This is a genomic window from Mesorhizobium sp. M1227, from assembly GCF_040318315.1.
Lineage (GTDB): Bacteria > Pseudomonadota > Alphaproteobacteria > Rhizobiales > Rhizobiaceae > Mesorhizobium.
Genome location: NZ_JAMYLZ010000042.1, coordinates 1 through 49,760, shown reverse-complemented (window position 1 = coordinate 49,760; position 49,760 = coordinate 1). Strand labels below are relative to the sequence as shown.

Genomic DNA, 49,760 nt, shown 5'->3' with positions numbered 1-49,760 from the left:
GATATTGAAATATTGAAAGCGCCACAAAATCCGCTAATCTCAACTGCGGTCGCCTTTGCTTGCCACGGGGTGACCACCTAGCCTAACCCCGCTCCGGCCAAAGCGTCCCCCGCCCTCGCCCCAACGCCGGAGCGGGGCTTTGGTTACCCTGGGCCCCACGGTGTCGGTGCGGTACTTCATTGTCGCTCAACGTCGCCGCATGTCCCTTCAAAGCGACGCGCTTGTTCACTCGATGACCTTCACGATCCTGCGTGTGCCTGGATCGACCAGGACGGTCTGGTTGTCGACGACGACGTAGCGGTATTTGACGTTGGGGACTTCATGAAGCTCGACGGTATCGGGCAGGGTCGAGCCGACATTGAGCTCCACGCCGGGGAGCTGGACGGACGCCAGAGGCTGCTTTTTCACATACTCGCGTACGATCGTCTCCTGCTGCGGTTCGATGACCACATCCTGGGCGGCAGCGGCGCCAATACCCGCAAGCAGCAAAAACCCAGCCGCGGCTGTGGAAAGATGCATTCTCATGATTGTCTCCTTTCCTCGTGAGCCACCTCTGCGCTGCGCTGCGTCATGCCGTTCGCAGCGGGGTGACTAGGCCGGTAACGCTATCGGGTGGAGCTAGTTCCGCCGATCGGATCGCTTGCCGTTTCGCTCCATTAGTTTGGAACAAACTTTTTTAGCCGCAGTTTTGCGGGGTGAAGGGAAGCATTTTCCAAGGAGATCTCTCATGAAAGGCGTTCTGATCACCAGCATGTTAGCAATCAGCGTCAGCTGCGGGGCCGCACTTGCCCAGACGCAGCAGTCGACCGACGACCAGTCCGGCGCCAATTGTGCAGCCGGCACTGCCAATTGCCAGAACGGCGCCAAGATGGGCGAGCAGGCTCAGGGCAAGGCCGCCACCACCACTGATCAACAGGCGCAGGGCAAACCGAAGCTGAAGACCGGCGAGCAGGCACAGGGCAATGCTGGCGCTACGACTGACCAGCAAGCCCAAGGCAAACCGAAACTGAAGACCGATCAGCAAGCTCAAGGCAAGGCTGGCGCCACCACTGACCAGCAGGCCACGGGCAACACGAAGATGAAGACCGAGGAGCAAGCCCAGGGCAAGGCTGGAACCACCACCACCGAGCAGGCTCAGGGCAGCTCCAAGATAAAGCCCAATCAGCAGGCTCAGGGCAAGGCTGGAACCACCACAACCACCGAGCAGGCTCAGGGCAAGGCTGGCGCCACGACTGAACAACAGGCCACGGGCAGCACCAAGATGAAGACCGACGAGCAGGCTCAGGGCAAGGCCGGGACCACGACCACCGAGCAGACCCAAGGCAATGCCTCGACGCAGACGCAGGACCAGAGTTCGACCGCTTCCATCAGCAATGTGACCGTTGAGCAGAAGACAGAGATCACTCAGGTCATCAAGGAAACGAACGTCCAACCCGTTTCCAATGTCGATTTCGACATCTCCGTCGGCGTCGAGGTTCCGCGAAAGAAGGTCCGGCTGCATCGTCTGCCGGCGCGCATCGTCAAGATCGTTCCGGCTTATGAAAATTACGAGTATTTCGTGCTCGCTGACGGCCGGATCGTCATCGTCGACCCGAATACCTACAAGATCGTGATTATCCTGACCTAGTCGTGGCCAGACGGTCTACCGTGGGTTGATTCACCAAAAAAGCCCGCCGCGCAGCTCGGGCGGCGGGCTTTTCCGTACCCAGCTCCAGCGTCTGCAAATCGCAAATCAAGGTCCGTCCTCGGGGCGAGGAGTGAGCATGGTCTGATCGACGGTGTCGGGCAGGCAGGGACTGGGCAGGCAGCTTGTTCGGACTGACGCGGTGGTCATGGCATCGATATCCGTGACCAGCACCATTCTCGCGTAGTGCCGCGGCCACAGCGGCTCTCCAAACAGGACGAAGACGCCGCCAATCATCAGCGTCACCAACAAGAGTGCCGTTGCGTTTGCAAATATCTCGCCGTAGCGCATGGTAACCTGTCCTGGCCGGAAATCGATTCAGCCTGTGACAGCGGCAATCGGGACGGTGCCGAAACCCAGCTCTACTGCCCTTGGCGCCTCGCGAATGCCGCCTCCCGTTGGATCCTCTCGGGAATAAGCCAGGTGAATAACGGCACTCTCGGTACTTTGTTCCCGGGTCCCGACGACAGCCGCTCCCTTCATGCCGGACGTTTCCGTTTGCGAAGCCGCTGGCGGTCGTCGCCATTGATGCGCGGCAGCGAGATCCTTGACGTGACGTTCGTGCATCTGCAGCACTGGCAGCGTCTTTTTGGCAACTCCTTCATTTCAGCCGGATCGTCGCCGGAATTTGCGTAAGCGGAAAACAGCGCCACCGCTTCCTTATGCGCCTGGGTCTGCATGTCGATATATTTCGATTGGAAGCTGTCACCACTGGCCTCCTTGAGTTGGTCGGAGAGCGCGCGAAGCTTCCGTGGAGATCGTTCGCCAGTCTCAGAACTGCCTGACGTCTCAGGACCCGCCACTCATCGAGCGCGCCGCCGGCGACTACGGCTGGGCGGCGGTCCACCGCCATCAATATAGCGATTGGCCGTACCGCGCCGGCGGAGCTTCTGGATAGCCAGGACCCGCAATGCGCAGCCCTTGTCCGGGCTCTGAACAGAGCCGGCGAGGATGCGTGAGGACCGGCTGCGTGGGTGAGATGTCCGAGCCATCCCAGCGTTGACGCCGATCCCGGGGCCGTTCGGCACGGTGTTCGGCAGCGGGCTCGCGCTGGTCCCGCTCCAGATCGTCGCGGGCAGCCGGAGGGTCTGGTTGCCCGCCATCATCAGAGAGCGCCAGTTTTCGCCTGTGGCGTTCGGTCTTATGGTCCGTCATTCGGTGCCGATGATCAGCCGGGTGGAGAAAGTGGTGCGCACCGGTCGGCTGCAGATCCTGACGGGCCCGACGGTGCAGACCCGCTCGGCGTTCCGATCTTCCTGCTCGCTGTCGTTATCGCCCTGCTGATTCCCTTCGGCAATATCCTGCCGGTGCTCTCACTGGTAGTCTTGGCCGTCGCATTGATGGAATGCGACGGTCTCTTAACCCTGATTGGACTGCTGCTCGCCTCGACGTCGTTTGTCGCGACTGCGGCTCTGCTTGTTGTTGTGGCATCAGCGGTCCCGACGACCTAAGCGCGGGATTGCGAGATCACGGGCGCGTCGTCAGGCATTGAGTCCGAGACCCGCCGCTCACTGACGGCCCAGGCCTGCTCTTCGACATTTTCATCTGCCTCAAGTCTGCGCCGCAACTCCCTTATCACGGGGTGCACTGGAGGTGCGAACCAAAGGATTGCTATGGAATTTAGAGAAGGACTTCCTCTGCGACCAGCTTCCGGTCGGGAGCTGGTAAACTTTTTGACCATCGGCCCTAAACAGAGGACCGTAACATCCCCATCTCCTCGGCTGCGCCGCGGTCGCGGTGAGGGATAGGCGCCCAGCCTGGCTCGGTTTCGCCGTTGCGGAGCCACGGAAACGGCAGATTCCCTCACGTTGGCGGTGCGGCGGTGGAACGGGGCGACCGAGAACCGCTGTTGCCGTTAAATCTCAGTCTTCGCTGCAGGCCAACGCGATCAACGTCCACACATATTTCTGAAAGTCTCAGGCTTTAGCAGCCTTCCGCCCGTAGCGATCGCACCATTCGCACGACGACGGGATCGTAGGCGATTTTTTCGGATCTGCTGTAGTTCATTATAAAGAGCGCCGCACCGTCATTGCAGACGGCAATGACGCGTACGTAGCGGATTTGCCCGTCCCTGATACCGGAATAACTGGCCCACGTCGGCTTAACGCGCCGATAGGTCACTTTCCAGCCCGCCTTTTCATCCTCGACAATTCGATGCTCTATTTCGGCGCGGAAACTGGCCTTTCCGAGCCTTGCGCCCCAAACAGCAAGAAAGGCCTCGTTTTTGCCCTGAAAAGCTGCTCCCTGGTCGGAACGCTGAGTTAAAACAAAGCCGGGGGGCGCATCGAATACAAAGCCAAACTGCTTGATGCCGAAGGGCTGCCACTCTTGCGCATAAAGAAGCGTGGTGGAAAATAACAACGAGACGAAGCTAAGCAGCAAGCGGAACATGGCGCTTAATTAGGGTCGAGTAATATACCGTCCATACCCTGCCGGAGTTTTTTGCCAAGCCGACCTAGCATCGGCAAGCTGGCTTAGTCGCAGACGCCGGCGGCGCCGCTCGACACGGCTGCTTAACCCGACTTGGCTCCAAACTCGTACTCGGGCGATCACCTTGGCCCGATGAGGCGCCGTTAGTGAGCTGCCGCTGGCCAGCGCCGCCGCACGCAATCGATGGCAAGATTTTGTGGCCGCAGTTGGTCGGCAATCCAAGGCTTACGAATCCTCGCGTCCAATCCCTGTGCAGATTCCCACTGGAACCAATGCGACCGGGTCCGGTTAACAATCGAAGGGGCCCCTCGGATCTTGAATGATGGTCGATCTTTTGAACATCGAGCTGCCTAAAGCCAGGCAGCGCGTGAAACGAGCGGAGCTGTCTCTCCAGCGTGCGACCGAAATGCTGGACAAAGACTGCGGCGTCGGCATTAACATCGCGCTGTGCGACAGGATTAGGTCTGCACAACGCCGACTGGCCGAGGCCAGAGAACGTCTGGTCAAGATAGATTCCACCTGCACGGACTGCGGTCTGACGCTGAACATCCGGCCGCTTGGCGGAGCATCGCAACAGCCGCAAATTTCCGCGCGATGCGCGATCAGGGCCACTGGTATTCCAGAGCTTCCATGCGTCTACAAACCGACGGTTGGAGCGTAAAGGACGAACTCGGCACCGAAATGTCAGGTCGTCCCCCGGTCGCTACCGGCAGCAACAAGGTGGTACCGGAAGTTGTTGCCGATGCGTCGTCGAAATAGCGACCCTGGCGGATGCGGCCCGGAACGCGGCAGAGGTCTCCGGCGGAACGCTGTCAAACTCGGTATGCCTTGGCGCTGGCTACAAACCAGACCGAGAGGATTCTTCTTTCCGGATCAGACCCCGTTTTGCGTATGGAGGTGGAGGGCATGACGGCAACTCGGGTCGAGACGGTCAACGAGCGGAGAGGCAGTCGCGTTCCTTGTCTCCGTCCCTCAGCAATCGGCGCAAACGCCGAACATGGAGCTGGCGCTCCTGCGAGGAAGCGGAAAGAGATCGGAGGGTCGTCTGAGGATGCTGCAGCCGCCCACGCGCCCGCTCAAGGCTTAGTTTCTTCCTGGGGAGGAGCTTGTGGGTCAGGACAATCAGGGACGACGGAGTGGTACGCTTCGTTGTGGCAGAACGACCGCTTGATCGCAGCCACCTGGAACAGCGTCAAAATCGCAATCATCACCAATATCATCTGTCTCGTGCTTGGTTCGGTCTCACCTTGATTGTCGCCGCGCACGCCGCGGCGCGTTGGAGGATGTCATTGGGATTCCTGTGTGAAAAGATCCGGGTAGGATTGCCGATTGGGCCTGTGCGCCCATAGTCACGGCATGAAGGCGGAGTATGTTGAACTGGTTTTGTTGGAGCAATCACTTGCCAATACAGGCGGTATGAATCGGGCGTTTTCCGACCGAGTGGATGACATCGCGGAGAAAACTGGCGGATCTGTCTTGTTCGACGTTCGCGTGGACGGCGATTCTCGCATTCAGAGGATGGCGGCGATTGGGTACGGCGCAAACGACACCGTGGTAGCAATCATGATGGATAAAAACGGACAACTTACATCCGCGCCGGTGGACGCAGACAACGACTTTCTGGTGGCCGAACTAACCGTGTGGAGTTCGCTGCCGATGGCCGAGCAGGCCTCTGCCAACTACCACGGCGCGGCAGAGAGCTTGCTTGCGAAGCTTCGCAAATCGGGCCGTTTCGACCGGTCTACCTGATCTTTCTCAAAGTCGGATGGCGGTGGCGTGATGGCGAGACACACGGTAGCGGGTCGTGTGGGTCATGTCCCACGAGTCTGAATGTCCCACGAGTCTGAACCAAAAAGAATGTTTGATATCAAGCTCTTTACCGCGTCGGTGGCCCGCAAGGGCGAATTGGGACCTACAAGTTCAGCAATGATGGGCAAATTGTCCGCGTCGGTCTGAACGGGTCGACGGCACATGGACGATGCCGTCCGAATCGGTGACATAGCGCTCGCAGCGAGCCCGGATTGACCAGTTCGAGGTACGCGGGCTGATACGAGGCATCGATCACCCGCTGCAGGGTCAGATCGCTAGCGAGCGTCGCGCCGTACACGGTGGAGGCCAAGCCCGTGGCTGTGCCAAGCCCCCGTGGGCACGCTGGGGAAGCATGCCGTAGGGGCCGTCAATATAGGCGCTGCCGCGTGGCGCGCCGCTGCGATCGTGCCTGCTGGCAGGTATAGCTGCCTGCCGTCGCATAGGCCGTGGAGCCTGCATCGTCACCGTATCCAGCCATGCCGATCCTCACTTTGCAACATTCAGGTTCCGCCCACGTTGAGTTCGGCTCAGGCTGCGAGGAAAACACCTGGATGACCTACCGGCAGGCGCAGGACTTCGGTGGTCAAGCCCGTAAGGGCGAAAAAGGCACCCTCGTCGTCAAATATGGCACGTTCACGCCGAAGCATCACGACGATGACGAAGACCGCGCGATTCCATATCTGAAGGGCTACACCGTCTTCAATATTGAGCAGATCGAGAACATACCGGATCGCTTCTTCAGCCCCGCCGAGGAGCTCTCGGCAATCCGGCTCCGCACATCGAGGCCCTCGAGAGCTTCGTCCAGAACATCGGCGCAAGCGTCAGCTACGGTGGTGCCAAAGCTTGCTACCGGCCCAGCATCAACGACATCCTCATGCCTGACCGCGGGCGTTTCGACAGCGAGGTTCACCTTTACTCGACTTTGCTAGACGAGGTTTCGCATTGGTCCGGCGCAAAGCATCGCCTGGACCGCGATCTGACGGGCAGGTTCGGCAGTGAAGGCTACGCCGTGGAGGAGCTTGTTGCGGAGCTCGCGGCATCGTTCCTGTGTGCCGACCTGGGCGTGGCGCATGATCCACGCGACAACACAGCCGCCTATCTGGCGAGCCGGCTCGCCGTCCTTAAGAGTGACAAGAGAGCCATCATCACGGCCGCTGCGAAGGCGCAGGCCGCTGCCGAGTATCTCACAATGCTGCAGCCGGCCGTCGGACTGGAAGCCGCGTAATGAGATGGGGTGTCCGGAGGCCGGCGGTGGACTTCGGCGCCATCATAGCAATCGATCCTTCATCGTTCCACCTGGCGCCATTTGGTTGTCCGCGGACAACCGCTGCTCTGTCTGAGGTGTTCTCCTGCATTCCCTGTGAGTTGTCCGCGGACAACTAAGCTCGAAACGGCATCAGGGTTAAGCATTTGTAAATTCGTAACGAAAAGGGTCTTATTGTAACTGCGCAGTTTATCGCATCTTAGCGCTAATTGCGCAGTTCGAGGGCCAAGGATGTTGCAGCCAAAATTGGCGGCGGCCCTGAGCGCGTTTGAGGCTGGTGCACGGCATTTGCCGGCGGCGTTTCCTCCAAAACAACTCCATACTCGGCGATCACGCATCCTCTGGGACCACGAGCAAATCCCTTGAGCCTGACTGAACCGACACTTGACAAATCGGCGGCCGTCCGACACGTTCTTAACAAAAGGCACAACAAACTTACAAAAGTTCAAGTTGGCACAATCTGGCCGATAGGGAGAAGGCCGATGCGTCTGTGTGACCGAGCGGAGATTCGCGCGTGAGCACGGTGACCGTGACCCGCGAAGCGCCCAGATGGGCCCTTCCCCGGTTCATGACGGCCGAGCATCCTTTCCCCTGGCTCGCGCCGATCACGGTGATGCTTCTCGTTTTCGGCATCTATCCCCTCGCCTATTCGGTCTGGCTGTCGCTTCACAAACGCAATGTCGTTTCCCGTCAGCTCGACTTCGCCGGGCTCCACCAATGGACGCGCGCCTTCTCGGATGCGCGTATGTGGCATTCGCTGGAAACCACGCTGATCTACACCTTCGTCGCGCTTGCGGTTCAGCTTGCGCTCGGCATCCTCATCGCGCTTCTGCTTGACACCGATCGCAAAGGTTACGGCGTGCTGCGGGCGCTGATGACACTGCCGCTGGTGGTGCCGCCTGCGGTGACCGGAATGATGTTCCTGCTGATGCAGGACGGCTCTTTCGGCGTCCTGTCGTTCTACCTCTATGCCCTCGACCTGATCTCGCCGGCACAGCCGATCCTGACGCAGCCCGGAACCGCATTGGCGGCGATCCTGCTGGCGGACATATGGCAATGGACGCCGTTCATGGTGCTCATCATCCTGGCAGGGCTCAGGGCGCTGCCGAAGGAACCTTTCGAGGCAGCCGCGATCGACGGTGCCAACGGCATCCAGACGTTCTTGCGGCTCACATTGCCGATGCTGCGCAAGGTGATAGCGGTCGCGGTGCTGATCCGCGGCGTCGATCTCTTTCGCATCTACGACTACGTCTACATCATCACCGCCGGCGGGCCAGGCACGGCCACCGAGACGCTTTCGTTCTACGCTGGCCGTATCTACTTCACCGGAGACTTCCCCTATGCCGCGACCCTGTCGCTGATCGTGCTCGTCGTCTTGATCGTCGTGTCGAATCTCTTCGTCAGGCTGTTCAAGGTGAGGTTCTGATGGAGTCGTCGCGCGCCCAAACGATCGCCCGCGACGTGCTCGCCGTCCTGGTGGTGGCGATCTTCATGTTCCCCATCGCGTGGTGGGCGCTGTCGTCTATCAAACCCTATTCGGCGATCTTCGACCGCAGCGGACCGGTCTACGTCGGTTTCACACCGACGCCGGACAATTACCGCGTGACGTTGCTTGGCGTCTCACGCGTCGACATCGGCATGGAACAGGGCGGCGAGGCGGCCGGGGTGATCAAGGGTGGCGCCAGTTCATACGATTCCCGCCAGTCGTTGCTCGACAGCGCCATCATAGCCGTCGGATCTACGGCGCTGACGCTGCTGCTGGCCACCCTGGCCGCCTATTGCCTGTCGCGAATGCAGTTCAGCGGCCAGCAGTCCTTCCTGTTCTGGATTCTTTCGCAGCGCTTCATGCCGCCAATCGCGATCGTCATTCCAATCGTTTTCATGTTCCGCGATCTCGGCTTGCGCGATACCTATACGGGCCTCGTCCTCGTTCACAGTTTGATCAACCTGCCGCTGGCGGTTCTGCTTTTGAAGTCGTTCTTCGACGATGTTCCGCGCGAGGTTGATGAGGCGGCGCTTATTGACGGCGCGACGCGCTGGCAGACGTTCCGACGCGTGGTCCTTCCCATGGTCAAGGGCGGCATCGCTGCGACGGCCGTGCTGTGTTTCATCTTTTCGTGGACCGAGTTCCTGCTCTCACTCTTCCTGACAACGTCGATCCGCACTGTGCCGGTGAAGATCTCGACCTTTGTCACCTCGACCGCGACCGAGTGGGGCTACATCACAGCGCTCGGCACGTCCGCGATCATACCCAGCTTCATCTTTATCCTGCTGGTTCAACGGCATCTGGTCCGCGGCCTCACCCTCGGATCGCTGAAGGAGTGAGGCGCTGACGAGAAGAACGACGACAAAAACGCAATGGAGGAACGATCATGAGCTTCAGTGAACACGACAAGAAGACATTCGTCGCCGATACCTGCAATGACTTTACGGCGCGCCGAATAACCAAACGCGACTTCATGAGGAAGATCGCGCTCGCCGGTGTCGGCTTTTCCGCCTTCGGATCGGCCATGCTAGGTGGTGGCCGCACCAGTCGGGGGATGTTGGGCCTCGGGGTTGAAGAAGCCCGCGCCCAGGACGCCGATATGCTGAAGTGGCTGGCCGACGTCGGCAAACCATATGCCGGCACGAAAATCCGCTACACGTCGGAAGCGACGCCGCCAACGATTGTTGCCAACCAGCTTGTCGCGGGTGAATTCACCAAGGCAACCGGCATTGAGGTGGAAGTCGAGATCGTGCCGCTGGAGCAGGTTCTCGCCAAGGCGACGCAAGACGTACAGGGCCAGCTTGGCACCTATGACGTCTACTATCTCGACCAGTCCTGGATGGCGACGTTTGCCCAGGATGTCGTCGATCCGCGCGAGTATTACGACCAGAACAAAGAACTGGCGATGCCGAACTTCGACTGGGACGATTTCTCCAAGCCGTTGGTCGACGGCATCGCCATGTACAACGGCAAACAGTGTGGAATTCCATTCGATATTCCGATCTTCATCCTGATGTACCGCAAGGATCTTTTCGACAAACACAACATTGCGCTGCCGACAGACCTCGACGCCTACCTCAAGGCCGTCCAGGCGCTTACAGAGGCAGAAAAAAGCAACGGAATCTTCGGCACCGCGTGCCAGGCGAAGTCCGGCCACTATTCGCTGGAATGCGACTGGACCTTCGCATTGTGGGGCCATGGCGGTTCTGTCTTCAACAAGGACAAGAAGTTTGTCGGCAATGACGAGCGCGGCGTGGCCGGGCTCAAATTCTATCAGGAGCTGGTCAAGAACTCGCCGCCGTCGGCGACGACTTGGACCTGGGACGGCCAAGGACAGGCCCTGACACAGGGACAAGCCGCCATGGCAATCACCTGGGGCGAGGATTTCCCCGGCTTCGATGCCAAGGATTCCAAGGTCAAAGGCCTGTTCGAGGCCCTGCCCGCGCCCAAGGAAGTTCCTGGTCGTCGCGCCGCTGCCGATTGCGGCTTCAACGAAATCCCGGCCGTCGGCCACCAGGGCGGCTCGACGATCTCGCTGTCGCAATATTCCAAGAACAAGGAAGCGGCATGGCTGTTCATGCAGTGGGTCTGCTCGAAGGATGTCATGGCGCGGGTATCGACGCTCGGCGGCGGCGCCTCGCCGATGCGCAATTCCTCTTTTACAGATCCTCGGGTCAAGGCGAAGGCTGTTGTCGGCCCCGGAACGACACGCCATTTCGACGCGATCAAATACACGATCGACAATCAGATGGGATCTGAGCCGGACATGCCGATCTGGGCGGATCTGTCGAACAACGACATTCCGGTTGAGCTCGGCAAGTTGCTTACGGGCCAAGACTATGGCGGCGATGCCAAGGCGTGCCTCGATGCCATTGCCGGCATTGTCGACGGCAAAGTCAAGGACGCCGGTCTTTAGCGGCTGGTCGGTGATTTGGGCGAAGGCGGCTTCGGCCGCCCTCGCCGGTTGGCAACGTGGCGGCAATGGTTCCTGATCTCGTCATCGGCATTGATTCCTCGACCTCGGCAACCAAGGCGATCGCCTGGGACCGCAATGGTCTGGCCGTGGCCGAAGGTCGTGCACCGCTTGCAATGTCCAACCCGCGTTCGGGCTATTTCGAGCAGGATCCGGCCGAGTGGTGGACCTCGACGGTCGCAGCGCTGCGCGCCGTGACGTCAACGGTTTCGCCGGCACGCATTGCCGCCCTCGCGATTGCCAACCAGCGCGAGAGCTTCGGACTTTTCGACGAGCAAGGCGAAGCGGTCGGGCCGGCGACGCTCTGGCTCGATGAGCGCGCCCGTGGCAAAGCACGCCGCTTCGGCGAGAGTTTCGGCGCGGCACGCGTCCACGCAATATCCGGCAAGCCGCTGGACGTCATTCCTTGCCTTTACCGCATGATCTGGTTCCGCGAGCAAGAGCCCGAGATTTTTGCCCGCGTGGAGCGGATGGCCGAAGTCCACGGCTATCTGGTCTTTCGCTTGAGCGGCCGGTGGGTGACGTCCACCGCATCCGCCGACCCGATGGGCATACTCGATATGCGGGCTATGGACTGGTCGAACGATATACTGGAGGCAGCGGGCGTCGCCCGGCGCATGATGCCGGATCTGGCGCGGCCCGGCACCGTTCTGGGCCAACTGACGTCGCAAGCGGCCATTTCGACGGGCCTGCGCGAGGGCACGCCGATCGTCGCCGGCGGCGGCGACGGTCAATGCGCCGGCACGGGCGCTGGTGTGTTGCAGCCGCGATGCGCTTACATCAACCTCGGCACGGCGGTCGTCTCCGGCAGCTTCGGCACGGACTACGTCCACGACCAGGCCTTCCGCACCGAAACGGCGGTCGCCGATAATGGCTACATCTACGAGACGTGCCTTCGCGCCGGCACTTTTCTTGTCGACTGGATGGCGCGCGAAATGCTTGGCGTCGATCTGCATGGCGCAAGCGATGCGCTGGAGGCGCTCGAGGCCGAAGCCGCTGCCAGCCCGATCGGCGCAGGCGGCATAATGCTCCTGCCCTACTGGCAGGGCGTCATGGACCCGCACTGGGATAGTGCGGCCCGTGGTGTGATTGCCGGGCTTTCGGGCTCGAGCCGCCGCGGCGACATCTATCGCGCCGTGCTCGAAGGCATAGCGCTGCATCAGGCCGCGACAAGTCAGCGGGCGGCTGCGGCTGCCGCCCAGACCATCGACCAGTTCATAGCCATCGGCGGAGGAGCGAAGTCCGACCTGTGGATGCAGATTCTGGCGGATGCACTCGATCGTCCAATAAAGCGTTCGACGACCGTCGAAGCCTCCTCGCTAGGCGCGGCGATGGCGGCGGCAAAGGGGGTGGGCTGGTTTTCCACGATCGCCGAAGCGTCGCTCGCAATGGCCAGCGAGCCGGCCAAAACCTTCGAACCGGACACGAAACGGGCCGCGCTCTACGCCGAACTTCTTGCGATCCATGCTGATCTTTGGCCAACGCTTGCAGCCTGGAACCAACGCCTCGCGGCCTTCATGGAGGCCGATCATGGCTGAAGCGACCAACTGGAGCGCGTTGATCGAGGACGTTGTCGCTGGACGCTGGACAGATCCCAAGACAGGCGCGGCCGCGGTCCTGCCGTTCCAGACCATCGAATTGCTGGAGACGACGGAAGGCCGCGAGGCGGATCTCGTTGCGCCGCTGAAGCTAGGCAGCCGCATCGCCGTGGTCTCCGATATCAACACCGTCGATGTGATGGGCAGGCGCGTCGCGAAGGCGCTGCGTGCCATCGCCGACATCGACGAAATCGTGCTGCCTGACGGCCTCGACTGTGATGAGGCGACGATCCAGATGGTCAGGGAGAAGACACGTCACGCCGAAGGGGTCGTGGCCGTCGGGTCGGGCGTCCTCAATGACAGCTGCAAGCATGCAACCTTCCTCGACGAGCGACCCTATGCCGTCTTCGGCACGGCCGCCTCGATGAATGGCTACGGCGCCTCGACAGCGTCGGTGACCTTGGCCTCCGGGCTCAAGATCTCGCTGCCTTCACACGCGCCCCGGGGCATCTTCCTGGACCTTGGCGTGTCGGCCGCAGCGCCCGCCTGGCTCAGCGCCGCCGGGCTTGGCGACAGCCTCTGCCGCTCCACGGCCCAGATCGACTGGTGGGCTTCGCATCGGCTGTTCGACACTTACTATTCCGAGGTGCCCTACCTGCTGCAGGCGGGCGATGAGGAGCCGATGCTGGCCCATGCGCCTGGCCTTGCCAGGCATGACGTCACCGCTGTCGGGCATCTCCAGCGCGTCTTGACGCTGTGCTCGATGGGCGTGTGCTTTGCCGGCGTTTCCCATCCCGGGTCCATGGGAGAGCACCAGATTTCCCATTGGGTCGACATGTTCGCGGGAGAGCGTCATCCCGGCACCACGCACGGCCAGCAGGTCGGGGTTGCCTCGCTGGTCATGGCGCGTCTGCAAGCGCGGCTGCTGGACATGAAAGAGCCGCCGCAGGTGAAGCCGACCGCCATCGACGAAGCGGCGATGCTGGCCCGCTATGGCGCGCAGCTTGGACCACTTTGCATTGCCGAGATGAAGAAGACGGCACTCGACGCCAGCCAGTCGGAAATCTTCAACCGCAGGCTTGCGGAAATCTGGCCGGCGCTGCGCCAGGAGGTTCGGCCCATGGCAATGCCGGTCGCCCGCATGGAGGCAGCACTCAAGGCTGCGGGAGGGCCGGTCACCGGCGCGGAACTAGAGCTGCCGCGCGCGCTTTGGCACGACGCCATTCGCTATTCGCGAGAAATCCGCGGCCGATGGTCCTTTGTCAACCTGGCCGCCGATGCGGGACTCTTGGAAGAGTTTCTGGAGAGCGAATGGTGAGAGCGCATCCGATCGCCAATCGCTCGCATGGCGAAAATGAGATCCAACCGGCAAGGGCAATCGAAGGGTAGCAATTTATGGCGTCTGTCACCATCAGCAACATAAAGAAGGACTATGGCGCCCTCTCGATTATCGACGGACTCGATCTCTCGATCGAGGATGGCCAGTTCGTCGTTTTGCTGGGGCCGTCCGGCTGCGGCAAGTCCACTCTGTTGCGCATGATAGCCGGTCTCGAGCCCATCACGTCCGGTGAGATCGCCATAGGCGACAGGGTCGTCAACATGCTCCATCCCAAAGACCGCAATATCGCGATGGTCTTCCAGAATTACGCGCTTTACGCGCACATGACCGTCTTCGACAACATGGCCTTTTCCATGCAGTTGAAGAAGCGCCCCAACGAAGAAATCAAACAGAAGGTCGGGTGGGCGGCATCGATCCTCAACCTGACACCCTATCTGGAACGGTATCCCCGCCAGCTTTCGGGCGGCCAGCGGCAGCGCGTCGCCATGGGTCGCGCCATCGTGCGGGACCCAACTGTGTTCCTGTTCGACGAACCGCTGTCCAATCTCGATGCCAAGCTGCGGGTGCAGATGCGCACCGAAATCAAGGAGCTCCACCAGCGGCTGAAGACCACCACCGTCTATGTCACGCATGACCAGATCGAGGCCATGACCATGGCCGATGTCATCGTCATTATGCGCGACGGCCATATCGAGCAGATCGGGCGCCCGCTCGATGTCTACGATCGCCCGGCAAACCTCTTCGTCGCCTCCTTCATCGGCTCGCCCGCAATGAACATGTTCCATGGCGAGGTGGCTTCCGAGCGCGACGCCTGGGTGGTGCGGACCGACGAGCTATCCCTCCCGCTGCCGCCAGGGGCTGCGGTCCGGCCCGGCCAAAAGGTGATCTACGGCATTCGCCCCGAACATCTTCGACCAGTGGCCGACGGGCGCGGCATTCCGGCGAGGATTACGGTTGTCGAGCCGACTGGCCCCGAAATCCACATCTTTGCCAGCATGGGCAACGCCGCAATCTGCTCGGTGCTGCACGACCGTATGGAAGTCTCTCCTGGAACTGTGATCCATCTGGAGCCGGCGCCTGAGCGAATCCACCTGTTCGACCAGGGCAGTGGCGAGCGGCTGGACAAGGGAAGAAGCTGAATGGCGCGGATCATCATCCTCGGCGCTGGCGTCATGGGCTCTGCCATGACGCTTCCGGCCGCTCACGCTGGTAACCGCATCACTCTTGTCGGGACCCATCTCGATGGGGAGATCGTCGGCTCGGTGGCCAGCACAAGTCATCACCCACGCCTCAACATCGCTCTGCCTGATGTGGTAACCGCCTGTTCCTGGACCGAATTCGCTGCGGCGATGAACGATGGACCCGATCTGCTTGTACTCGGCGTCTCGTCGGCCGGCATTCCTTGGGCGATCGACCGCATTGCAGAAAGCATCAAGTCGCCCGTGCCGATACTGATGATTACGAAAGGGCTTGCGGCAAGCGACGAAGGCGTGGAAATCCTGCCACATCTGCTTGCCCGCGAGATCGAGCAACGCACTGGCTTGTCGGTCCCGGTGATGGCCGTCGGCGGACCGTGCATTGCCGGCGAACTGGCGGCGCAGCGCGACACCTCTGTGATCATGGCCGGGCATGATCCCGACCAGGTCGCCGCGGCGTCCCGCATTCTGCGCGCGCCTTTCTATCATGCGCGATCGTCACCCGATCTCGTTGGGGTCGAGATCTGCGCCGCTTTCAAGAATTTCTACACACTCGCCGTTGGGGCTCCCGTCGGGCTGCTCGAGCGCGACGGCAAGGCGCCCAATGGCGCACTCATGCACAACCTGGCCTCGTCACTTTTCTCGCAGTCCCTCGCCGAGATGGCGATTCTGGTCGAAGCCCTGGGTGGAAAGGTCGAAACAGTGCTGGGGCTGGCCGGCTCCGGCGATCTTTACGTGACCTGCCAGGCGGGCCGTAACGGTCGCATGGGGCGCCTGCTCGGCCGCGGCCTGCCCTATTCCGTGGCGAAGCGCGAACATATGAGTTCAGACACGGTCGAGGGCGCGCAACTGGCGCTGGACCTTGGTCCGACTTTGAAGAATATGATGGCCCGGGGTGTACTTCCCCACGATCGCCTGCCGCTGACGAGCGCCATCATCGACGCAATTTGCCATGATGCTCCGCTGGTTTTGTCCTTCGACCGCTATCATCGAGGCTAGCGGAGCCGGGAAACTCGATTGATGCCTCATATCAATGAGCACATGGCTCCGCCGAGCCGCTCTGGACCCGCTGCCGCGGAGTGGACAGGATGATCTGATGGAGAAACCAGCGCGAAAGAAACGCGATGGCCGCCAAGCCGTAACGAGTTCCGTCACGGCCGATCGCGAGGAAGGGCTGCTCGTACGCGCCGCCTGGCTTGCTTATGTCGGTGACCTGACGCAAGCACAAATCGCCAAGTCTCTTGGCCTGACACGCCTTCGCGTCAACCGGATGCTGGCGCATGCCCGTCAGCGCGGGATCGTTCAGATTCGCATCAATTCCAAGGTGGCGAACTGCATCGAGCTGGAGCACCGGCTGCGGGACGCCTATGGCGTTTCCGACCCAATCGTGGTTCCGACACCGCCCGATCCTACCCTGGTGCCACAGGTGATCGCAGCCGCTGCCGGTGAAGCCCTGTCGCATAGAATCCGTGACGGGATATCGGTGGGCGTGGGATGGGGACGCACGCTCCAGCTTAGTCTGCGCTCAGTGACCGTGCGCCCCGTCAAAGGCATGTCGGTCGTTTCCCTGCTTGGCGGGCTCACGCGTGGATCGGCGATCAACATCTATGAAATCGCCTCGCGGCTCGCGGCGCTCTTCGACGCGGAATGCTACTACATCGCGGCACCGGTGTTCACGGATACGGAGGCCACGCGCGATCTGCTTATGCGCCAGTCCATTCTGGAAGACGCCTTCACCCACGCCCGCGACGTTGACGCCGCTTTCGTTTCGGTGGGCGCGGTGCACAAAGACGCCACCATCTTTCGGATCGGACTGGTAGGAGACAATGATCTCAGATCGCTCCAAAAAGCCGGAGCCGTCGGCGATATCTGCGGTCACTGGATCGGCGCCGACGGACAACTCGTCGATCACCCGCTAAACAGCCGTGTCATCGGCCTCGCCCCCGAACATCTGCGCGACGTCGACACTGTGATCCTGCCCTCCGGCGGCCTCGACAAGGTTCCGGTGCTGCGCGCCGTGTTGCGTCTGGGAGTCGTCGATGTGCTGATCACCGACGAGAAAACCGCCGAGGCGATCCTTGCGGAAAAGCCGTAGCGCAGACTGACCTCTACCAGCCGAACGGCTCGCCAGTGACCGCTTCTTCGCGTCACAGAACCTCGTGGATTTCCTCGATCGAAGTCTCGCCGATCCGCTTGTCGAGAACGATCTCGCCGCGCGCCATCGCCACGACCCGGTCACAGCATTCGAAAACATGATGCATGTTGTGGCTGATGAAGACGCTGGTGATGTTCTGGGCCTTGAGGGCGCGAACGAAGCCGATCACCTTTCGCGTCTCCTTGACCGAGAGATGATTGGTCGGCTCGTCGAGGATCATGACTTTCGACTTGAAGTGCATGGCCCGGGCGATCGCCACGCCTTGGCGCTGGCCGCCCGACAGTTCGCCGACCAGCGCGTCGGGCGACCTCAGATGCAGATCGACGTCGGCGATCGCTTTGACGCTTTCGTCACGCATGCGCTTCTGGTCCAGGATGCCGATGCCGAAAACCGAGCCCTTCACCGGTTCGCGTCCGATGAAAACGTTGCGTGCGATGGTCATGGTCGGGACCATCGAATTGTACTGGTAGATCGTCTCGATACCGCGATCCATGGCGTCGCGCGGGTTCGAGAAGCGGACCGGTTCACCTTCGATCCTGATCTCGCCGCCATCGGGCCTTTGGGTGCCTGACAGGATGTTGATCAGCGTCGATTTGCCGGCGCCGTTATCGCCGACAAGGCCCAGCGCCTCGTCTGGATAAATGTCCAGAGTGACGTTCTTCAAGGCGTGGACGCCGGAATACCATTTCTGGAGCCCCTTGATCGCGATGATGGGTGCCGCCATGATCAGGTCTCCACCTTCATTGCCCTGCCCCGCTTTCGAAGCCAGGCGTTCACGACGACCGCGAAGATAGTCAGGAAGCCGATTGCCATCTTGAACCAGTTGGCGTCAACCTGGCTCAGCACCAGTCCGTTGTCGATGACGCGGATCAGGGCAGCCCCGATGATGCCGCCGAAGATAGTGCCAATGCCGCCAGTCAGCGAGGCGCCACCGATGACGGCAGCCGACACGGCTTGCAACTCCAGCCCCTCGCCGATCGAAGGCAGCGGCGCGCCAAGCCGCATCACCTGAATGGTGCCGGCAAAGCCGGCGAGCACCGAACAGATCATGAAGCAGGCGACCTTCACCCGGGCCGTCGGGATGCCCATCGATTGCGCGGCGGGCAGAAAGCCGCCGGTGGCGCGCACCCAGTTGCCGAAATTCGTGCGCGACAGAAGCACCGTCACCAGGATTGCCACGGCGAGAAACCAGAAGAACGACATGCGAAAGAGGTCGCCCGGCCCCACATAGATCGTAAACAGCCATTTCGGCAGAGCGTTGGCCGGGATGACAGGAGGGAAGCCACCGGAGATTACCACCGTCAGCGAACGCGCGATGAACAGCATGCCAAGCGTGGTGATGAAGCTTGGTATCGCGAAACGAATCGTTATGAACCCGTTGAAGAAGCCAATCAGGGCGGCGATCGCGAGCCCGGCGGCAAAGGCCGGCGCGAACGGCACGCCTGCCGCCAGCATCACCGCCATGGTCATCGGGGTCAGCGCAAATACCGAGCCTACCGAAAGATCAAACTCGCCGCATATCATCAGCAGGGTCACGCCGATCGCGACCAGCCCCATTTCAGGCAGCAGCCCAAGCATTCCGCGCACGTTCTGTGTGTTCAGAAATACGCCGTTCGAGCGAATCTGAAAGACGAGGAGAAGGAGGAGCAGGAACACGACCGCCGCAAGCTCAGGCTTCTCCAGATAAATCTTCATCAAGCGCTTCATCATTCGCTCCGGCTTGGGATTGTTTGCGCTGGCTTGTCGCATCGGCAAGGGGATGGCGGCAGTTTGTCGGCTACCGCCCCTGACATGGGAGATGCCGTTGGAGGATGGGACGGAGCCGACGCCCAAAGCCGTGCTGCCTGGCCCTCCCCTTGCCCCCTCCGCGTAAAGAACGAGGAGAGGACGCTGGCTTCGCGCCTACCGCACGCCTTGTGCGGCCAGTTCCTTGAGCTTCGGCACGTCTTCCTTGACGATGATGCCCTTGCCGGTGTCGATGTCTGCTGGCAGCAGACCGACGTTCTTGGCGAGATAGGCTTCCATCACCGGCATGAAGCCCTGCATGTAGGGCTGCTGGTCGACCTGAACCTGGATGTAACCCGCTTCCATCTGTTGCAGGACTTCCGAGACGATGTCGAAGCCGCCCATCAGCACCTTGCCCGGCTCGATCCCGCGATCGATCAGGACCTGGGCCACGTAGGCATGCCAAAGGCCGGTGTCGAAATACACCGTGGTGTCCGGGTGGGCAGAGAGATAGGCGCCAACACGATCGGCGACGACGGCGCCATCTGTGCCGGTGTCGAGCCGTTCAATGACCACTTCGCGTCCGGCATTCGCCGCCTTGTATTCCTCAAGGAACTTCATGACGCCGGCAGCGCGCTGTTCCGACCAGTTCTGACCGGGCGCGGAGACGCCGACGAGCGCCCTGATCTTGCCTTCCTTGGGGAAGAACTCGGACATCTTCTTGCCGAGTTCGTAGCCGGCGGGAATGAAGCCCTGGCCGATGAAGGCCTGGCGGGCATTGCCGGCTGCACCCTCGGTGTCGTCGACGTTGGACGCGATGACCGTGACGCCGGCAGCGCGGGCGTCGGCGATGATCTGGTCGAAGGCATTGTTGTCGACGATCGAGGTGATCAGCGCGTCCGGTTTTGCCGCGAGTGCCGCCTGCATGTTGGCCGACTGTTGCTCGATCGAACCTTCGGTCTGCGTGAAGACCATCTGGCAATTGGCCTGGATCTTGGCGCAGGCGTCGTCAAAGCCCTTCTTCACCGCCTGCCAGAACGGGTTCGACGCCGACGAATGATGCGTGAAGACGATGTTCATCGGCTCCTGTGCGCGTGAGCCGATTGCCGAGCCTCCAGCCAGTACTGCTGCCAAGGCTGCCGAGATAAGTAGCTTCTTCATGGTTCTCCTCCTCCGTAGAAAGCTGCTTCAGGTTCATTTTCAGAGAGTAGATGCCTCGCTCACCCGTCGAAGCGCCGTGAAGGCGCGATCGATCTCCGGGTTCAGTTCCATGCCGAGGCCCGGTCCGGGAGGCACGGTGATCATGCCGTTCTTCACCTGCGGCAAAGCGGTCACAAGGTCGCGGTACCAGGTCTTGTAAAAGGCCCTGACACTCTCCTGGACAAGCGCGTTCGGCGCATTCATCGACAGGTGGGTCGATGCGCCGAGCACCACTGGACCTGTGCAGTCGTGTGGCGCGACCGGCAGGTGCCATGCTTCAGCCATGGCAGCGATCTTGCGCGCCTCCGAGAGCCCGCCGCACCAGCTGATATCAAGCATGATGACACCGGCCGCTCCGGTTTCGAGAAGGTCGCGGAAGGCCCACCGGGAACCGAGCGTTTCCGAAGCCGATATCGGCGCCAGCGAAGCCTCGGCATAGCGTTTCAGGCTGGACAGGCTGTCCATCCTGATTGGATCTTCGTGCCAGAAGGTCTTGTAGGGGGCAAGCTCGCGAGCGATCTGCATGGCCGGCAGCAGCTGCCACATTGAATGGAATTCAACCATGATGTCCATCTTGTCGCCGACCGCATTGCGGATTTTCTCGAACGGCGCCAGCGCGGAATTCAAGTCGGGCTGCGATATATACTGGCCGCGCGTTTTCTCGGCGGCCATGTCGAAGGGCCAGATCTTCATGGCCGTGATGCCTTCCTCCAACAACGAATGCGCCAGTTCGTCGGCGCGGTGAAGGAAGCCGTTCAGATCATCATAGGCGTCGCCAGGCTTATCGAGCCCGTAGTTGGCCGTCGTCTGCCCGGTGGCCTTCTTGATGTATTCGGTTCCGGCACAGGTGTTGTAGGTCCTGATCTCGTGCCTGGTGAACCCGCCGAGGAGTTGTGCGATCGGCTGACCCGTCGCCTTTCCGAACAGATCCCAAAGCGCGATGTCGAAAGCGGAATTGCCCCTGACTTCCGCGCCCGTCGATCGGAAACCGAGATAGCCGACGAGGTCGGCGGCAAGCAGGTCGATCTGCAAGGGGTCGCGCCCGATCACGCACGGCGCGACATATTCGTGCAGATAGGTCTCGACGGTTTCAGCCATGAAAAAGGTCTCGCCGAGTCCGACGAGGCCTTCGTCCGTGTGAACCAGGACCCACAGAAGGTTCGGCCGCTCCTTGAGCCGCAGCGTTTCCAGTTTCGTGATCTTCATTGCGCCCCTGCTCCTCAGGCGATGCCGGCCGCCAGCAGGGCCTTGACGCTCTCGTCAAAATGCCTCGCCATCAGGTCACGCGCCGACTGGGGATCACCGGTCTCGATTGCTTCGGCGAGGTCGATATGGATCTGGATCATCGCCAACTGCTCGGCATCCGAAGGGCGGGTCCGCCAGCCGATCGGCCAGGTCTGGCGCGATACGCGCTCGAACGCGCCGACGATGAGGCTGAAAACCGGATTCTTCGCAGCCTTGGCGATTTCGAGGTGAAAGGCGAGATCGTGCTCCATGACCTGTTCCGGCCGCTGGAAATTCTCGAGCATGGCGAGCGCGTGCGTTCTGATCCTTTCCACTTCGTCGGCTGTTCTGCGCAAGGCCGCCAGCATGGCGGTGCGGGTCTCAATCGTGCGGCGCACGTCATAGATTTGCTGCACCGTGATCTGCTCGGTGTGGACGCCATGCTCGATCACCAGTGACATCGCGCCATAATCCAGCTCGGCGACGGTAGCCCGTCTGCCCGCCCTCAGGTCGATAAGCCGCATGGCGGCGAGCGAGCTGAAGGCCTCGCGAACCACGGTACGCGAGACGCTCAATTGTCTCGAAAGCGCGGCCTCGCTGGGCAGCCGGTCGCCGGGCCCGAGCTCATGCGCGCGGATATGGCGCGTGATCTCGCCGATCGTATTGCTGACCAGGCTCGCTGCGTCGGAATGTTTTGCGGATACGGCCGTGCTCACGCAATCTCCCGTTCAGGAGTGGGCAAACCTGTATGGCAGGTTTTCCAGATATGTTGATAGTACATAGGAAAGCTGTAAGTCAATCGAGTCTTCGCCGGGAGACCTCGGCATCATCGCCGGGGACATCGATGACCAGAGGCTTGCATGAGCGATGCTGTTGACGCGACCGATGCCGGTCGGCCGGGTGCGGGAGCCTGCGTGGTCGAACAGCGATCATCGCGCTTGGGTAGGGCAGACATTCTCGTCGTGAACACCGGCGGGCGGCCGACCATGCCGCCCGAAAATATCTCGACGGACGATTCACTGCTATTTCGATCGACGCACCCCATATGAGCGGAAAGAGTGTCACTTGAGGACTTGCCTATGCTGATTTCGCGTTGGGGACGGTTTGCAGTTTTGTTTGTGGGGTTGTTCCTGGCATTTTCCATGGTCGCTGTGGATCACGCCGATGCGCGCCGTGGCGGCAGCTTCGGCAGTCGCGGCATGCGCACTTTCCAGCCGGTCCCGCCGACCAGAGTTGCGCCGCAACCGGCCGCACCGGTCGAGCGCTCGATGACGCCCAATGCGGCCACGAACAATGCGGCCCGTCAGCCGCAGGCATTCCAGCGCCCGGGCTTCTTCAACGGCCTCGGCGGATCGATGATACGTGGGCTGCTTCTCGGCGGTTTGATCGGCGTTCTTCTGGGTCATGGGTTCGGCGGCTTGGCCGGCATGTTGGGTCTTTTGCTCCAAGTACTGCTGTTCGGCGGCGCGATCATGCTGGCGATCCGCTTTTTCCGCTCGCAGGCGGCGCAAAACCCGGCACCCGCTATGGCCGGTGCCTCGCGAGGCACCGGGACCTTTGGGCGAAGCGCTGCAGCCCGGCCTGACCCGAGCAACACCGCAGCGTTCCCCATTCCAGGCATTGGGTCAGGATATGGCGGAACGAACCAAGACAATGCTTCCGATGAGATCACACTCACCCAAACCGACCTCGACACGTTCCAGCAACGGCTGACGGAAGTTCAGGAGGCATTCGGGCGCGAAGATCATGCTGCATTGCGCCGGTTGGTGACATCCGAGATGGTGTCCTATCTGTCCGAGGAACTTGCCGACAATGCCAAAAAGGGCGTCAGGAACGACGTGTCGGACGTCAGCCTGCTGGAGGCCGATATTGCGGAAAGTTGGCGGGAGGGTGATCGCGACTACGCGACGGCTGCTTTGCGCTATGAGTCTCGCGACGTGACCCGCGACCGCATCAGCGGCAAGGTCGTTGAGGGCGGGGCCGATCAGCCGACGGAGACGGTCGAACTGTGGACCTTTACGCGGCAGAACGGCGGTGACTGGAAGCTTGCCGCAATACAGCAGCCTGGCTGATGTGCTTGCCTTCGTTGAGATCTCCGCCCAGAGGTTGTTCAGGTTTCGCGCTACCACTCGAAGACCAGCGCCCTTTTCGCGCTTGATCAATCCGTCACGGACTGATGCGGTAGCTCACCAGCGCGCGCCGGCGTCGGCCGGTCGGTCAATCGAGTCTTTAGCACGTCGATGAGGCTGATTGTGATGGCGATCACCGCAGGTCCGAGGACAAGGCCGGATGCTCCGAACAAGACGATGCCGCCGACCGCGCCGATAAAGGCCACCACCGTGTGGAGGCGCAACCGATTCCCGACAAGCATCGGATAGAGCAGATTGTCGATGCCGCCGACGATGACGCCGCCCCAGACGGTCAATATCGCTGCGCTGGCCCAAGCTCCCTCCAGTGCGAGATAGACCGCTGCGGGCACCCAGATCACAAACGCCCCGAGCACGGGCACGATGGCAAGAAGTCCCATGACAAGGCCCCAAAAGACTGGCGTCGGCAGGCCGAGCCACCAGAACATCAGGCCACCAAATGTTCCCTGGACGGCGGCGACGAACACGGTGCCGAGCAGTGTTGCATGGACGGTCTCCGCAAAGCGAGACAAGATGTAGGCTGTCTCCGGAGCGCGCAGGGGCGAAAGGCCCGCGACGGCTTGCAGGCCATGTTGGCGGTCGCGCAGAAAATAGAACAGAAGATAAAATGTCAGGCCGAACATCGCGACTTGATACATGGAGCCACGCAATAGCGATGTGCTTTGTCCCGTCAGCCATTGCACGAATGCGGCGACTGAGCCGGCCGGATCGAATTGGTTCTCGATCCATTGGGCAATGGCCGAAAGCGTGGGATAGCCAGACATGAAGCCGACTGCGTCCCAACCGCGGATGACCTCCTCCAGATAAGTCGCTCCGTTTACCGCCTCGCGAACGAGCTGTTGTGCGACGAGCGCCAGCGGCAGGCCGACGGCGATCGCCGCGACGCTTACCGATATCAGCGCTGCCAGGTTTCGATTTCCGACCCGTCTCTCAACCCACCGGTGAGCCGGAGACAGAATAATTGCCAGGACGAGCGCCCAGGTCAATGCCGGCAAAAAAGGCCATGCCAGCAGATAACAGACATATAGACCGATCGCCGTCGCTGCCAGGACGCCGAGCAATTTCAATTGTTTCACATCCGGCATCTGTTTCAGATCGGGCATCTCTCGCCGTCTCGCAAGCCCAGCGAGCCTAATGGTTTTCCCGAAGAAAAGGCAGGTCGGTTGCCGTACTCGGTCAGGCTGCCGCTGAGGCGCTTCGAGTGACCTTCAGGGGATTTTGACGACATGCAAATTGACCTGATATCGCTCGCCTGCGCTTTGACGGCCTTTCAGCCCGTCTTTGACAGGCAGATGGGGCTTGAACAAAAGCGACGACAGGAAAATGCTTCAGAACTCCCACGGAGATGTCAGAACGAGTCCTGCCGTCTCGAAGTCAGTCAGATTGCGCGTGGCGAGGCGGCCCCCGTTTACTCGAGCGATCGCCGCGATCATGCCATCGGGTGCCGACATGCCGCGTCCCTGGCGAGCAGCAGCACCCATAATTTCCCCATAAACCAGCGCAGCCTCTTCTGTCAGACCGAAGATACGGTCTGCGAAACGCCGGCGCCAGTCCGACAACCCTTGCTCCAGCCGTTCGGCACGTTGATCCGGTCTTATCTTCTGGATGCCGAACGCGATCTCGGCAATCGTCACGGTTGGAAGCGCGAGTTCGGCATCGTATCGGATCAGCCAGGCAATGACCGCCTCGTCTGGGGTCTTTTTCAACGTTTCGGAAACGACGTTCGTATCGACAAAGATCAAAGCTCGACGCCTCGATTCGGCCGGCGACTCTCACGGATCACCGCCTCAAGGTCGATGTCTGTGCCGGATTGCGCTGAAAGCCGCGGGTAGAAGGCAGAAGCAGGCTCACGACCGGCCTCGCGGACCTCGTAAGATTCGAGGGCGCGCTCGACCACCTCCGCAATCGAGCGGTTTTCACGACGGGCAAGCCGGTGTGCAAGATCACGCGCCTTGGCGCTGCGGACTGAGAGTTGTGGCTCGGCCATATCGGACTCCTTGGCACCCATTGTATAGGCTCATTTCGCCTGCTAGCAAGATGGCATCTGATGGCTTGATGTCAAAACCGATGTTGCAGCGAGTTGCGGCTGCGCAGAAATAGGAGATAAAATGTCCGGCCCAGCGTCGGTTGCCGTACGGGTTGTGGTGCTGTCAGGATGGCGAAACCAGAAGGCGTTGGGTGCCTAGGCAAAGCCAAAGCGCGATTCAGGGGTTTTGCAGCCTATCAAACCGCTCGCTGGGGCTTCAATGGCGGCTATCAAGGCGGAAAGTTCGTCAATGACTGGCCCTAACGGCTTGCGACCGAACCCGATGGACCAGTGCCGAGCGACAAACGGCATAGACGCATTCTCCGAACCAATCGAGCGGGCCAATCATGCTTTGGGCGCGCGCTGTCGGCTCGCGCTCCTGTTTCAACGATGTCGCCGAGGCGCGCGATCCGGCCCATCATCCAATCCTGCCAGCGAATAGCTCGTGCTTCGCCCACCGGCTTCATCTCTCACGAGTATCCCTTGCGCCAGGAGATCATTGATATCGCGCAAGGCCGTGTCAGGTGAGGTGTTGGTCAGCACTGCCCATTTCGAGGAGGTGAGCTTGCCTTCGAAGCCGTCCAGGAGCCGATTGACGACTTTGCGCTGGCGTTCGCTTAGAGGTCGTTGGACCATCTCCTCCAAAAAACGGGCCTTGCGCAGCACATTGGCCAAAATCTCCTCGGCCCCGCTGAAGGCGCGGTCGAGGCAGCTTAGAAACCATTGCAGCCAAGGGGTGATGTCGAGACTGCCCTTCTGCGTCCGTTCGAGGATCGCGTAGTAGTCCTTCCGCTCCGCCCGGATTTGCGCGGACATGCTATAGAACCGCTGAGCGCTGCCCTCCGATCGCGCCAACATCATGTCGGCGATCGCGCGGGCGATACGGCCGTTGCCATCCTCGAAGGGATGGATGGTGACGAACCATAGATGGGCGACCCCCGCCTTCAGAACGGGATCAAGCGGCGCGTAACGGTTGAACCAGTCGATGAACGAGGCCATTTCAAGCTCAAGCCGGGCCGCTGCTGGAGCTTCATAGTGGACTTTCTCCCGACCGATGGGACCTGAGACGACCTGCATCGGACCAGAGGCTTCATGCCGCCACGCACCGACGATAATCTTCGTCATGCCGCTGCGACCCGTCGGAAACAGGGCCGCATGCCAGGCGAACAACCGCTCATCCGTAAGTAGCGCCTGATAGTTCTGAGTTGCGTCGAGCATCATCTCGACCACGCCCTCGACATCGCGGTCGACCGGCGCCAGTGCGCCAATATTCATGCCCAGTCGGCGGGCGATGGACGACCGCACCTGTTCCTTGTCGAGAATTTCACCCTCAATTTCGCTGGATTTGAGAACGTCCTCCGTTAGGGTCTGAAGCATCGCCTCGGCACGCAATTCGAAGCCTAGCGCCTCCATCCGCCCCAGCAGCCGGCCCTGCCGATGGCGCACCGTCGCCAGTTGATCGGCAAGGTCCTGGCTGCGCCACTCGAACTGCGGCCAGTTTTCACGCTCGTAGATATAGGTCGCCATATTCTCCGCACTTTTTGCGTCGAATATGGGCCTCAATCGTCGTATATGCAAGATCATTTGCCGCAATTTATGCGGTGAATAGACCAGCTAAACACCGCATGGTCACGGCTTATTATTCCTCTTGTCGGCTTCTTCTCTCAAAGACCTCCCATTTTGACGCTATATCTCCTCAGGTTATGAGGCATTTTGCGGTTAGGCAGTGAGATGGCACTGGTCCAGTACTCCGACAATGGCTTCTTCGCTCCGCGCACGATTGCCGACGCCTTTCGCACGACGAGCGACGAAGTCGGCCGAACTGCCGGGCTGGGCAAGGATGCCGTCCAGCACAAGCAGCGGGTCCGGTCGGACAAGACCATGGCCGATGTGGTCCACAAGGTCGAGCCGTGCTTCGGTTCAACCCTTCGCAAGATCGCCCGCCTTGCCGCTACGAATTGAGAGCTGTGGCTCGGCCATATAGGATTCCTTCGCAGCATTACTTAAACCCACTGGACCCAAGGCGGTCGCCCTCAATCAGCAGTAGACCTGCCCAAGCTCCACCCGTCCGTGCGTTGCGGCCGCCCTAACGCCGGATTGTGCGCGCCGCATCTACCGCTCGCGACTTCGCCTACGACGCTCCCGACGACCAGCTCCTGCGCTCATTGCGCCATCTGGCACGCGGAAAAGCTCGCTGAAACCGCTCGACCGCCATTCTAGAAAGACGACTGACAAGGCCTCCCTTTGGCGGCATGATGCAAGCATCAACATCTGAGCCTTCCATGCGCAAATCGCCGAGGGTTGTTGAGAACTTCGGATGACCCGTATCGCAACCTTTAACGTCAACGGCGTGAACGGTCGCCTGCCCTTGCTCATCAAGTGGCTGGGTCAGACCGACTATGACATCGTGTGCCTTCAGGAACTGAAGACTTCGGACGAGAAATTTCCCGCGGAAGCCGTCAGGAACGCCGGTTATGGCGCGATCTGGCACGGGCAAAAGTCCTACAACGGTGTAGCTATACTCGCACGGGGAAAGGAGCCCCTGGAGCGTCGACGCGGCCTGCCGGGTGACCCTGACGATACTCACAGCCGGTATATCGAGGCAGAGGTGGATGGGATCGTCGTGGGGTGCATCTACCTGCCCAACGGCAATCCAGCTCCCGGCCCGAAATTCGACTATAAGCTCCGCTGGTTCGACCGTCTGATCAGCTACGGCCAGCTACTGCTCAAGGAGGGGATCACAAGCGTTCTGTGCGGCGACTACAACGTCGTGCCAACGCCGATCGATGCGGTGGTGCCGAGACGTTGGACGGGCGACGCAGTCTACTTTCCGGAGAGCAGGCAGGCCTACGCCGAAATGCTAGACAATGGCTGGATGGATGCCGTCCGCTGCATTCATCCGGAGAAAGGCATCTACACGTACTGGAACTTCTCCTACCGAGGCGGTTATGATCGGAGTTCCGGCCTGCGGATGGACCACCTCCTCGTCAGCCCATCACTTTCGAACAGGTTACGTGACGCGGGCGTGGACGCTGACCTGCGAGGCTGGGAAAAGCCGAGTGATCATGTGCCCGCCTGGATAGAGATCGACCCGTCCGGCAAGTAGTTGACATGATCGAATGTTCGGCGGAATCGCCGGGCGTCTTCGCCCACTGCTAATAGAATGCGCTGCGAGATTGCTCACGCTGCTTTTCTCGCAGCCGCCCTAAACGGACGGTCAATGGTGAACGCATCCGGACGGATGGCTGCCTCCACCTGGCTCCAGGTCACGGGACGGGCGATTGGGAAGCCGAGTCGCGCTCGTGGGGAGAAGGCGCCGACCGCCGTGTTGCCGCGCCCATTGCGAAGGTAGTCGATGAAGATGCGGCCCTTTCGGGCTGCCGGCGCAGCGGAGAGCAGATAGCGATCGGGATGAGCTTCAGCGAGGCGCTTGGCGAACGATCGAGCAAGGAGCCGGGCATTGTCGTGCGTGATCTTCGTCTCAAGTGGGGCCATCAGGTGAATGCCCTTGCCGCCCGTCACCTTCGGCCAGCTCTGCAGACCTTCCGCTTCCATGATGTCGCGGAGCGTTAGCGCGGTCTCGATCACTTCATCCCACTCGACCCCCTCGCCCGGATCAAGGTCCAGAACAACCCGGTCGGCATGTTCGATGTCGTCAACAGTAGCGTTCCAGGGATGCAGCTCTACCGCATCCATCTTGACCAGCCCCAGCAAGCCGGCAAGGTCGTCCACCCACACGCGCACACCTTCGCCACCCTCGCGCTTCTGAACGCGCAACTGATGCACTGCTGCGGGGATCTTCGGCAGCGCGCCCTTGTGGTAGAAGGTTGCCCCGAGAGCATGGCGGACCAGCTTCAGCGGTCGGTGGCCGAGATGGACGAGTGCGTAGTCGGCAACCCTCTGCCAGTAGCGCGCAAGCTCTTCCTTGGAGGGCGAGACCGCGTCGGGCAGCAGTTGCAGGATGTTCTCGCTGGGAACGCCATATTCCTGGGCTGGTCCACGTCGCTTTGATGGCGCCGGAGGCTTGGCCGGGATCGCGACCAGGTCTTCTCGCAGACCCTTGAATACTGCCTCGCGCAACACGCCGCGATCAGTGACGCCGCTGAACTGTACCTCGGACAGCACCTCTGGTCTGACCCACGTCGCCTTCGGCTTCACGATGGGCTCTGACAGAGGCGACTTGCTGATGATCAGCGGGTCGAGCCGCTCTCGAACCAGTTGAGCAACGCTCAAGGTGTAGCCGCTGCGGGCCTTCCCGGCATAGAGCAGTCGGTCGCCCTCGCGGCGACCGATGTAGAGGGATGCGATGCGGCGCGGGTGAGCGCCCAGCTTCTCGACAAATGCCACGATGGGGAAAGTGTCGCTCTTGATGCACTTCACCTTGAGCCAACTGGTCTGGACCCCTGAGCGGTAGGTGGCATCGGTGCGCTTGGAGACGATGCCCTCCAACCCCATGCGGCAGGCATGTTCAAACACGTCCGTGCCGCCCAACTCCAGATGTTCGGCGTAGGTCAATGTCGGGGCTGAGTTCTTCAGCAGCTTCTCTAGGGCTGCCTTACGCCTTACGAGCGGCTGCTGCCGCAGATCGCGCCCGTTGAGGTGCAGCAGGTCGAATGCGCAGAAGATGAGCCTCGGCGAGTCTGGGTTGCCCAACTCCCGTTCCAACGCTTGGTAGTCCGGCAGGCCAGTGTCGCCGAGAACGACAGCCTCCCCGTCGATGATCGCCGCCTTCACCGGCAAGCCCGCCGCCGCTTGAACAATTCGTCGGTACCGGTGCGACCAGTCGTAGCCACGGCGCGTGAAGGCTCTCGCTTTGCCGCCCTCAATGATGAGTTCGGTGCGGTAGCCGTCGTACTTGATCTCATGAAGCCATTCGCCGCCCTCGGGCGCATTCTCGACCAGCGTCGGCGACTGGAACTCAATGAAAGAAAGCCCGTCTGTGGCGTTACGCATGCACCCTCCGACGGCGAGTCAAGACGCAGAGCAGCAATAGGTTCCGGGGCATTTTAGCGAAATTGTATGTTGGGGCAGTTTATGGTTCGGTTGGAATTAGCATCAATTATCAAGCCGCGCACATAGCAAGGACTGGCGCGAGCTGGAGGCGGATTTGCTATGGCTCGATCTGCCGCCAGCCAAAATGCAATGACAATAGCCAACGCTTGGGAGGCGTGCGTGGCGCGGATCGTAGTCGCACCGCAATTGCACCGCCGTGGCGTCGTAGTCGAGGTGTCGGGGTCCGCCGAGCCTCCTTGCGCCATCCTGATCTGATGTGCGTCCTGACATGGACTGTCCTTTCATGGCTGCATCGGGGCAAGCGGCAATTTCTGTCCTCACCAAAGGTCCGCTTTGTGAATAGCCGTTCATTGCGGCTGCCATGGATGAGCAACGGTCGGGTGGAAGCCTCACATTGCTGCGATCGATCTGAACCGGAACGGGCGCGCCATGAACAGAAATTGAGAAACATCTTCCGAAGTGGACATTCGGGTGATGCGCTGGGCACGGAAGCAACGAGGCTCGTGCATTCGGGGCGCGCCCTCTTTAAAGCCGTCACGGGGCTTGCAATTCGGTGGCGCATTGCGACACTTGTTGCATGAGCACGTCCGCACAACCAGTGCGTCTGGCCCGCCCCGAAAAGAAGCGGCGTCGCATCCCTATTGCGGTCATCATGGCGTTGAGTTTTGGCAGCCTCGTATTCCTGTCGGTCGGGGGCGTGCTCGCGTTGTCGGTCGGCGCCAATTTTCGCAACACGTTCGACTTGCTCGGCGCCCAGTCGACACTCCTGATCGATGCGATGGAGGACTCGCTGCGCGCAGAGATGGGGGACGCCGAGAACGCGGTCGACGGCATCGCGCAGCTGTATGCCCAGGGCGAGTTCCAGATCGACGACGAGGCGATGTCTGCAGCCGTTGCCGGTGCTCTGGCTACCGCCTCGGGGGTCGAGGCGATGCTGATCTGCACCCCCGACCTGGTCTGCCGCGGCGCCGCGCGCTCAGTCGAAAACAACGTTGCAACGGGCGCCATCGAGCATTTTCCGGCCAAGCCCGAGAAGTCGCCCCAAGTCCGCGCCGCCCTCGAACAACGCAGACGGGTCGGCGGCAGGCAATGGGGGGCATTCGTAGCCAACGAGTTCGGCCTGTACGCGCATGTCTCAGTGCCGCTGGCACGTGATGGCGTGACGCAGGCCTGGGTGATCGCGGCGGTCGAATTGCAGAAACTGTCCGATATCACGCGGGAGCTATCATCGCGATTTGGCACGCATGCCTTCATTCTCGATGGCGAAGACCGCGTGCTCGCCGACCAAAGGCTGGCCGATCCCGACGCTCTGAAGAACGGCGTCCTGCCGCTGACGCCGCTGGCCACGTATGGCGATCCGGTATTGGCCGCCTATAGCGCGCGGAAGGTAGAGCGGGATTTCGACACGCGCCGCGCCCGCGACATAGAAATCGCCGAGATCGACCGCAGCGTGGACAATGCGTCCGAGTGGAGCGGCGACGCCACCTACATCGCCATCACCCGCAAGATCGCAGGCTATGGCGACAAGCCCTGGACGCTCGGCGCGTATTTCGAGACCAGTCAGATCAGCAAGGAGATCGAGCGCGTGTTGGGATCGGCCCTGCTCGGTGTCGGGGCGATGGCCGTGGCGGTCATCGTCGCGATCCTGCTTGGGAGGCGCCTGTCGCGACCGATCCAGGCGATCGCCGGCCAGGCCATGCGCGTTGCCGATTTCGATCTCGACGGCGTGACTCCGCTGCCGCGCAGCAGGGTTCTGGAGTTGGACAACCAGGCTTCGGCCTTCAACGCCATGCTGATCGGTCTGCGTGCATTCTCGACCTATATTCCGCGCTCGCTGGTGGCCAAGCTGGTGCGCACCGGAGAGGTCGGCATCGCCGAACCGCGCGAAGCGGTCGTCACCGTAATGTTTACCGACATCGTCGGGTTCACCACGCTGTCGGAGCAGATGGACGCCGCAGCCGCGGCCAGGCTGCTGAACCACCACTTCGCGATCCTGTGTGGCGCGGTCGATGCACATGGCGGCACGGTCGACAAGTTCCTGGGCGACGGCATGCTGGCGTTCTTCGGCGCGCCGGATCGTCTGAAGGGCCATGCCGCCGCGGCCGTCCGCGCCGCCGCGGCGATCCGCGAGGAGCTGGACAAGGACAATCTGGAAGCGGCTGGCAAAGGCCGGCCTCCGCTTCACGTCCGCATCGGCATCCACACGGGCTCCGTCATCGTCGGCAATATCGGCGCATCCGATCGCGTGAACTACACAATCGTCGGCGACACCGTGAACATCAGCCAGCGGCTTCAGGAACTCGGCAAGTTGCTCGCACCAGATGCCGCGACCGCCATCGCGATTTCCGGCGAGACTGTTTCGCGGCTCGACGAAAAGTTCGAAACGATCCCGGCGGGCAAGCACAGGTTGCGCGGGCGCGGCGAAGCGACGGAAGTCTTTCAGCTTCACAAAGTCGCGACGTCAGCACCGCCCCGTGTGGACGTTCGCCACGCCCAAGCAGGCTAGGGCCATGCCGCTTCCCTGCCGCTGATCGGCGGCTTGGAGAAGCCCGCGCGAATGCTGGTTCCGGCTAATGCCGACTTCCAAAAAGAGAATTCGGCTCCGCAAGGTCTCGAAAGGGTCATCGGCGTGAATTCGTCCTGCGCGAACGACCTTCCCCTCGGGGTCGCTCAAAGACTCCCATCTTCCGGACCAACCTCACCAAGGCGTCTGGGCTCTAAAGGTCCCGCTCGAAGCCGGCTGCCGGTGTTGGTCAGGATGATGTCGCTGGCGACAGCACCTCTTCGAGCAGGGCTGTTGTAATGGCAAGGCTATCAGCAGTCATCTCCTCGTAGTCTGGCATGATCATGAGCTGTGCGATCGTCCGTCTGACGAACTCCGGATTCAGCTCTGCAAGCCGCTCCCTTGTTCGAGCGACACGATCCACGCCGGGCCCCGACCACGATGAAGTCAATCTCGCCCAGGCCCTCGAACGCGAATTTCTGAAACCTCGTCCCGTCGCCGTAATCGAGCGGTTGGAAACTCGTTCGCTTCGAAAACATGGTGATGCACACGGCCGGTGAACATCTTGAGCAGCTCTCCGGTCACATCGCGGCTCTGAAAGCGAACGTCGGACTGCAGCGCCTTGTTGCAGGCGTCCATGTCGGGATAACGGATGGCGAGCGCCATGGCATAGACGGGGGCGCCCTCATCCCGTGCCGTGCCATCCAGAACGCGCACCTCCTCGGCTCCAGGAAATTGCGTCCACAACGGCACTAGCCTTTCCCTGACAAAGCGCCGGAATTCGCTCTCGCGTCCGGGGTGGATTTCGCCTTCGAACAGGGCGTAGCGAATGATCATGGCGAGGGTTTCCTGATTTTCTGCGCTTGGGATGGCCGCCGGCCGGCAAGGGCAGGTCGCGGTGCAATTCGTGGATTTGTCGTGCGAATGAGATGCGGGCGCATCGCGTATTGCGCCCGCATCGCCGGGCTCCTAATTGCCCCAGATCTTCTTGTATGCGTCGCGGTAGCCATTGCCGGGGTCGAATGCGTTCTTCGGCCCGCCGTCGAACTCGACATTGTCGGCCGTCACCACATGCAGCGGCGACAGATAGCCCGACCATTTTTCGCCAGCGATGGCGCGGTTCAGCTCGTCGACCAATTGCCAGCCCTGCAAGTTGAGCGGTTCGGCAACGGTCACCTTCTGGAACTGACCGGCGCGAATGCGCTGATAGGCCGATTCCGAACCGTCGCCTGCGGCGACATTGATCGGCGCGTCGGTACCGGCTTTGCCGGCGGCGGCAAGTGAGGGTCCCATGAAGTCGAAATAGAGGTCGTTGATCGCCAGTGAATGCGTCCAGGTATCGCCGTACTTCTGCAGCAGCGAAGTGGTCAGCTGCGGCATGCGCTGGGAGGTCTCGGCGATCGGCGTGTCGACATATTCGAGCACCTTGCCGCCCAGCCGCTCGATCTCCGCCTTCATCTTGTCTGCCTTGGCGATGGCGATGGCGTAGGTCGAATCGGTGAAGATAACGACGCCGGGCTTGCCCTTGGCATCGGCGTAGGCCCAGTCGGCCGCGGCCGTGGAGACTTGCATGGCATCCGTCGACACGTTGGCGAACACGCCGCTTTTCTCGTCGGGCCCGATCACCGGTCCGGCATGCCAGGAGACCAACGGGATACCTGCGGCCTTGGCCTGTTCCAGCGCCGGCGCCTGCTCGACCGCGTCAAAACCGTTGATGACGATGCCATTCGGCTTCAACGCCATGGCTTGGCCGAAGGCAGCGGTGCGGCCGCCGATCGAGCCGGCGCCGTCAATCACCTTGACCTCCCAGCCGATCGCCTTGGCTGCTTCCTCGACGCCGTTGGTGACGCCCAGGATGCCGCCGTTCTTGAGGTCGCCGGCGAGCACGACGATCGTCTTGCCTTGCTGCGCCTTCGGACCGGTGGTCGGGCCATCCCAGGCCGTGACCTTCTGCGCATATTTCTGGACGACCGCCATGGCGTCGGCTGTGGCGTCCGCCCGTGCCTGGCCGGCGAACAGGACAGGAGCAGCGATTGTCATGGCCATCAAGGCTACGGATGATTTCAGGAATGTTCTGCGTTGCATGTTGGTACCTCCCTTGGTTTCTAGAAATTGCATGATCTTTCAAACTCGGCTTTCGATTGGAGTTGGCGACATGTCACCGGCTGATGTCGCCCGCCACCGGACCAACACCGGCCGGATGTGCGTTGACGTAGATGGCGTAGAGGGATGTCTGAGCGGTGATGTAGAGGCGGTTGCGCTTGGGACCGCCGAAACAGACATTGGAAACGAGCTCGGGAACCAGGATACGGCCGATCAGGGTTCCGTCCGGTGCATGGACGCGCACCGAGTCGGCGCTGGAGGCCCAGATGTTGCCGTCGCGACCGACGCGAAAACCATCGAAGAGGCCAGCCCCGCACTCGGCGAAGATGCCGCCTGCACGCGCCGACCGGCCATCGACGGCAAGGTCATAGGCCTTGATCGCGCGCGGCAGGCCGGGCACATGGCTGGCGCCGCTCTCCGAGACATAGAGGATCGTCTCGTCGGGCGAAAAAGCCAGGCCGTTCGGCTGCACCATGTCGGTGACAACGGCGCTCACCTCACCCGAAAGCTCGTCGAACCGGTAGACATGGGAGCCGCCGATCTCCGCTCTGGCGATCTTGCCCTCGTAGTGGCTTTCGATGCCGTAGACCGGGTCGGTGAACCAGATCGTACCGTCGGATTTGACCACCACGTCATTGGGTGAATTGAACCGCTTGCCTGCAACGGTTTCGACAAGCGCCTTCCAACGCCCGTCATGCTCGAGCCGGGAGACACGGCGCCCGCCATGCTCGCAAGCAACGACGCGGCCTTCGCGGTCGAGGGTGTGGCCGTTCTGATTGTTGCAGTGCGTTTCGAAGACACTTACCGAGCCGTCGCCTTCGTCGTAGCGCAGCAGCCGATCGTTCGGGATGTCCGACCACAGCAAATGCCTTGCGGCGGGGACATACACCGGTCCTTCCGCCCAACGGCTACCGGTCCATAGCCGTTCGAGCTTGGCATGCCCGATCATCAGCTTGCCGAACCGATCGTCGAGAATCTCGTAGTCGCTCATCCCAGGTCCCCGAGGCCCGACGTCACTTCGAGCGCTGCGCGACGGTCTTGGTCCTGGCTCTTTGCGCCGCGCCGCGCTTGCGCTGGGCGTAGCCGGCAATGCCTATGGCGACGAGCAGCGTCACGCCATTGAACAATGGCTCGACGAAGAACGAGCCGCCGAACTGCTGAATGCCGGAAATGCCGACCGCAAGGATGATGACGCCGGTCATCGTGCCCCAGACATTGACACGCCCGGGTTTGATCGTGGTCGAGCCAAGAAAGGCACCGACCAGAGCCGGCAGGAGATACTCCAATCCGACGCTGGCCTGGCCAATACGCAGCTTGGAGGCGAGAAGCACGCCCGTCAGCGCCGTCAGGAACCCCGACGAGATGAACGCCCCGATGACGAAACGGCGCACCGGAATGCCATTGAGAGCAGCCGCCTTCGGGTTGGCGCCGATGGCATAGACATAGCGGCCGATCGGCAGATATTCGAGAATAATCCACAGTGCGACGGCGATGCCCAGCACGTAGAGGCCGGTGATCGGCAGCCCGAACACCATCGTGCCGTTGAGCGCGTAGAAGCCGTTGGGCAAAACGCCGACAACCTGCCGGCCGCCAGTGTGCCAAAGCGCCAAGGAATAGAGCACGGTGCCGGTGCCCAGCGTGGCGATGAAAGAGTCGATGCGGGCGACTTCGACCAGCAGGCCGTTGAGGAAGCCGGTCGCGGCGCCGAGAACCAGCACAATCATCACTGCCAGCGGCCACGGAATGCCGAACATGGTTTGCAGACTGATGGCCAGGATGTGCCACAGCACAATTCCGTAGCCGACGGTGAGGTCGATCCGTCCCGACGCCATCGGGATCATCGCCGCCAGCGACAACAGCGCAATAATCGCCTTGTCGGAGATGATCGAGCGCAGGTTAAGCAGCGTCGGGAACGTGTTCGGCAGCAGGATCGAGAACAAAAGGATCAGCAACACCGTCAGGATCACCAGCCCGTAGACCGGTAGCAGCCGGATGACCTTCTGCCCCATGGACAAATCAGCCATCTCGCCGCGGGTCGGTTCGAGGGCGCTGGATTCGATCGATTGCATGAGTTCGCTCCCAGAAAGATCAGGCGGCTTCGGAAGCCGATGCCGCGGTGATCACGGCGGATGTGGTGAGGTCTTTGCCGGTGAGTTCGCGAACGATCTGTCCTCGCGAAAACACCAAAGCGCGGTGGCAGATGTGGGCAATCTCCTCGAAATCGGTCGACACCACGACGACGGCGAGGCCGGCTTCAAGCGCGCGGCCGATCAGCCGGTAGACCTCAGCCTTGGCGCCGACATCGACGCCGGCCGTCGGATCCTCGGCGATCAGCAACGTACGCCCGGTGTGCAGCCAGCGCCCGACGACCACCTTCTGCTGATTGCCGCCAGAAAGGGCTTCGATCGGCAGATTCGGGTCGTTGGGGCGCAGCCCGACGGAACTGCCGATCGCCTGCGCTAGCGCAGCCTCTTTATGAGGCGCGAGGAAGGAAAACAGGCCGCGCTTGCCGGCGCCGGGATTGAGGAAACTGTTCTCACGGATCGACAAGGATCCAGCGATTGATTCTTCGGTCCTGTCACGCGCGATCAGGCCGATGCCGGACGACATCGCCGCGATCGGGCTGGACAGGTCCGGCACAGCCCCGCGGATCGTCACCGTGCCGGAAAAGGCCTGGCAGCCAAACAGCGCCCGGCCAACCAGTTCCTGCCCGGCGCCGCGCAGGCCGACCAGGCCGAGCAACTCACCCTTGCGAACGTCGAAAGACACCGGGCCGGCACCGGCGCAGACAAGGTCGCGCACGGCGCAGATCGTCTCGCCGGCCTGCGTCTCTGCCTTGCTGAAAACCTGGCTGACCGGACGGCCGACGATCATCTCGACCAGTTCGTCCGGTTTCGTATCGGCGACCTTCTTCTGGCCGACCAGCCTGCCGTCGCGCAGCACGGCGACGCGATCGGCGATGCGGAAAATTTCATCCAGGCGATGCGAGACATAGATCATGCCGACGCCGCGTTGCTTGAGCGGACGGATGGCGTCGAACAGCCGCTCGACCTCGTCGGCGGGAAGACTGGCCGTCGGCTCGTCGAGCACCAGCACATCGGCCTCGGTAGCCAAGGCGCGAGCGATGGCGACCAGCGATTTTTCGGTGCGCGTCAGATCTTGAACGCGTGTCGTCGGGTCGAAGTCACAGCCGACCAGCTTTAACGCCTCATGCGCCCTCGCCTCGGTCGATCGCCAGTCGATCAGCCCGGAGCGCAGCGAAAAGCCTTGGGCCAAGCCGACATTCTCGCCGACCGTCATCCCTTCGATGAGACCGAGATCCTGGTGAATGAAGGCGACGGGCTGGCGCTGGTTCGGCCGCGGCGGGCGATGATGGTAGGGCTCGCCGCGAAACAGGATTTGGCCGCCATCCGGCCGATAGATGCCGGCGAGCGTCTTTATCAGCGTCGACTTGCCGGCGCCATTCTCGCCGAGCAGCGCCAGGATCTCGCCCTTGTGCAGATCAAGCGTCACGTCGGAGAGCGCGCGGGTGCCGCCGAACTCCTTGGTAATTGACTTGAACTCGATCAGTTTTTGCTCGGTCACAATGCGTTCCTCCCGAGATAAAACTATGTTATCGATAACATTTCTAAGCGTCAAGCATCAAAGAAAATATGGCCAACGGATCAGTTGGTCTTGCCGTCGAGCAGACGCATCATTTCGGCCGAATCCCTTGGCCCCAGTCCTGCGGTGCAGAGCAGGCGATGGATCTCGACCACCTGCCCGGTCATCGGCATCGGCGTCTTGGTTTTGAGGGCAAAGGATTGCAGCGAATCCAGGTCCTTCAGCATGTTGTCGATGCGGCCGGTCGGCGAAAAATCGCGGGCAGCGAATTTTGCCATGAACTCCTGCATGATGCTGGAATCGGCCCGCCCGCCCTTGAGTGCCGCCGGAATTGCCTTCGGATCGACGCCGCCGGCTTCGGCAAGCTTCACCGCTTCGGCGACGGCCTGGAACAGAACTGCGCAGAAAAGCTGGTTGATCAGCTTGGTGGTCTGCCCTGCCCCGCTCGGCCCCATCAGCGTGTAGTTGGCGCAGAGATGCCGCATCACCGTGCGGGCTTGTTCGAAATCAGCCGCCTCGCCGCCCGCCATGACGGTCAGTCGGCCGGCCAGCGCGCCGGGAACGCCGCCCGAAAGCGGGCAGTCGAGCCATTTCATGCCGGTCTCGGCAGACAGCTTCCTGGCCATCTGCGCGGTGTCGACGGGATCGATCGAAGACATGTCGATCAGCAGCTTTTCGGGCGACGCAGCGGCCGCGACACCGGCATCGCCGAACACCACGGAACGCACGATGTCGGCATGGTTCAGACTGAGGATGACGAAGCTGCTCGTCCGCGTTGCTTCGGCAACAGACGCGACGGCAACCGCACCCTTTGCAGTCAGCGCGGCGACCTTGGCCTTGTCCAGATCGAATACCGTCACGGCTTGCCCAGTCTCGATCAGACGGGTGGCGATCGCCGACCCCATGATGCCGGCGCCGACAACGGCGACTTTTGCTGGTTGCGTCATCTCAACGTGCCTTTTTCTTTGATCCTGGCGGGGGCGACCCCAAATGCACCCAGACCCTCCAACACTCTATCGGCGATCGTGTCCACAGGCGCGTCGATGTCCACTGTGACCACCAGCGGTTCGTCGCCTGGATTTTCCAGTGTGGCGAACTGGCTGTTAAGCAGAGCGGGTGGAAAGAAGTGGCCGCCGCGCTCGGCGAGCCTGGCTTGCAGCACCGCACGTGACCCGTGCAAAAATACGAAAAGCACCGGCCCGCTAGCACCATGGCGAAGGCGATCGCGATAGGACTTCTTCAGCGCCGAGCAACTCGCGACGAGCCCACGTCCTTCTTGATGTGCATGGCGCAAGGCTGCGCCCAACAGGTCCAGCCAAGGCCAACGATCCTCGTCGGTAAGCGGAATGCCCGCCGACATTTTTTCGACATTGCCACGCGGGTGCAGCACGTCGCCTTCGACAAAAGCAAGCCCTAGACGAGCCGCGATAGCGACGCCAATGCTGGTCTTGCCGCAGCCGCTGACACCCATCACAACGATGGGCCAGGACTTAGAGGCAGGTTGTGATGCCGCCATCGACATAGAGCGTGTGTCCATTGACAAAGGATGAGGCCGGTCCAGCTAGAAAGATCGCCGCGCCGACCAGTTCGCCGACATCGCCCCAACGACCCGCCGGTGTTCGGTTGGTCAGCCAGGCTGAAAACTCGGGATTGTCGACCAGCGCCTGGTTGAGCGGCGTCTTGAAGTAACCCGGCGCAATGGAATTGATCTGCAAGCCATGCTTCGCCCAATCGGCACACATGCCGCGCGTCAGGTTGCGCACAGCGCCTTTCGTGGCCGTATAGGGCGCGATGTTCGTCCGTGCCAGTTCGCTTTGCACCGAGGCGATATTGACGATCTTGCCGCGCTGCCGCGGGATCATGTGCCGCGCCACCGCTTGCCCGACGAAGAACACGCTGGAGATGTTGGTGCGCAAGAGTTCCTCCCATTTGTCAGCGGGGAAATCCTCGAGCGGCATTCGGAACTGCATGCCGGCATTGTTGATAAGGACATCGATGGCGCCGATCGTCGCCTCGATCTGCGCGACGCCGTTCGCCACCGCAGCATGATCGGTGACGTCGAAGACGGCGCTATGGACCTTGTGTCCCTTCGCTGTCAGTGAATCCGCAGCCGTTTTCATTTTTTCGGCGCTGCGTCCGTTGAGCACGATTTCGGCGCCGTGCTGCGCCAACCCCTCGGCCAGCGCCAGGCCGATCCCTTGCCCCGAGCCGGTGACCAGCGCCCGCATGCCGTTCAAATCAAACAACGAACTGCCCAAACGCTCCTCCCGAGCAAGCTTTCCTGAAGCGGCCGCGATTTCCATCACCCCGCCGCCAGTCGCTATTGACATGAATGTTATCGATAACATAGTCAATGGGAAAAATGGACTCGCACAGGAGATGATGCCGTGACCGACATTTTGATGACAGGTCCCTATCCGGATTGGGACATGGCAGATCTTGAGGCGAAGTATCGCGTCCACAAACTTTGGCAGTCCGAGGACAAGGACGCGTTGCTCTCAAGCCACGCCGGCGCGATCCGCGCCATCGCTACGCGCGGCGAGCTTGGCGCAAGTGCTGCGCTGATGGGAAAGCTGCCGCAGCTCGAGATCGTTTCCTGCTACGGCGTGGGCACCGACGCCATCGACCTTGCCTATGCCAGGGCGAACGGCATTCGTGTCACCAATACACCAGATGTGCTGACCGAGGACGTAGCCGATATCGGCATCGGGCTGCTGCTCGCCGTGGCGCGAAAAATCCCGCAGGCCGACGCCTACGTACGCGATGGAAGCTGGCGCAAGGGCAATATGGGGCTGGTCACGCGTGTCTGTGGAAAAAGGCTGGGCATTGTCGGCATGGGCCGCGTCGGTGCGGCGGTGGCGAAGCGCGCCGCTGCATTCGACTGCACGATTTCCTATTTCGACAACCGCAAGCGCGACGATCTTCCTTATGCTTTTGTCGGCGATCTGGTCGAACTGGCGCGCGACAGCGAATTTCTGATCGTAACGCTCGCCGGCGGCGAAAGCACAAAACACATGATTAATGCGTCGATCCTGGCAGCGCTCGGAGCAGACGGTATCGTCATAAATATTTCGCGCGGCAGCACGATCGACGAGACCGCGTTGCTCGCGGCCCTGGAATCCAGTGCCATCAAGGGTGCCGGGCTCGACGTGTTCTGGAACGAGCCAACCATCGACGAGCGCTTCCTGAAGCTTACCAACGTCGTGCTGCAACCGCACCACGCCAGCGGCACGGTGGAGACCCGCAAGGCCATGGGTCAGCTCGTTCGCGATAATCTCGCGGCCCATTTCGGCGGACAGACCTTGCTGACACCGGTCGTCTGAGAAGGGATCACATCATGAAGTCGATCGTCATCCACGCGGCAAAAGACCTGCGGATCGAGGAGACCGATCCGGGCTCCCCTGGCGCCGGACAGGTCGAGATCGCGGTCGAGGCTGGCGGCATCTGCGGCTCGGACCTGCATTATTACAACCATGCCGGCTTCGGCGCGATCCGCCTTCGTGAACCCATGATTCTTGGCCATGAGGTTGCGGGCACGGTGCGGGCCCTCGGCGACGGCATCTCCACACTTGCGGTCGGCGATCGCGTGGCGATCTCGCCCAGCCGGCCCTGCAATGCCTGTCGCTACTGCCTGCAAGGCATGCAGAACCAGTGCCTCGACATGCGCTTCTATGGCAGCGCCATGCCGATGCCGCACATCCAGGGGGCGTTCCGCCAGCGCCTGGTCGCCGAGGCGTGGCAGTGCCACAGAATAGCCGACCACATCTCCATCAACGAAGCCGCTTTCGCCGAGCCCTTCGCGGTGACGCTGCATGCCATGAACCGCGCTGGCTCGCTGCTCGGCAAGCGGGTTCTGGTCACCGGCTGCGGGCCGATCGGCGCGCTTTGCATCCTCGCCGCACGAGCCCACGGCGCGCGCGAGATCGTCGCCACCGATGTCATGGACGGCGTGCTGGCGAAGGCCCTGGAGATCGGTGCCGACCGGACGATCAATGTCGCGACAAACAGCGAAGAGCTCGCCGCCTATAATGTCGACAAGGGTAGTTTCGACGTGATGTTCGAGGCCTCCGGCAATGAACGCGCGGTGCGTGCAGGGCTCGATGTCCTGAAGCCGCGCGGCGTGCTCGTGCAGCTCGGTCTCGGCGGCGATCTGTCGATCCCGCAGAACCTCGTCGTCGCCAAAGAGATCGAGATGCGGGGCACTTTCCGTTTCCACGAGGAGTTTGCGATCGCCGTCGACCTGATCAATCGCCGCCGGGTGGATGTCAAACCGCTACTGACGGGCATCTATCCTCTCGACGAGGCGGTCGCGGCTTTCGACATCGCCGGTGACCGAAACAAATCCATGAAGGTTCAGATAGCGTTCTGAAGATCCTTCGGTTGCGCTGGAGGCGCATCGGCACATCGCATTAAATCACGTCGGCGCCAACCGCCGCCAAGGCGGCGTGTGCCACATCGAACTCCTGCTCGCCGGTTCCGACCCGACGCCGATGCCGCCCGCAAGGCGTCTGCCGAAGCGGATCGGCAAGCCCCCGGGCAAATTGGTCACGTCGCCCTGCGATGCGATACCGGCTGAGAGCGCCACTTCGAACGCCATGCCGCCAGTAGCGGCGTTTATTGACGCCGCGGTGCACGCCTTCGCCTGCGCCGTACGCATGCTGAGGAACCGCGCGCCATCCATGCGCAGGCTGGCGAGGACTTCGCCGCTCGCATCGACGACCACGAGACATTGCGGCACGCCCATCGTGACGGCGCGCGCTGCTCCGGCTGCAACGGCTTTCAAAGCACCGTCATGCGTGAGGGTGATGGTCTCGCGAAACATCGCTGCTGGGCTGCCCTTCGCTGCGTTTGAATCGATGCAGGAACTCAGGTGCTTTCGCGCTCGACGACGCGATAGCTTGTGAGGACGATTTCTTCGCCGTGTCGTTTCTCGTCGCCTCGGATCACCTGGATCAATCTGCGGGCGGCCTGTTGCCCGATGCCGTAGCAGTCGACATTCACGGTGGTGATGCCGGGATGGCAAAAGGCGGCTACCTCGTAGTCGCCGAAGCCGGCAATGGCGATGTCCTGCGGGATCCGCATGCCCCGGCGCTTGCATTCCATCAGTGCGCCGAAGGCCGAAAGGTCCGAAACGCAGAGTACGGCTTGCGTGTCCGGCCAGCGCTCCAGCATGCTGACGACGGCCTGGCCTCCCTGCTCGATGGATATCGGCGGCACGCCAAAGGAAACGAGGCGCCCGGTTGGCAGGCCGAGCTCCTCAATGGCTCTGACAAAGCCTTCGCGCCGTTGGCTGCCGCGCGTGTCCCGCGAGGTCGTGCCACCGATGTAACCGAATTTATTGTAGCCTTTTCTGGCCAGCGTCTTGACGAGAAGTCCCATCGCCTCTTCATTGGAGAATCCGACCACCTGATCGATGGGTTTCGCCGGCAACTCCCAGGTTTCGACTACAGGGATGCCCGCGTTTTTAAGAAGCCGGCGGGCGCGCTCCGTATGGGCGCCGCCGGTCAGAATGATGCCTTCGGGCCGCCGACGGAGCATCGCTTCGATCAGCTTTTGCTCCTTCTCGACCGTATAGTCGGTGTAGCCGAGCAGAAGCTGGAGTCCCGTGCTCTCCAGTTCATCCGTTATGCCGCGCGCCGTATCGGCGAAGTTGGAATTGTTGAGTGATGGAACCATCGCGGCAACAAATCCAGTCTTGCGCGAGGACAGGCTGCCGGCCGATTGGTCGAGCACGTAGCCGAGGTCGTTGACCGCGACCATGATCTTTTCCCGCGTCGCCTTGGAAACGAGGCTGCCCTCTTTCAGGGCGCGTGAAACCGTCATGGTGGACACACCTGCCCGCCGCGCCACGTCGACCATCGTCGGGGCGTGGCTCTCGCCCGGTCTCGATGAGGCGGCCTTGGCCATCATGCCGCTCCACCAGCCGGCAGCGATGTGCCCAAGCAAAACGCTGGACACTCGGGCACAAGCTCTCTGCGGCGTCCGGCATCGCTCATGAACCACCCGTTGGAATCAACTTCACGCAAGGCATGTTATCGATACCATATCAAAAGACAACAGCCACATACGGCCCAAGCGTAAACATGGTCATGAGCACCGGTTTGGGCCGCGATCACACTTTGGCTCTCCTGCCGACGACGATTGCCGAATGAGGTCCGCCCGACAGGACCGGACACCGTTTCTTCGATGCCTGCCGGGCGTGGGTGCGCCAGCTCTGTCAGCCAGCCCATAGCGAGCAAGTCGACGGTGTAGGCGACGGGATCAGGAGCAGCAGGGCAGGAATGCCCGCCATTGGGATGCCGGCACCACACGATAGACCGCCTTCATGTAGTTGGCGCTCCCGAGCAGATAGATCGCCGGTCCGCCAGTGAGGATCAGGACTTAGGTTAGGCCGTCTTGAGCGGATCATGGGAATGCGCCAGCACCAGATCGTTGCCGACGGCGGCGGCGATGACCCCGCCGACCAGGATCCCGTGGGCATAACGAAGCCTATCTGCCGAATTATCCGAGCAGCCGGCGCACCATGCTCAGCCGTCGAACACATTGGGCTGATCTGTCCCCTGCCACCAATGAATCAGGGCGATCCGGTTCTTCGCCTTCGAAATCCGGAACAGCCGTTCGAGCAAGGTCTTCACCGTCGCCGGCGAGATATCGAGATCCTTGGCGATCTATTTGTTGGTCATGCCTTTGTTGACCAGCATCATGATCTCGGCCTGTCGCGGAGAAAGCCTGGGCGGCATGGGCGAACCTTCGAGCACCGCCGCGAGCCGCCGGCGTCTTCCGCACCCTTGCCCTTGGGCTTCCTGGCCTCGGGCATGCGGAAGTGGACCGTCTTCACCTTGCCCTCGCGGTCAAGATACATCGCTGTGTGGTCCGACTTCTTGGGCGTACTGTAGACGCGTTCGGCCTTGGGCGGCAGCTTCACCTCGCCCCAATTGTTGGTCTCCACGATGACGCCCTTCTTGGGCAGGTTCTGCGTCATCCACTCCTGCTAGGCCCCCAGGAAGGCGTCCACGTCGGTGGTGTAGCGGCTGTCCTGGTCGGCCGGGGCGAACAGATCCTCGACCCAGGCGATGCCATAGGCCTCTCGCAGATCGTCGCCGAAGCTGGCGTCGCGCGCATACATGCGGGTCTTGGCGAGGCCGTTGGCGACAGCCCACCACGAGACCTGGGGATCGCCCTTGGTCGGCTTATGTGCCTTCCAGACCTCCTTCTGCTCCTCGAGCGAGGCGGCCGCGATGGTGCGGAGCTGGCGCTCGTCGGGCATGTCGCCCTTGGCCATATGATCCAGCATCGCCGGCAGCACATTGGCGAGCAGGCGCAGCTTCTTGATCTGGCGCACCGACTGGGCGAGCGCGATGCCGATCGCCTCTTCGGTCCAGCCGAGCGCCACGAGACGCTCGATGGCGCGCCACTGGTCAACGGGGTTAAGCTGCTCATGCGCGATCGTGGTGACCAGCGAACGCATGGCGCCGCCATCCTCGGCGCAGGGAACGACGAGAACGGCGACTTCCTCGAGGCCGGCGGTAATCGCCTGCTTGACGCGACGGTGGCCCTCGTCGATGACGAAGCCGTTGCCGCCATCGGTTTCTGCGGCGACGACGGGCGGCTGCACGATGCCAACAGCCTTGATCGTCGCCAGCAGCAGCGCGTCGGCCTGCGGGCTGGACTTGGAACGGCGCGCCTTGTCGGGATTGTCCTTGAGCGAGCGCGGATCAACGAATTTCAGTTCCATGGGAATTCTCCTTGGAGGGTTGCAGACGCGGCCTTTCACCGGTCCTTTCTCGTCTTCCTTCCGAAGACATCCCCCTGCCCGCGGAGCCGGCGGGCCGGTGCAACTGCCTGGTGAGCATCCCTGCCCGGCAGGACAAGCGGGGCTTTCAGCCCTGCGCCGGAGGACGCGGCCGGGATTGCGAGGCTGGCGGTTGAGCGTCAGCGCCACCGGTCTGGCCGATCAGCGAGGGGGTTTTCCTTGCCTCCATTTCCTCTCCCTATGCTGTCCAAATCTGCTGGGCGGAGCGCTCACGCCTGACGGAGCTTGAAATCGGCGTATATTATGGCAATATACATCGATGATCGAATGGGAACGGATTGCCGGCTTCGACTGGGATGCGGGCAATGCCCGCAAGAGCATCGACAAGCACGACGTCAGCCAGGCCGAGGCGGAACAGGTGTTCTTCAACGAGCCGTTGCTGACCGTTCCCTACGCAAAGCACAGCGCCATCGAGCAACGAATTCATGCTCTCGGGCGCACCGATGATGGAAGGCTGCTGCACATCACCTTCACGCTTCGGGACAAGGAGACCAAGATCCGGGTGATTTCCGCCCGGGATATGAGCCGCAAGGAGCGAGGCTACTATGACCAAGACAGCTAAGCCGGTTCCGACCTTTGCATCGGAGGCCGAGGAGCGCGCCTTCTGGGAGTCCAACGACTCCAGTGAGCATGTCGATTGGAGCAAGGCAGAGCGGGTCCGCCTGCCCAACCTCAAGCCGTCGTCGACCTCGATCTCGTTGCGGCTGCCCAATAGCCTGCTCGAACGGATCAAGGTCGCGGCGAACAAGCGCGACGTGCCCTATCAGTCCCTTATCAAGACCTGGCTGTCCGAGAAAATTGACGCCTCTCGAGGCTAAGGAGGCCGGCCTTAAGCCGCCTCTACCTCTCCCGATAACGAGCGGCAATGCCGATCTTGACAGGATGACGAGCGGGGGCTTCTTCCGCGACAGCGTTACGCTGGTCAGCGGCGCGACCGGCACCGGCAAGACGCTGCTGGTGACCAATTTCCTGGCCGGTGGCGTCGCGGCCGGCGAACGCTCCTTACTGGTTGGCTACGAAGAAAGCCGCGGTCAGCTCATTCGCAACGCGCGCAGTTGGGGTGTCGATTTCGAGACGATGGAAGCGGAAGGCGGGCTCAAGGTCGTCTGTCTCTATCCGGAGGCGCAAAGCCTTCCCGACCATCTGCTGATGATCCGTCAATTGGTCGAGGAATTCAAACCGGATCGGCTTGCCATCGACAGCCTTTCCGCGCTCGAACGCATTGCGCCGGAGACCGGCTTTCGCGAGTTCCTGATCAGCCTCACATCCTTCGTCAAGAAACGGGAAATCGCTGGACTTTGCACCGCCACGGACAAGTCGCTGGTCGGCGGCCATTCGGCGAGCGAACAGCACATCTCGACGCTGACCGACTCCTTCATCCTTTTGCGCTACATTCAGAAAGCACAGTTCATGTATCGCGGCCTCATGGTGCTGAAGATGCGCGGCAGCGAACACGACAAGCAGATCAGACGCTTCACGATCGATGGCGGCGGAATGCATCTCGGCCAGCCGATAGAGGGCGCGCCGGATGTCTTCGGCGGTTCCGCGACGAACGATTCGTCATAGTCATACCTGTGAGGAGGCCAGAACGATGACGCGGAGCGCGGCGGAAATTTCCGACCTGACCGATGATCCGCAGCTGACCAGCATCAGCCAGCTCAGTTTCCGTCTCCTGATCGAGAACACGGCCGACGGTGTCCTCGTCGTCGATCTTTCGGGAGCGGTTCTCTACGCGAATCCGGCCGCGGCCCGCATTTTCGGGCATCCGCTCGAAGAGCTTCTTCATGTTCCCCTCGGGCGGCCCGTCGTCTCGGGAGAAACCGCAGAAATCACCGTGGCCCGTCCGGGCAGCAAGGCGGCCGAGGTCGAGATGCGCGTCGTCGAGGTGACCTGGGATGGCAAACCTGCCCTGCTCGCCAGCCTTCGCGACGTGTCCGCGCGCCCCGCGCAGGAAGAACGCCAGTTGCAGTCGCAAAAACTCGAAGCCATCGGTCGCATCGCAGCCGGCATCGTTCATGGCTTCAACAATCTGATCGCCTCTTCGAATCCGGCCTCCGGCAGTTGGCAAAGCAGCTTGCGGAGAATCCCGCCGATCCGAAAATCGGTACGCTGATCGAGGAGATGCTGAAGCGCACGCGAAATGGCGGCGCGCTGACGCAGCAGTTGCTCGCCTTCTCCCGGCGTCAGTTCCTGGAGCCCGAAAAGGTCGATCTCAACCAACATATTGGATCGCTCACCGCTCTGCTGGAGCGGACCTTCGGCCGCGACATCAGGATCGAGCGTCATCTCGATCCAGCGCTCGGTCCGGTTCTCATCGACGCCAATCAGCTCGACGTCGCCATTCTCAACCTGGCGGTCAACGCCAGGCATGCAATGACAGACTACGGCAGGTTCACGATCGAGACGAGTGACGCGCCTGACGATCTGATCTGAAAGGATTGGCGGCGTTGTTCGTTCGCTTGACGCTGAGCGACACCGGCCACGGCATGGACAAGCAAGTTCTCGCCTAGGTCTTCGAGCCCTTCTTCACGACAAAAAGCAATGGCGAGGGAACAGGGCTCGGACTCAGCCGAGTCTACGGCTTCGTCAAACAGTCCGGCGGGCACATCCGCATCGATAGCCAGGTGGGCAAAGGGACCAGCGTGCATTGTTCCAATGTTTGCTCACGCTGTGATGCCAACAGGGCAAGCTCTTGCGGCAGGGTGCCGCAAGGTCGCGACGAATGAACGCCGGCCCCAGTTCAACCCGCGCGACGTCGTTCAAAGCTGGGGGGATCGATCTCCATCAAGCGGTCTGCGGCCTCGACCGCAGTTCGTATCCTGCTGCACAGCGCGAGATTTTCGGCCAGCATCTCTTCAGTGCGTTGAAGCGCGAGCTCGGTCCGGTGGATGCGCTGCCTGGCATTGGCAACTTCCGATGTCAAAATATCGGCCGCCATCCCGTGGCCGTGGGGTTCCATAGTGTCCATGGGTTTCTAATACATGGGGGGCGATATCGTTCCCTGATGTCGGGCGAAACGGCGGGCCGCA

General features: G+C 61.6%; 49 protein-coding genes and 5 pseudogenes. 27 read left to right on the top strand and 27 right to left on the bottom strand.

The features are described from left to right. Positions 1-225 precede the first annotated feature (225 nt). Positions 226-525, bottom strand: a complete 300-nt coding sequence (locus tag NKH28_RS30005; RefSeq protein ID WP_352541859.1) for a DUF1236 domain-containing protein — start codon at positions 523-525, stop codon at positions 226-228. Between the two features lie 202 nt (positions 526-727). On the opposite strand from NKH28_RS30005, the gene NKH28_RS30000 reads away from it, so the two are divergent. Continuing rightward, on the top strand, positions 728-1,627 hold the full coding sequence (locus tag NKH28_RS30000) for a DUF1236 domain-containing protein (RefSeq protein ID WP_352981044.1): 900 nt from the start codon (positions 728-730) through the stop codon (positions 1,625-1,627). Positions 1,628-1,732: 105 nt separating this feature from the next. Here the strand turns inward: NKH28_RS30000 and NKH28_RS29995 are convergent, their stop codons facing one another. Both NKH28_RS29995 and NKH28_RS29990 read right to left on the bottom strand, forming a co-directional pair. Beyond that, the gene (locus tag NKH28_RS29995) at positions 1,733-1,975 is read right to left on the bottom strand and encodes a polymerase (protein ID WP_352981043.1); all 243 of its coding nucleotides are present in this window, start codon (positions 1,973-1,975) and stop codon (positions 1,733-1,735) included. A 188-nt stretch (positions 1,976-2,163) separates the two neighbouring features. Beyond that, positions 2,164-2,487: a DUF4142 domain-containing protein gene (locus NKH28_RS29990; RefSeq protein WP_352541855.1), complete on the bottom strand. Its 324-nt coding sequence runs from the start codon at positions 2,485-2,487 to the stop codon at positions 2,164-2,166. On the opposite strand from NKH28_RS29990, the pseudogene NKH28_RS34560 reads away from it, so the two are divergent. Continuing rightward, positions 2,436-2,643: pseudogene (locus NKH28_RS34560) on the top strand (hypothetical protein); the annotation flags it as partial. The gene NKH28_RS29990 and the pseudogene NKH28_RS34560 overlap by 52 nt on opposite strands. A 70-nt stretch (positions 2,644-2,713) precedes the next feature. Further along, positions 2,714-3,135 (top strand): annotated as a pseudogene (locus tag NKH28_RS29985) (exopolysaccharide biosynthesis protein). Positions 3,136-3,607: 472 nt separating this feature from the next. Here the strand turns inward: NKH28_RS29985 and NKH28_RS29980 are convergent. Then, complete coding sequence (locus NKH28_RS29980; protein WP_352474337.1) at positions 3,608-4,075, bottom strand: hypothetical protein; 468 nt, start codon at positions 4,073-4,075, stop codon at positions 3,608-3,610. Between the two features lie 358 nt (positions 4,076-4,433). Between NKH28_RS29980 and NKH28_RS29975 the strand changes: the two genes are divergently transcribed. The 10 genes and pseudogenes from NKH28_RS29975 to NKH28_RS29930 all read left to right on the top strand — a co-directional run bounded on the left by NKH28_RS29975 (position 4,434) and on the right by NKH28_RS29930 (position 16,218). Beyond that, entirely contained in the window at positions 4,434-4,775 is a 342-nt protein-coding gene (locus NKH28_RS29975) for a hypothetical protein (protein WP_352981042.1), read from the top strand. A 695-nt stretch (positions 4,776-5,470) separates the two neighbouring features. After that, positions 5,471-5,863: a hypothetical protein gene (locus tag NKH28_RS29970; protein WP_502898893.1), complete on the top strand. Its 393-nt coding sequence runs from the start codon at positions 5,471-5,473 to the stop codon at positions 5,861-5,863. A 587-nt stretch (positions 5,864-6,450) separates the two neighbouring features. Further along, positions 6,451-7,148, top strand: a pseudogene (locus NKH28_RS29965) (ArdC family protein); the annotation flags it as partial. 553 nt (positions 7,149-7,701) lie between these two features. Further along, a complete protein-coding gene (locus NKH28_RS29960; RefSeq protein WP_352474341.1) occupies positions 7,702-8,613 on the top strand; it encodes a carbohydrate ABC transporter permease in 912 nt (303 codons plus the stop codon). Further along, positions 8,613-9,512 carry a carbohydrate ABC transporter permease gene (locus tag NKH28_RS29955; RefSeq protein WP_352503255.1) on the top strand — a complete coding sequence of 300 codons (900 nt, stop codon included), beginning with the start codon at positions 8,613-8,615 and terminating at the stop codon, positions 9,510-9,512. Before NKH28_RS29960 ends, NKH28_RS29955 begins: the two co-directional genes overlap by 1 nt. 47 nt (positions 9,513-9,559) lie before the next feature. Next, positions 9,560-11,089 (top strand): ABC transporter substrate-binding protein, encoded by a 1,530-nt coding sequence (locus NKH28_RS29950; protein ID WP_352981041.1) that lies wholly within the window; start codon positions 9,560-9,562, stop codon positions 11,087-11,089. A 65-nt stretch (positions 11,090-11,154) separates the two neighbouring features. Then, positions 11,155-12,684 carry a xylulokinase gene (locus NKH28_RS29945; protein WP_352927242.1) on the top strand — a complete coding sequence of 510 codons (1,530 nt, stop codon included), beginning with the start codon at positions 11,155-11,157 and terminating at the stop codon, positions 12,682-12,684. Further along, complete coding sequence (locus NKH28_RS29940; protein WP_352541851.1) at positions 12,677-14,002, top strand: iron-containing alcohol dehydrogenase; 1,326 nt, start codon at positions 12,677-12,679, stop codon at positions 14,000-14,002. Before NKH28_RS29945 ends, NKH28_RS29940 begins: the two co-directional genes overlap by 8 nt. 77 nt (positions 14,003-14,079) lie before the next feature. Then, positions 14,080-15,162: an ABC transporter ATP-binding protein gene (locus NKH28_RS29935; protein ID WP_352744618.1), complete on the top strand. Its 1,083-nt coding sequence runs from the start codon at positions 14,080-14,082 to the stop codon at positions 15,160-15,162. Continuing rightward, positions 15,163-16,218, top strand: a complete 1,056-nt coding sequence (locus NKH28_RS29930; RefSeq protein WP_352850929.1) for a hypothetical protein — start codon at positions 15,163-15,165, stop codon at positions 16,216-16,218. 31 nt (positions 16,219-16,249) lie between these two features. Here NKH28_RS29930 and NKH28_RS29925 read toward each other — a convergent pair whose 3' ends face one another. Next, positions 16,250-16,501 carry a hypothetical protein gene (locus NKH28_RS29925; RefSeq protein WP_352981040.1) on the bottom strand — a complete coding sequence of 84 codons (252 nt, stop codon included), beginning with the start codon at positions 16,499-16,501 and terminating at the stop codon, positions 16,250-16,252. On the opposite strand from NKH28_RS29925, the gene NKH28_RS29920 reads away from it, so the two are divergent. Further along, a complete protein-coding gene (locus NKH28_RS29920; RefSeq protein ID WP_352981039.1) occupies positions 16,490-17,314 on the top strand; it encodes a sugar-binding transcriptional regulator in 825 nt (274 codons plus the stop codon). The genes NKH28_RS29925 and NKH28_RS29920 overlap by 12 nt on opposite strands. A gap of 52 nt (positions 17,315-17,366) precedes the next feature. Here NKH28_RS29920 and NKH28_RS29915 read toward each other — a convergent pair whose 3' ends face one another. From NKH28_RS29915 to NKH28_RS29895, 5 genes are all read right to left on the bottom strand, one after another. Beyond that, the gene (locus tag NKH28_RS29915; RefSeq protein ID WP_352981038.1) at positions 17,367-18,098 is read right to left on the bottom strand and encodes an ATP-binding cassette domain-containing protein; all 732 of its coding nucleotides are present in this window, start codon (positions 18,096-18,098) and stop codon (positions 17,367-17,369) included. Positions 18,099-18,100: 2 nt separating this feature from the next. Continuing rightward, positions 18,101-19,081 (bottom strand): ABC transporter permease, encoded by a 981-nt coding sequence (locus tag NKH28_RS29910; protein WP_352503300.1) that lies wholly within the window; start codon positions 19,079-19,081, stop codon positions 18,101-18,103. Between the two features lie 195 nt (positions 19,082-19,276). Beyond that, positions 19,277-20,260 carry a sugar ABC transporter substrate-binding protein gene (locus NKH28_RS29905; protein ID WP_502895713.1) on the bottom strand — a complete coding sequence of 328 codons (984 nt, stop codon included), beginning with the start codon at positions 20,258-20,260 and terminating at the stop codon, positions 19,277-19,279. Between the two features lie 39 nt (positions 20,261-20,299). Continuing rightward, entirely contained in the window at positions 20,300-21,505 is a 1,206-nt protein-coding gene (locus tag NKH28_RS29900) for a mandelate racemase/muconate lactonizing enzyme family protein (RefSeq protein WP_352981037.1), read from the bottom strand. Positions 21,506-21,519: 14 nt separating this feature from the next. Beyond that, positions 21,520-22,239 carry a FadR/GntR family transcriptional regulator gene (locus NKH28_RS29895; RefSeq protein ID WP_352503247.1) on the bottom strand — a complete coding sequence of 240 codons (720 nt, stop codon included), beginning with the start codon at positions 22,237-22,239 and terminating at the stop codon, positions 21,520-21,522. A gap of 366 nt (positions 22,240-22,605) precedes the next feature. Here NKH28_RS29895 and NKH28_RS29890 point away from each other — a divergent pair, with 366 nt between their 5' ends. Further along, positions 22,606-23,595, top strand: coding sequence for a Tim44 domain-containing protein (locus tag NKH28_RS29890; RefSeq protein ID WP_352981046.1), 990 nt, complete (start codon positions 22,606-22,608; stop codon positions 23,593-23,595). An 86-nt stretch (positions 23,596-23,681) separates the two neighbouring features. Here the strand turns inward: NKH28_RS29890 and NKH28_RS29885 are convergent, their stop codons facing one another. The 4 genes from NKH28_RS29885 to NKH28_RS29870 form a co-directional block, all read right to left on the bottom strand. Beyond that, on the bottom strand, positions 23,682-24,773 hold the full coding sequence (locus NKH28_RS29885; RefSeq protein WP_352981036.1) for an AI-2E family transporter: 1,092 nt from the start codon (positions 24,771-24,773) through the stop codon (positions 23,682-23,684). 225 nt (positions 24,774-24,998) lie between these two features. After that, complete coding sequence (locus NKH28_RS29880) at positions 24,999-25,412, bottom strand: type II toxin-antitoxin system VapC family toxin (protein WP_352541844.1); 414 nt, start codon at positions 25,410-25,412, stop codon at positions 24,999-25,001. Continuing rightward, complete coding sequence (locus NKH28_RS29875) at positions 25,409-25,657, bottom strand: plasmid stabilization protein (protein ID WP_352455498.1); 249 nt, start codon at positions 25,655-25,657, stop codon at positions 25,409-25,411. The genes NKH28_RS29880 and NKH28_RS29875 overlap by 4 nt, the downstream gene beginning before the upstream one ends. Before the next feature lie 423 nt (positions 25,658-26,080). After that, positions 26,081-27,223, bottom strand: a complete 1,143-nt coding sequence (locus tag NKH28_RS29870; protein ID WP_352818770.1) for a Fic family protein — start codon at positions 27,221-27,223, stop codon at positions 26,081-26,083. A gap of 204 nt (positions 27,224-27,427) precedes the next feature. Between NKH28_RS29870 and NKH28_RS29865 the strand changes: the two genes are divergently transcribed. Both NKH28_RS29865 and xth read left to right on the top strand, forming a co-directional pair. Next, positions 27,428-27,658, top strand: coding sequence for a hypothetical protein (locus NKH28_RS29865; protein ID WP_502904314.1), 231 nt, complete (start codon positions 27,428-27,430; stop codon positions 27,656-27,658). A 355-nt stretch (positions 27,659-28,013) separates the two neighbouring features. Further along, entirely contained in the window at positions 28,014-28,802 is a 789-nt protein-coding gene (gene xth / locus NKH28_RS29860; RefSeq protein ID WP_352818773.1) for an exodeoxyribonuclease III, read from the top strand. Between the two features lie 74 nt (positions 28,803-28,876). On the opposite strand, the gene ligD is transcribed toward xth, so the two are convergent. Further along, the gene (ligD, locus tag NKH28_RS29855) at positions 28,877-30,649 is read right to left on the bottom strand and encodes a DNA ligase D (protein WP_352981035.1); all 1,773 of its coding nucleotides are present in this window, start codon (positions 30,647-30,649) and stop codon (positions 28,877-28,879) included. Between the two features lie 637 nt (positions 30,650-31,286). Here ligD and NKH28_RS29850 point away from each other — a divergent pair. Then, a complete protein-coding gene (locus tag NKH28_RS29850) occupies positions 31,287-33,215 on the top strand; it encodes an adenylate/guanylate cyclase domain-containing protein (protein ID WP_352818779.1) in 1,929 nt (642 codons plus the stop codon). Between the two features lie 247 nt (positions 33,216-33,462). Here NKH28_RS29850 and NKH28_RS29845 read toward each other — a convergent pair whose 3' ends face one another. The 9 genes from NKH28_RS29845 to NKH28_RS29805 form a co-directional block, all read right to left on the bottom strand. Continuing rightward, positions 33,463-33,636 (bottom strand): hypothetical protein, encoded by a 174-nt coding sequence (locus NKH28_RS29845; RefSeq protein WP_352541839.1) that lies wholly within the window; start codon positions 33,634-33,636, stop codon positions 33,463-33,465. A 23-nt stretch (positions 33,637-33,659) separates the two neighbouring features. Next, a complete protein-coding gene (locus NKH28_RS29840; protein ID WP_352541838.1) occupies positions 33,660-34,049 on the bottom strand; it encodes a hypothetical protein in 390 nt (129 codons plus the stop codon). A 132-nt stretch (positions 34,050-34,181) separates the two neighbouring features. After that, a complete protein-coding gene (locus NKH28_RS29835) occupies positions 34,182-35,297 on the bottom strand; it encodes an ABC transporter substrate-binding protein (protein WP_352541837.1) in 1,116 nt (371 codons plus the stop codon). Between the two features lie 73 nt (positions 35,298-35,370). Beyond that, positions 35,371-36,306 (bottom strand): SMP-30/gluconolactonase/LRE family protein, encoded by a 936-nt coding sequence (locus NKH28_RS29830; RefSeq protein ID WP_352818782.1) that lies wholly within the window; start codon positions 36,304-36,306, stop codon positions 35,371-35,373. A 22-nt stretch (positions 36,307-36,328) separates the two neighbouring features. Then, complete coding sequence (locus tag NKH28_RS29825) at positions 36,329-37,384, bottom strand: ABC transporter permease (protein WP_352818785.1); 1,056 nt, start codon at positions 37,382-37,384, stop codon at positions 36,329-36,331. A gap of 19 nt (positions 37,385-37,403) precedes the next feature. Further along, positions 37,404-38,900 carry a sugar ABC transporter ATP-binding protein gene (locus NKH28_RS29820; protein WP_352981034.1) on the bottom strand — a complete coding sequence of 499 codons (1,497 nt, stop codon included), beginning with the start codon at positions 38,898-38,900 and terminating at the stop codon, positions 37,404-37,406. Positions 38,901-38,980: 80 nt separating this feature from the next. Beyond that, on the bottom strand, positions 38,981-39,865 hold the full coding sequence (locus NKH28_RS29815) for an NAD(P)-dependent oxidoreductase (RefSeq protein ID WP_352541833.1): 885 nt from the start codon (positions 39,863-39,865) through the stop codon (positions 38,981-38,983). Further along, positions 39,862-40,440, bottom strand: coding sequence for a gluconokinase (locus NKH28_RS29810; RefSeq protein ID WP_352981033.1), 579 nt, complete (start codon positions 40,438-40,440; stop codon positions 39,862-39,864). Before NKH28_RS29810 ends, NKH28_RS29815 begins: the two co-directional genes overlap by 4 nt. Beyond that, positions 40,409-41,221, bottom strand: a complete 813-nt coding sequence (locus tag NKH28_RS29805) for an SDR family oxidoreductase (protein ID WP_352541909.1) — start codon at positions 41,219-41,221, stop codon at positions 40,409-40,411. The genes NKH28_RS29810 and NKH28_RS29805 overlap by 32 nt, the downstream gene beginning before the upstream one ends. 99 nt (positions 41,222-41,320) lie before the next feature. Between NKH28_RS29805 and NKH28_RS29800 the strand changes: the two genes are divergently transcribed. Both NKH28_RS29800 and NKH28_RS29795 read left to right on the top strand, forming a co-directional pair. Further along, positions 41,321-42,241, top strand: a complete 921-nt coding sequence (locus tag NKH28_RS29800) for a 2-hydroxyacid dehydrogenase (protein ID WP_352541908.1) — start codon at positions 41,321-41,323, stop codon at positions 42,239-42,241. 14 nt (positions 42,242-42,255) lie between these two features. Next, on the top strand, positions 42,256-43,287 hold the full coding sequence (locus NKH28_RS29795; RefSeq protein WP_352981032.1) for an L-idonate 5-dehydrogenase: 1,032 nt from the start codon (positions 42,256-42,258) through the stop codon (positions 43,285-43,287). A 45-nt stretch (positions 43,288-43,332) separates the two neighbouring features. Here NKH28_RS29795 and NKH28_RS29790 read toward each other — a convergent pair whose 3' ends face one another. The 3 genes and pseudogenes from NKH28_RS29790 to NKH28_RS29780 form a co-directional block, all read right to left on the bottom strand. Beyond that, the gene (locus tag NKH28_RS29790; RefSeq protein ID WP_352981031.1) at positions 43,333-43,740 is read right to left on the bottom strand and encodes a GlcG/HbpS family heme-binding protein; all 408 of its coding nucleotides are present in this window, start codon (positions 43,738-43,740) and stop codon (positions 43,333-43,335) included. 44 nt (positions 43,741-43,784) lie between these two features. After that, on the bottom strand, positions 43,785-44,777 hold the full coding sequence (locus NKH28_RS29785; protein ID WP_352981045.1) for a LacI family DNA-binding transcriptional regulator: 993 nt from the start codon (positions 44,775-44,777) through the stop codon (positions 43,785-43,787). A 904-nt stretch (positions 44,778-45,681) separates the two neighbouring features. Further along, positions 45,682-46,653, bottom strand: a pseudogene (locus tag NKH28_RS29780) (ParB N-terminal domain-containing protein); the annotation flags it as partial. Positions 46,654-46,990: 337 nt separating this feature from the next. Between NKH28_RS29780 and NKH28_RS29775 the strand changes: the two are divergent. The 7 genes and pseudogenes from NKH28_RS29775 to NKH28_RS29745 all read left to right on the top strand — a co-directional run. Further along, entirely contained in the window at positions 46,991-47,293 is a 303-nt protein-coding gene (locus NKH28_RS29775; protein WP_352818797.1) for a BrnT family toxin, read from the top strand. After that, a complete protein-coding gene (locus NKH28_RS29770; RefSeq protein WP_352474883.1) occupies positions 47,277-47,549 on the top strand; it encodes a BrnA antitoxin family protein in 273 nt (90 codons plus the stop codon). Before NKH28_RS29775 ends, NKH28_RS29770 begins: the two co-directional genes overlap by 17 nt. Next, the gene (locus NKH28_RS29765; protein WP_352818800.1) at positions 47,530-48,297 is read left to right on the top strand and encodes an ATPase domain-containing protein; all 768 of its coding nucleotides are present in this window, start codon (positions 47,530-47,532) and stop codon (positions 48,295-48,297) included. Before NKH28_RS29770 ends, NKH28_RS29765 begins: the two co-directional genes overlap by 20 nt. Before the next feature lie 25 nt (positions 48,298-48,322). Then, positions 48,323-48,844, top strand: a complete 522-nt coding sequence (locus tag NKH28_RS29760) for a PAS domain-containing protein (protein ID WP_352818802.1) — start codon at positions 48,323-48,325, stop codon at positions 48,842-48,844. Beyond that, positions 48,793-49,164, top strand: coding sequence for a hypothetical protein (locus tag NKH28_RS29755; protein ID WP_352818805.1), 372 nt, complete (start codon positions 48,793-48,795; stop codon positions 49,162-49,164). Before NKH28_RS29760 ends, NKH28_RS29755 begins: the two co-directional genes overlap by 52 nt. Positions 49,165-49,301: 137 nt before the next feature. Then, a pseudogene (locus NKH28_RS29750) lies at positions 49,302-49,457 on the top strand (hypothetical protein); the annotation flags it as partial. Next, positions 49,454-49,760 (top strand): hypothetical protein (locus tag NKH28_RS29745; RefSeq protein WP_352981030.1); only part of this gene is annotated, 307 nt, incomplete at its 3' end. The pseudogene NKH28_RS29750 and the gene NKH28_RS29745, both read left to right, overlap by 4 nt.

Bases quoted from the DNA above. Each gene is read 5' to 3' on its own strand.
- NKH28_RS30005 (WP_352541859.1), bottom strand. From the start codon at position 525: ATGAGAATGCATCTTTCCACAGCCGCGGCTGGGTTTTTGCTGCTTGCG.
- NKH28_RS30000 (WP_352981044.1), top strand. From the start codon at position 728: ATGAAAGGCGTTCTGATCACCAGCATGTTAGCAATCAGCGTCAGCTGC.
- NKH28_RS29995 (WP_352981043.1), bottom strand. From the start codon at position 1,975: ATGCGCTACGGCGAGATATTTGCAAACGCAACGGCACTCTTGTTGGTG.
- NKH28_RS29980 (WP_352474337.1), bottom strand. From the start codon at position 4,075: ATGTTCCGCTTGCTGCTTAGCTTCGTCTCGTTGTTATTTTCCACCACG.
- NKH28_RS29975 (WP_352981042.1), top strand. From the start codon at position 4,434: ATGATGGTCGATCTTTTGAACATCGAGCTGCCTAAAGCCAGGCAGCGC.
- NKH28_RS29970 (WP_502898893.1), top strand. From the start codon at position 5,471: ATGAAGGCGGAGTATGTTGAACTGGTTTTGTTGGAGCAATCACTTGCC.
- NKH28_RS29955 (WP_352503255.1), top strand. From the start codon at position 8,613: ATGGAGTCGTCGCGCGCCCAAACGATCGCCCGCGACGTGCTCGCCGTC.
- NKH28_RS29950 (WP_352981041.1), top strand. From the start codon at position 9,560: ATGAGCTTCAGTGAACACGACAAGAAGACATTCGTCGCCGATACCTGC.
- NKH28_RS29945 (WP_352927242.1), top strand. From the start codon at position 11,155: ATGGTTCCTGATCTCGTCATCGGCATTGATTCCTCGACCTCGGCAACC.
- NKH28_RS29940 (WP_352541851.1), top strand. From the start codon at position 12,677: ATGGCTGAAGCGACCAACTGGAGCGCGTTGATCGAGGACGTTGTCGCT.
- NKH28_RS29935 (WP_352744618.1), top strand. From the start codon at position 14,080: ATGGCGTCTGTCACCATCAGCAACATAAAGAAGGACTATGGCGCCCTC.
- NKH28_RS29930 (WP_352850929.1), top strand. From the start codon at position 15,163: ATGGCGCGGATCATCATCCTCGGCGCTGGCGTCATGGGCTCTGCCATG.
- NKH28_RS29920 (WP_352981039.1), top strand. From the start codon at position 16,490: ATGCTGGCGCATGCCCGTCAGCGCGGGATCGTTCAGATTCGCATCAAT.
- NKH28_RS29925 (WP_352981040.1), bottom strand. From the start codon at position 16,501: ATGCGCCAGCATCCGGTTGACGCGAAGGCGTGTCAGGCCAAGAGACTT.
- NKH28_RS29915 (WP_352981038.1), bottom strand. From the start codon at position 18,098: ATGGCGGCACCCATCATCGCGATCAAGGGGCTCCAGAAATGGTATTCC.
- NKH28_RS29910 (WP_352503300.1), bottom strand. From the start codon at position 19,081: ATGAAGCGCTTGATGAAGATTTATCTGGAGAAGCCTGAGCTTGCGGCG.
- NKH28_RS29905 (WP_502895713.1), bottom strand. From the start codon at position 20,260: ATGAAGAAGCTACTTATCTCGGCAGCCTTGGCAGCAGTACTGGCTGGA.
- NKH28_RS29900 (WP_352981037.1), bottom strand. From the start codon at position 21,505: ATGAAGATCACGAAACTGGAAACGCTGCGGCTCAAGGAGCGGCCGAAC.
- NKH28_RS29885 (WP_352981036.1), bottom strand. From the start codon at position 24,773: ATGCCCGATCTGAAACAGATGCCGGATGTGAAACAATTGAAATTGCTC.
- NKH28_RS29875 (WP_352455498.1), bottom strand. From the start codon at position 25,657: ATGGCCGAGCCACAACTCTCAGTCCGCAGCGCCAAGGCGCGTGATCTT.
- NKH28_RS29870 (WP_352818770.1), bottom strand. From the start codon at position 27,223: ATGGCGACCTATATCTACGAGCGTGAAAACTGGCCGCAGTTCGAGTGG.
- NKH28_RS29865 (WP_502904314.1), top strand. From the start codon at position 27,428: ATGGCACTGGTCCAGTACTCCGACAATGGCTTCTTCGCTCCGCGCACG.
- xth (WP_352818773.1), top strand. From the start codon at position 28,014: ATGACCCGTATCGCAACCTTTAACGTCAACGGCGTGAACGGTCGCCTG.
- ligD (WP_352981035.1), bottom strand. From the start codon at position 30,649: ATGCGTAACGCCACAGACGGGCTTTCTTTCATTGAGTTCCAGTCGCCG.
- NKH28_RS29850 (WP_352818779.1), top strand. From the start codon at position 31,287: ATGAGCACGTCCGCACAACCAGTGCGTCTGGCCCGCCCCGAAAAGAAG.
- NKH28_RS29840 (WP_352541838.1), bottom strand. From the start codon at position 34,049: ATGATCATTCGCTACGCCCTGTTCGAAGGCGAAATCCACCCCGGACGC.
- NKH28_RS29835 (WP_352541837.1), bottom strand. From the start codon at position 35,297: ATGCAACGCAGAACATTCCTGAAATCATCCGTAGCCTTGATGGCCATG.
- NKH28_RS29830 (WP_352818782.1), bottom strand. From the start codon at position 36,306: ATGAGCGACTACGAGATTCTCGACGATCGGTTCGGCAAGCTGATGATC.
- NKH28_RS29825 (WP_352818785.1), bottom strand. From the start codon at position 37,384: ATGCAATCGATCGAATCCAGCGCCCTCGAACCGACCCGCGGCGAGATG.
- NKH28_RS29815 (WP_352541833.1), bottom strand. From the start codon at position 39,865: ATGACGCAACCAGCAAAAGTCGCCGTTGTCGGCGCCGGCATCATGGGG.
- NKH28_RS29810 (WP_352981033.1), bottom strand. From the start codon at position 40,440: ATGTCGATGGCGGCATCACAACCTGCCTCTAAGTCCTGGCCCATCGTT.
- NKH28_RS29805 (WP_352541909.1), bottom strand. From the start codon at position 41,221: ATGGAAATCGCGGCCGCTTCAGGAAAGCTTGCTCGGGAGGAGCGTTTG.
- NKH28_RS29800 (WP_352541908.1), top strand. From the start codon at position 41,321: ATGACAGGTCCCTATCCGGATTGGGACATGGCAGATCTTGAGGCGAAG.
- NKH28_RS29795 (WP_352981032.1), top strand. From the start codon at position 42,256: ATGAAGTCGATCGTCATCCACGCGGCAAAAGACCTGCGGATCGAGGAG.
- NKH28_RS29790 (WP_352981031.1), bottom strand. From the start codon at position 43,740: ATGTTTCGCGAGACCATCACCCTCACGCATGACGGTGCTTTGAAAGCC.
- NKH28_RS29785 (WP_352981045.1), bottom strand. From the start codon at position 44,777: ATGGTCGACGTGGCGCGGCGGGCAGGTGTGTCCACCATGACGGTTTCA.
- NKH28_RS29775 (WP_352818797.1), top strand. From the start codon at position 46,991: ATGATCGAATGGGAACGGATTGCCGGCTTCGACTGGGATGCGGGCAAT.
- NKH28_RS29770 (WP_352474883.1), top strand. From the start codon at position 47,277: ATGACCAAGACAGCTAAGCCGGTTCCGACCTTTGCATCGGAGGCCGAG.
- NKH28_RS29760 (WP_352818802.1), top strand. From the start codon at position 48,323: ATGACGCGGAGCGCGGCGGAAATTTCCGACCTGACCGATGATCCGCAG.